This window comes from Citrobacter sp. Cb028, from assembly GCF_030336705.1.
GTDB classification, from domain to species: domain Bacteria; phylum Pseudomonadota; class Gammaproteobacteria; order Enterobacterales; family Enterobacteriaceae; genus Citrobacter; species Citrobacter braakii.
In genome coordinates, this window is record NZ_JAOWCZ010000025.1 from 1 (window position 1) to 57,671 (window position 57,671).

Consider the following 57,671-nt stretch of genomic DNA (forward strand, 5'->3'; position numbering starts at 1 on the left):
CCATGCCGAACTCAGAAGTGAAACGCCGTAGCGCCGATGGTAGTGTGGGGTCTCCCCATGCGAGAGTAGGGAACTGCCAGACATCAAATAAAAACAAAAGGCCCAGTCTTTCGACTGGGCCTTTTGTTTTATCTGTTAAACGCCAGTGCTGTATCCGGCGCATGGCTTTAATGGATAACCTGCGACAAAAACGCACGCGTGCGTTCAGATTTGGGGTGAGCAAAAAACTCATCCGGTGCTGCCTGTTCAACAATCTCGCCAAGATCCATAAAGATCACCCGGTCGGCCACTGTACGGGCAAAGCCCATTTCATGGGTAACACACAGCATGGTCATGCCTGATTGTGCCAGACCTATCATGGTATCAAGCACTTCTTTTACCATTTCAGGATCCAACGCTGATGTGGGTTCATCGAATAACATGATTTTGGGTTTCATGCACAGTGAGCGTGCAATGGCCACGCGCTGTTGCTGCCCACCAGAGATTTGCCCAGGATACTTATACGCATGTTCAGCAATGCGAACTCGCTCAAGGTAGTGCATTGCCAGAGCTTCAGCCTCTTTTTTCGGCATCTTTTGTACCCAGATTGGTGCCAGCGTGCAGTTTTGCAGGACCGTCAAATGAGGAAAGAGATTAAAGTGCTGAAAAACCATGCCAACTTCTTGTCTGACGCGCTCAATATTGCGGATATCTTCATTGAGTTCGATCCCATCCACCACAATACGTCCTTGCTGATGCTCTTCCAGATGGTTGATACAGCGGATAGTTGTCGATTTACCCGAACCGGAAGGTCCGCATAATACGATGCGTTCTCCCTGCTTTACCTTCAGGTTGATGTTTTTCAGGACGTGAAACTGTCCGTACCATTTGTTGACGTTTTCCAGCGTAATCATCGCGTCGGTAGACGGCATTAATAATTGGCTCATAAATTCCTCAGTGCGGTGTACGCCCGGTGTTAAAACGTTTTTCCAGATGTTGGCTGTAACGCGACATGCTAAAACAGAAGATCCAGTAAATCAGTGCAGCGAAAACATATCCTTCCGTCGACATACCCAACCATGAAGGGTCTACAGTTGCCTGCTGCACGCTACTGAAGAGATCAAACAGGCCGATGATGATGACCAGACTGGTATCCTTAAACAGGGCGATAATCGTGTTAACCAGACCCGGAATAACCAGCTTGAGGGCTTGCGGAAGAATGACCAGCCCTTGCGTTTTCCAGTACCCTAACGCCAGTGATTCAGCGGCTTCATACTGACCTTTTGGTAGGGCCTGTAACCCTCCGCGAACCACTTCTGCGACATACGCCGACTGGAAAAGAATCACGCCGACCAGCGCCCGGATAAGTTTGTCGATACTGGCCCCTTCGGACATAAACAGAGGAAGCATGACCGAGGACATAAAAAGGACGGTAATCAACGGCACACCGCGCCAGAACTCAATGAAAATGACGGATAAAATCCGCACGACTGGCATATGAGACCGACGTCCAAGCGCCAGTAAAATACCCCACGGAAGCGCGCCCGCAATCCCCACGGATGCAATGATAAGCGTCAGTGTTAATCCGCCCCACTGTCGGGTTTCTACGCGCTCAAGTCCGAAAAAACCACCGTACATCAACCACCAGACCACCACGGGATAAACGACGGCCCAGACGGCGATATAGCGGCCACGGTGAGGAATAGATTTCCAGAACATAGGGACGATAGAGGCCAGGCCAATGATCAGGGCCAGATTTACGCGCCAGCGCTGATCGTGGGGATAAAGTCCATACATGAATTGCCCAAAGCGTTCATGAATGAACACCCAGCAAGCCCCTGCTTTGGTGCAGTCTGCGCGGGTTGAACCGACCCAGTTGGCCTGAAAGAATACCCAGTTCAGCAGTGGCGGAAGAAATGACCAAATCAGCCAAATGCACAGCAGCGTGAGCAGGCTATTTGACCAACTGGAGAACAGGTTTTTACGCACCCAGAGTAGACTGCGGCTTGCCGGGTTACTGTTCTGACGCGAGGGGTGAGACAGCAGTGCTTTTGTCATCATGGCTCCTTAGCGCTCAATCAGTGCAATACGGCGGTTATAAATATTCATCAGCAGAGAAATGCTCAGGCTGATGATCAGGTACACCGACATCGTGATAGCAATGGTTTCAATGGCTTGCCCTGTTTGATTGAGTACCGTGCCGGCAAACAGTGAAACCATATCCGGGTAGCCAATAGCGGCCGCAAGTGAGGAGTTTTTGACGATATTCAGATACTGGCTGGTTAATGGGGGAATGATGACGCGCAGCGCCTGTGGGATGATCACCTGGCGCAGTGTCACCGGATTTGGCAGACCCAGCGAGCGTGCTGCTTCATGTTGGCCATAAGGAACGGCCTGGATTCCAGCTCGAATAATTTCTGCAATAAACGCCGAGGTATACACTGAAAGCGCCAGCGTCAGGGCAGCCAGTTCGGGAATAAGCACCATACCGCCACGGAAGTTAAAACCGCGAAGGGCGGGGATATCCCAGTGAAGCGCTGCGCCAAACAGCCACTGTGAGATCATCGGTAAAAGCACGATCAGCGCCAGAGCCGTGGGCCAGGTCCGGCGTAGCTGACCGGTTTTAGTCTGGTGCATTCTGTTGTAGCGAAATAGCCCGATAGTGACGACGATAGTGATAATTACAGCGCCGCAAAAGGCAAAAAATCCTTCTCCCATTTGCGGTGCCGGAATATAGAGCCCCCGGTTACTCAGAAACATCAAGTCCAGCGCGTTAACGGCCTGACGTGGGCCGGGCAGGTTACGTAATACGGCGAAATACCAAAAGAAGATCTGCAGCAGCGGCGGTATATTGCGGAACGTTTCGATGTAGATCGTCGAGAGCTTTCGTAATAACCAGTTATCTGACAGGCGTGCCAGTCCGAGAAAGAAACCAATAATTGATGCGAAAACAATACACAGTGCAGAAACCAATAGCGTATTGAGTAGGCCAACGATAAAGACACGGCCATACGTATCGCCTTGCTCGTAATCGATCAGATGCTGGACAATACCAAATCCGGCGCTGCGATCGAGAAAAGAGAATCCCGAGGTAATACCGCTATTGTTCAGGTTATTTATCGTGTTATGGATGAGATAGACCGCAATGCAGATGACCGCAATGACGGCAAGTATTTGAAATAACCAGGCGCGGACCGCAGGGTTAGAAAAGGATAACGATCCTTTTACGATTGAGCGGCGATGGAACATAAGAAAACCTCGGTAACTATGACTCTGGACTGAGCGCCGCAGTCGCGGCACCCGTTACATCACTACGCATTAGCGCACCGGTGGCGCATATTGAATGCCACCGTTATTCCAGAGGTTGTTCTGTCCACGTTTGATCTTCAGTGGGCTTTCCGATCCCACGTTACGCTCAAAGATCTCCGAGTAGTTACCTACCTGCTTGATAATGTTGTAAGCCCATTTGTTATCAAGCTTCAGATCCTTGCCATAATCCCCTTCTTTGCCTAACAGGTGTGCCATATCCGGCGTTGCAGGATTAGCCGCTTTTTCATCGACGTTTTTCGAGTTAACGCCCATTTCTTCCGCATTCAGCATGGCGAACAGCGTCCAGCGAACAATGGAGAACCACTCATCGTCTCCACGACGTACAACAGGTCCCAGCGGTTCTTTAGAAATAACTTCAGGCAGGACAATCCATTCCGCAGGGTTACTCAGCTTGATTCGCAGGGCGTACAACTGAGACTGGTCGGAAGCCAGCGTGTCGCAGCGTCCAGATTCCAGAGCTTTAGCTGATTCATCCGAGCGGTCAAAAGTGACAGGGGTGTACTTCATGTTGTTGGCTTTAAAGTAGTCAGCCACGTTCAGTTCGGTATCTGTTCCTGCCTGGATACAAACCGTTGCGCCATCCAGCTCTTTAGCACTCTTGAGACCCGCTTTATTGTGGGTAAGAAAACCAATGCCGTCGTAATACGTTACGCCAGTGAAAGACATTCCCATTCCTGCGTCACGAGAGGAGGTCCAGGTGGTATTACGAGAGAGCATGTCGACTTCACCAGATTGTAGTGCGGTAAAGCGTTCCTTGGCGGTGAGCGGGGTATATTTTACTTTGCTATCATCGCCAAATACGGCGGAGGCAACGCCACGACATACGTCGACATCAATACCTGAGAACTTACCGCTTGCATCGGCATAAGAAAAGCCAGGCAACCCGTCACTGATCCCACACTGCACAAAACCTTTTTTCTTTACGGCATCAAGTGTTGCGCCGGCATGTGCCTGATTTGCAACCGCAAGCAGCACGCCGGCCGCAGCCAGGCTGGCTATTATCATCTTTTTCATAGAGCATCCTGTGTGGAGGAATTATTGTTATGGAAACGTTCTGAAAACGTCTTTTACCTGTCTGTGGCTATGGCCATACTCTTTTAAGCAAAGGTAGTGCCAGGTTTTTGCGCACGATTATTCGACGCAATATCCAGAGTGTAGACAGGAAAAAATAAATGCAGCGCCCTGAAGTGGTGCAAAATTGAAACGTAAGCCACATTTCGGCGCAAAAAATTTAAAAATCAAACCGGACGCGTGATAACGATTTCGTACGTTAATATTGATGACGTGAGAATAATGAAAAGAAAGCGCGCTGTTACGAAGAACTGAAAAAATGCTAATTTCAAATCGTGGATATGTGAGGAAAATCTATAATAATTTTATTATACGTTGAGTGCTATATACCAACGTTTTGTCTTATATGAAGATTTAATTCTTATTGCAAAAAGCGCGGTACCCACCGCGCTTTTAAGAAGATTTATTTGGTCAGGGCGACTATCCCAAGCGTCAGCCCGGCAACGGCTGCTGCGCCACCGGCGATGGCACCGGCTGTTTCCCAGTTATCCTGCGTGGTGCCTTTCATACAGGTATTGGTATGAACCAGGCGCCCCTGATCGTCGTAGACAGGTACGCAAGGAGAATCGTGTGCACAGCCGGCCAGGAATGCGGTAAGCAATGCAACGGATATTAATCTTTTCATGGTGTTACCTCAAAAATAAGCGTTTCGCTAATTGAGCAAAGACAAACGCTAAGCCATCTGCGAACTCGGCGATTATTTTACCACTTCTTAAAAAAATACTGACATGAGGAATAATCTCAATTCATGTGGATTGTAAAAATAATGGATAAAAAGAAAGGTGATTCGCGATTTTTTCAGGAAGGGTTTATTAGAAATAAATGGCTATCTTATTAATAAATAAAGAGGGGCATCTTAGGTGAAAAAAGCGTCCGAAGACGCCTTTATTTTACAAATTAAACGTTGCGCCGACTAAAACGCCGTCTGACGACAACGAAGAAGACGGGTACGAAGAAGATTGCCAACAATGTCGCGGTCAGCATGCCTCCCATTACGCCTGTACCAACCGCATTCTGCGCCCCGCTACCTGCTCCGTGGCTGATAACCAGAGGCATAACCCCCAGAATAAACGCCAGAGATGTCATCAGGATTGGACGAAGACGCATGCGTGACGCCTCCAGTGTGGCTTCAATCAACCCTTTACCTTCTTTATCCATCAGGTCTTTGGCAAACTCCACGATAAGGATAGCGTTTTTGGCGGAAAGACCGATGGTAGTCAGCAGACCTACCTGGAAGTAAACGTCGTTATTCAGACCGCGTATGGACGCCGCCAGAAGCGCACCGACCACGCCGAGCGGTACAACCAACATGACTGAAAATGGAATGGACCAGCTCTCATACAATGCGGCGAGACACAGGAAGACGACAATTAACGAAATAGCGTATAACGCAGGTGCCTGATTGCCGGAGAGCCGTTCCTGATATGACATCCCCGTCCAGTCATAGCCGATACCGGTTGGCAGCTGTGCTGCCAGGTTTTCCATGAGCGCCATGGCTTCACCGGTGCTTCGACCCGGCGCGGCCTCTCCCAGTATTTCCATTGATGGCATACCGTTGTAACGCTCCAGGCGAGGTGAACCATAAATCCAATGCGATGAACTGAACGCAGAGAATGGCACCATTTCACCATTCCCACTACGTACGTAGAGATTGTTGATGTCGTTGGGTAACATACGGAACGGCGCGTCAGCCTGAACGTATACCTTTTTCACTCGGCCATGATCGATAAAATCGTTCACATAGGTGCCGCCAAGGGCCGTGGAAATCGTTTGGTTTATATCCGACAGACTTACGCCTAACGCCTGGGCTTTTTCCTGATCAATATCCAGCTTAAATTGTGGGGTATCTTCCAGACCGTTAGGGCGCACGCGCACCAGCAAATCTGGATGTTCTCTCACCATACCCAGCAACTGGTTCCGGGCTTTCGTCAGTTCTGTATGACCGAGGTTAGCCTGATCAATTAACTGAAAATCAAAGCCGGTCGCGGTACCCAGTTCAAGAATGGCAGGCATGTTGAACGGGAACACCAGTCCATCTTTAATCTGGCTGAACGCCCTGGTCGCACGTTCGACGATAGCCGTCACGCCGTTTTCATCGCCCGAACGCTCTTCCCATGGTTTGAGGCTAATAAAGACGATACCGGAGTTCTGTCCCTGGCCGCTAAAGCTGAAGCCATTAACGGTGAACACCGATTTTACGTTCGCTTTTTCCTGGTTCAGGTAGTAATTCTGAATCTGATCCAGCACCTGCTGTGTGCGCGTCTGTGTCGCACCGGCAGGAAGTTGCACCATTGTCATAAAGACCCCCTGATCCTCTTCGGGCAAGAAGGAGGTAGGGAGGCGTAAAAACAGAACAGCCATTCCGCCGACGATAAGAACATATAGCAACAAGTAGCGTCCGGTTTTGCGCAGAATACCGCTGATACTATTGCTGTAATGCCCGACGCTTTTATCGAACAGGGCGTTAAACCATCCGAAAAAACCGCCTTTCTTTTCAACATGTCCGGCGGAAACGGGTTTTAGCAGCGTTGCGCAAAGCGCTGGCGTAAGAATGAGGGCGACCAGAACAGAAAGCGCCATCGCTGAAACAATGGTCAGAGAGAACTGGCGGTAAATGGCGCCGGTCGAGCCGCCAAAGAACGCCATGGGGATAAATACCGCCGAGAGCACCATCGCGATCCCGACCAGTGCGCCCTGGATCTGGACCATGGATTTCTGCGTCGCCTCTTTGGGCGGCAGTTTCTCTTCCGCCATGACGCGTTCGACGTTTTCTACTACCACGATGGCGTCATCGACCAGCAGGCCGATGGCCAGCACCATTCCGAACATCGTTAGCGTGTTGATGGAGAATCCGAATGCGGCGAGGATCGCGAATGTTCCCAACAGCACGACAGGCACTGCGATAGTTGGAATCAGCGTGGCGCGCAGATTTTGCAGGAACAGGTACATCACCAGGAAGACGAGGATGATGGCTTCAAACAGCGTTTTCACCACCTCGTTAATCGAGATTTTTACAAATGGTGTAGTGTCATAGGGGTAAACCACTTGCAAACCTTGCGGGAAGAAAGGTTGTAACTCAGCCAGCTTTGCTTTGACGCCTGCGGCAGTATCCAGCGCGTTTGCACCGGTCGCCAGCTTAATGCCCAGGCCTGTTGCAGGCTGACCATTAATTTTCGTCACCATGTTATAGTTTTCGCCGCCGAGTTCGATGCGGGCTACATCTCTGAGGTGAACCATTGAGCCATCCTGGCCCACCTTCAGCGTTATGCGGCCAAACTCTTCCGGCGTTTTCAGGCGTGTCTGAGCAATAATGGAGGCATTAAGTTGTTGACCCTGGACGGATGGTGCGCCTCCCAGTTGGCCTGCGGCAATCTGATTGTTTTGCGTTCTCAGTTGATTGATAACGTCCAGCGGAGTCAACTGATATTTGTTCATTGCGTTGCTGTCGAGCCAGATGCGCATTGCGTACTGTGCACCAAACATCTGGACATCGCCGACACCTGCTGTTCGGCTTATTGCGTCTTTAACGTTAGACGCCACATAGTCGGAAATATCATCCTGCGTCAGATTGTTATTATCGGAGACAAAACCCGCCACCATCAGGAAACCGCTACTGGATTTCTCGACGCTGATCCCCTGCTGCTGTACTTCCTGTGGCAGTAAGGGCATCGCTAACTGTAATTTGTTTTGCACCTGGACCTGTGCGATATCCGGGTCAGTACCCGACTCGAAAGTCAGAGTAATGGTGACGCTCCCGGAGGAATCGCTGGTGGAGGACATATACATCAGGTTATCGATACCGTTCATATTCTGTTCGATAACCTGCGTAACCGTGTCTTGTACCGTCTGCGCATCCGCACCTGGGTAGGTGGCAGAAATAGCGACCGCAGGAGGTGCAATGGTCGGATACTGTGCAACGGGCAGTTGCATGATTGCCAGAGCCCCTGCCATCATCAGAATGATGGCCAGAACCCAGGCAAAAATAGGGCGATTGATAAAAAAGTTAGCCATGTCCGGTTACCTTATTGCGCAGTTTTTGCGGCTGGAGTTTCGGTATCGGTGGTTGCTTTAACCTTTACGCCGGGACGCGCTTTCTGCAATCCGCTGACGATAACCTTATCGCCAGGCTGTAAGCCCTCGCTGATTAACCACTTGTCACCTATCGCCTGAGTAGCAACGACGGTGCGAGCCTCGACCTGACTCTTGTCATTGACAACCATCACCGTTGCATCGCCGCGTGGCGTTCGCGTTACCCCTTGCTGGGGAACGAGAATGGCATTCGGCTGGATGCCTTCATCAATACGAGCACGCACAAACATGCCCGGCAGCAGCGTGTGCTGTGGGTTAGGGAATACGGCCCTGAGGGTGATGGATCCGGTACTTTCATCAACGGTGACATCAGAGAACTGCAACGCACCTTTCAGCGGGTACGACTGACCATTTTCCATCACCAGTTCGACGGTACTGCTGGCGCTGTCTTTATGCAGGCTCCCTTGCTCAACGGACTGTTTGAGGCGCATAAAGTCATTACTGGACTGTGTTACGTCGACGTAAATAGGATCAAGTTGTTGCACGGTAGCAAGCTCAGTTGCCTGGCCATTCGTGACTAATGCGCCTTCGGTGACGTTAGATTTACCGATACGTCCGCTAATGGGCGATGTCACTTTGGTGTAGGCCAGGTTGATACGAGCGCTTTCGACCGCCGCTTTTGCCGCGATAACGGAGGCATCGGCCTGGCGAGCATCAGCAATGGCCTGATCGTACTCTTGCTGGCTGATGTACTTAGTGCCAACCAGCGGGACATAACGTTTTACCGTTAAATGTGCGATAGCTGCTGCCGCTTCACTCTTTGCCAGTTCGCCTTTGGCGCTGTCGTAGTCGGCCTGGTAAGTCGCAGGATCGATCTGATAAAGCGACTGACCGGCTTCAACATCGCTTCCCTCGGTGAAATTCCGTTTAAGTACAATCCCGCTGACCTGAGGACGGACTTCAGCAATACGAAATGCTGTTGTGCGCCCAGGTAATTCGGTCGTCACGGCTAAAGGCGCCTTTTCGACGACATGGACAGTCACCTGCGGCTCTGCGGGGTGAGCTTGTGTTTCTCCCTGATCGTTACAACCGGCGAGTAATACAGCGGACATGATGATGAATGAGGGCAGGAGTGAAAACCTGGCATTTTTCGTCATTTCTATTCCTTAAAAAACCGAACGCTCGTTATTAACCGGGTAACGCAGAGGCGATAACGCGCACAAGTGAAAATAATGGTTGGCTATCCTACAAATTATTAGCTTGCGATGTAAGCAATACTTATTTATGGGCGCGATACACGGCACGTAAAAACAAAAAAGGATTTATCTTCGGTTGTTTCATTATGGTTTTAATAGTAATGCAATGATGCGCATAAACACATATTGAAATAAGTATTCGGTTGGTGAATATATTGGTGGTTGTTATTTGTTTTGTTTATTCGTGTGCAATATCCATAATTAACTGTTTTAGAACTCGTCTAAATAAACGCTAAGTGATACATTTGTTCCGTTTAGCAAATATTACATAAGAAAGTTAATCATTCTCTACCTTACCTCAGACAGTCGAAACCATGGCCAGAAAAACGAAAGCTGATGCCCTCAAAACACGACAGCACCTGATAGAAACAGCGATTATGCAGTTTGCCGTGCGTGGTGTTAGCAATACGACGTTAAACGACATTGCGGATGCCGCCAGCGTGACGCGGGGGGCGCTCTATTGGCATTTTGAAAATAAGACGCAATTGTTCAATGCGCTATGGTTACAACAACCTTCATTACGCGATCTTATTCAGGATAAACTTATTGGTCGTTGGGGTGATAATCCTTTACAGCGACTGCGTGAAAAGTTTGTTGTGGGATTGCAATATATTGCACAGAATCCTCGCCAGCAGGCATTAATGCAAATTTTATATCATAAATGTGAATTTCATAACGATATGATATCAGAACAGACCATTCGCGATAAAATAGGTCTCAGTCATCAAAGCATTCGTGATTCACTGCAAAAATGCGTGGATGAAAATCTGATTGCTACCAGTCTGGATTTAGATGTCATCATCATTATTCTGCACGGTAGCTTTAGCGGGATAATAAAAAACTGGTTAATGAATCCAGTGAGTTATGATTTGTATGGGCAAGCGCCAGTATTAGTTGATAACGTATTAAAAATGTTAAGCCCAGACGGCTGTGTAATGCAATTAATGCAGAGTGAAAATCAGCCAGGATAGTTTTAGCCGCCAGGACCTGACGGCTGTCGACGTATTTTTCGTCGTGCTATTCGAGGTCGACGCAGTTGACCAGCTTGAGGGGGTTTACAGAATTCATATTCCGGCACTTATCGTGCTCCGTTGTCATCAGCTCTATCCACTGAATGAGCAGCGCATCAAAGAGAAAAACGAAGACCGCAAAAACAACCAGCCACCAATACTTGCGAATCATTACCAAACCCTGTGTATTCATGCCCAAGCGTGCAGGGAATATACACGAAATCTGCAAGCTGAAAAGCAGACTTACAATGCCTTTACTTTGCTGAAAGATCGCCGCTCTTTGCTGTTAATCGACTCTTTTTAGACAGATTTTTTGTCTTCCGCTTTTTCACCTTTGCAAGTTCATTCTCTGAAAAATGCGAACCAATACTCATTCTTCTGAGCCCCATTTTTACGTACTCGGCATTGATTTCAATCCCGACAAACTTGCGACCTAATTCCACGGCAGTGGCACCGGTAGTGAAGCTACCGGCAAACGGATCCAGCACGCTGTCATCTGGACTGGAGGAAGCCAGAATGATGCGTTCAAGGAGGGCTTTGGGTTTTTGAGTCGGGTGATTTTCGTATTCGTCCATCAGATAACGAACGCGTGGAAACTCCCAGACATTGCCTGGTACTTTTTTCTGGTTGTAAGGTTGGGGCGGGTTCTTTCTGTAGTCTATCAGTGCACGTTTAGCGCCCGTTTTGGCTTCAACCAAAATATCATCACGATTAAACGTGTAGTTTTTCTGATCTTTTACCATCATCAGAAGCGGTTCATACATCGAACCAAAGTAATTTTTGGCCTGCACCCCGGAGCTATCGTATGACCACACGATACGGCTCTTGATGGTAAAGAGCTGGCGGCATTTGAGATCGATGTACGGCATGTTCTCCGTACTGTTCATGATGTACATGGTGCCGTGTGGTTTGAGAATGCGATGGCACTCGTCAATGCACTCAAACAGCCATGCCAAAAATGCCTCTTCGTCCCAGGATTCCACCATCCCGTCAAAGTCTTTACCGATGTTATAAGGTGGGTCGGCGAAAATGAGATCGACGCTTTCTGACGGCAGCTTTTTCAGTTCGGTCAGAGCATCACCCAGGATTGTCTTTTTAGATTCATCGCCAAAATAGACAGGTTCACATCTTGCGTTCATCGCCAAAGCCTCCCGTGTGACGTTAATAAAAAAGGCGCTTCCCCATGCCGAGTAGCGCCTTTTAAAACAAACATTTCGCTGATTAGTATCAGTTCATGCCGTATTTTTTCAGTTTTTTACGCAGCGTACCACGGTTGATGCCCATCATCAGGGCAGCACGGGTCTGGTTACCGCGGGTGTATTGCATCACCATGTCCAACAGGGGCTGTTCTACTTCAGCCAGTACCAGCTCATAGAGATCGTTAACATCCTGACCATTCAATTGAGCAAAATAGTTCTTCAGTGCCTGTTTAACCGAGTCACGCAGGGGCTTTTGAGTTACCTGATCCTGAGAGTTAACGGTAGAAACGGTCAGTACGTCAGAATTTACGCGTTGTTCGAACATAGTTCTGTCAGCTCTTTATTTCTGTTTACGCAAAATTTTCGAAGTATGCCTCCAACGCCACCAGCTGTTCGCTGGAATCTTCAATGGCGTTGAATGTGCGCCGAAACTGGTCATCCGGAGCGTGTTCCTGGAGATACCAGGATACGTGTTTACGCGCAATTCGGTACCCTTTTGCCTGACCATAAAAGTCGTGCAGTTCCCGAACGTGCGCACAAAGCAAGCGCTTCACCTCTGCCAGAGGCAGCGGGGGCAGCAGCTCCCCAGTGTCCAGATAATGCTGGATTTCCCGAAAGATCCAGGGTCTTCCCTGAGCTGCACGTCCTATCATCAGGGCATCCGCCCCCGTATAGTCGAGTACAGCTCTGGCTTTATGCGGGTCAGTAATGTCGCCATTCGCGATAATCGGAATGGAAACTTTCTGCTTAACTGCCCGAATACTGTCGTACTCAGCATCTCCATTGAACAAACAGGCGCGGGTGCGTCCATGAATGGTCAGAGCCTGAATGCCACAGTCTTCAGCCAGTTGGGCAATCTCTACGCAGTTACGGTGTTCCGGAGCCCAGCCGGTGCGAATCTTGAGTGTGACAGGAACGTCCACTGCATTGACGACCTCGGTTAGTATTGATTTCACTAGATCCGGGTACTGCAAGAGGGCTGAACCTGCGAGCTTGCGATTCACTTTTTTAGCCGGACACCCCATATTGATATCAATAATCTGGGCGCCGCTTTCCACGTTAATACGTGCGGCATCGGCCATCTCAACAGGGTCGCTACCGGCAATTTGCACCGTGCGAATTCCTGGCTCATCAACGTGCACCATCCGTAAACGAGACTTGTCACTTTCCCAAACCTGCGGGTTAGAAGACATCATCTCGGATACCGTCAATCCTGCTCCCATCTCATAGCACAGCGTCCTGAATGGTCTGTCAGTGATGCCAGCCATAGGTGCTGCGATCAGGCGATTTCTGAGCTGGTATTGTCCGATGCGCATGAGTTAAGAAATGACCATACTGTGACTGCAAGGCGGCGTATATTACGCATTTTTCGCACGAGATGAAAGGCCAAACTTTGACCAATCCACTGAGGTGGATCAATGAATTGCCGTAAATATGAACGCATGAAAATATTTAATCATATAAATCATTGCATTATAAAGATGTGTCGATTTTATATACACATATAATTTTGCGTAACTTCTCATTTTTTCTTCAGCCGCAGAAGGTGCTGGCAAGATATTCTGCTGAATTAATCAGCAAATTGTCTCGCCATTGTGTGATCTCTACCTCATTTTAGTACAGGATCTCGATATCTCCTGAATGGCTGTCGATGATCTTGCGTTCATTTACTGGCTGCGGTGGGCGATTGTTCGCAGGCCCAACAATGTAGTGAAATTTATCCAGTTGTTCGGCGGAAAGGGCAACAGGCGTTTTCAGGACAGTCCAGCTGACGCCTTCAGTACAGGGAGGTGTAGTTAGCGAACCACTATAGCGCCAGTAGGTTTTATCGTCGGGTAAAAGTTGGTTGATATCGACTGGCGAGAAGATGGGCATACTGTTGTCCTCCATGGTTGGAAATGACTCCCACAGATTTTGAATCGCCTGGTTAGGTTCGCCGACGTCAAACATGACCGCCACGATAGTGACGTCTCCGTGTTGGTTTTTGTGGACTAACTGCAACTCCAGCGGATAGGTTTTACCGTTGAAGGTATGTTCGCTCGGGGCGTGAAAATCTAATTGTTTTAGAAAATAAATCTTTCCATCAACTTCAATGGAGTTTGAGGTATAGCTACTCATTGTTGCCTGCAGAGTATGGTTAATGCTCTGAAATCTTGTCGGACCATCAACATATTGCATGTTGAGTGAAGGAAGTCCAAGTTTACGAGTTTTGGCGGTCTGGATATCAATGGGTGATTGATTTATTCCGGTCTGGCACGTTGCATACTCTTTGCTGATTTCTCCCCACTGTGCGGGACCAGATTCTCCGCTATAACCCCATGGCGCGGCCAGCGCGGTCAGTGGCATCAGGTATGCTGTCAGTAAAGTTGTGATAAATAGGTTGAAGCGCATACGTTTACTCAACGAAAATCAATATAAATATTAACAAAATCAATAAATTATTATATCGCTGGAGAACGTCTCAGTATGCTGGTCAATTGTCTGAAAATGGCGTGGTCAGGCAACCACGCCGGAAGGGATTATTTTTTCTGACCGGTAATGCGGCACCACTCTTCTTTCTCGACAACCGGATCGAGCGTAAAGAGTTCGGCATAGGCCTCACAGACGCTTTCCGCCTGGCTGGCAAGAATGCCAGAAAGCCCCAGTAAACCGCCCTCAACGGGCAGTACGCTGATTAACGGTGCCAGTTCACGTAATGGGCCTGCGAGGATGTTTGCGACCACCACGTCGGCTTTCATCGCCTCTGGCTGGTCTTTCGGCAGATAAAGCTCCAGACGCTCAGAAACGCCATTACGCTGGGCGTTATCACGGCTGGCCTGAATTGCTTGCGGATCAATGTCTACGCCGATGGCTTTTGCCGCACCCAGCTTCAGTGCCGCAATGGCAAGAATGCCGGAGCCGCAGCCGAAGTCGATGACGGTTTTGCCGTTTAGATCGAGACCGTCCAGCCATTGCAGGCATAGGGAGGTGGTGGGGTGAGTGCCGGTACCAAACGCCAGACCCGGGTCCAGCATCACGTTGACGGCATTCTCATCCGGGACATCGCGCCAGCTTGGGCAAATCCACAAACGTTCACCAAAGCGCATCGGGTGGAAGTTATCCATCCATTCGCGTTCCCAGTCTTTGTCTTCGAGCTGTTCGATTTTATGCGCGAAGCCTGCACCCAGCAGCGGATGCTGCTCCAGGATGGCAACCACTTCTTTCATGTCGGTTTCTGCATCGAACAAGCCGATAACGTCGGTATCTCCCCACAGGCGAGTCTCGCCCGGCAGAGGCTCAAATACCGGCGTATCATGCGTGTCCTGGAAAGTAATGGAAACGGAGCCCGCTTCCATCAGCGCATCGCTCAACTCTTCAGCGTTGGCACCGGTCGTGTTCAGTTTCAGTTGGATCCATGGCATGGCAAAACTCTTTTATTTATCAGTAGTCAATATGGCGGCTTGCGGGACGGCAGAACCGAAACGGTTGCCGATCAGGAAAGCCAGCAAGCTTATCAGTAACGAGGGCACAATCGGGTGGAAACCCAGGTACTGAATGTTAAATGTAGCGAGTACGGCATAAAGAACGCCGCCGATAATCATCGCGCTCAAAGCGCCCGCCGCGTTTGCACGCTCCCAGTACAGGCCCAGTACCAGCGGCCACAGGAAGACAGCTTCCAGCCCGCCAAATGCCAGCAGGTTAAGCCAGATAATCATCTCTGGCGGTTTCCAGGCGGCCAGTAGCAGTAACGCGCCGAGCAACAGGGTAATTACTGCCGACATGCGCTTCAGCCGGGTTTCGTTTTTCAGCTGTTCCGGACGCAGGTTCAGGTACAGATCCTTAATGATCGTAGCGGAACTTTGCAGCAATTGGGCATTGATCGTCGACATGATCGCGGCCATGGGGGCCGCGAGGAAGATCCCGGCAGCTACCGGCGGCAACACTTTGACCATCAGCGTAGGGATAACAAGATCCGGCACTGTCAGATCAGGGATCACCGCACGCCCCAACGCACCCGCCAGATGCATACCAAACATCAGGATCGCCACTACGATGGTGCCGATGATAATGCCGCGGTGTACAGCTTTGCTGTCTTTATAAGAGATGCAGCGTACTGCTGTATGCGGCAGCCCAATTACGCCAAAGCACACCAGTACCCAGAATGAGGTCATGAACGTGGGTGACAGAATGTCATCCGCGCCTTGCGGCGAGACCAGTTTAGGGTCGATAGTTTGCAGGGTTACCACCGCATTGCTGAGGCCACCGGCAGCATGAACGACGCCGACCAGCAGAACAATAGTACCAATCAGCATCACCATACCCTGCATGGTGTCGTTCAGTACGCTGGCGCGAAAACCGCCGAACGCCGTATACAATGCGATACTGACGCCAAAAATAAGCAAACCGGTTTCGTAAGGTATACCTGCAGCGGTTTCAAGCAAACGTGCGCCGCCAATAAACTGTACGGTCATTGCTCCGACAAACGCGACCAGCAGGCTAAGGCTTGCCAGCCACACAAGCAGGCGACTCTGGTAACGGGCAAACAGCATATCGTTGAGGGTAACGGCATTATAACGGCGCGCCAGAATCGCGAATTTCTTACCAAGAATCCCCAAAGAAAGCCAAACGGCGGGCAACTGGATCATCGCCAGCAGCACCCATCCCAGCCCGTATTTGTAAGCGGCGCCAGGACCGCCAATAAACGAGCTGGCGCTAATGTAGGTTGCCGTTAGCGTCATGGCTAATACGACCCCGCCCATCGAGCGGCTGCCGAGGAAATATTCATTCAGGAAAGTGCCGGTCGATCTCTTACGCATGGCGTAAACGGAAAGACCGAAGACCACCAACAGATAGGCGACCAGCGGCAAAATAACTTCAAGCTGCATCGTCATCCTCCAACGGAATGTCGCGATAGATAAACTTCACCATCGCCCAGCACAGCACGATGAAAACCAGCGGCGTTAGCAGGCAGGCCATTTCGAACCAGTGTGGTAAGCCGGTAAAACCGAGCGTGGAATCTGGTAAGTAAGCGGCCACTAACCATGTGGCAAGATATAAAAGGGTCAGCCACAGCGCCCAGCGCGCCTCTTTATGGGCCTGAACAAAACGAGCGTCCATTTTTTGTCCCTTGTGGATAAAGAAAGCGGGGATTGTACCTTATGGCACGTGCGGGAGGGGAGAAAAACAAAAGGCCGGAATTTCCGGCCTTTTCAGTTAACGCACGCTTACTTTTCCTGAAGTCCGAGTTTTTTCTCCAGATAGTGGATATTGGTTCCACCGTGCTGGAAATGCTCGTCATTCATGATGCGGATCTGCAGATCAACGTTGGTTTTGATACCGTCGATGATCAGTTCCTGCAACGCGTTTTTCATACGGGCGATTGCTACGTCGCGGTTTTCGCCATAGCAGATCAGCTTACCGATCATTGAGTCATAGTACGGAGGTACGGTGTAGCCTGCGTAAATATGAGACTCCCAGCGCACACCAAAGCCACCCGGCGCGTGGAAACGCGTGATTTTACCCGGGCTTGGCAGGAAGGTGTTCGGGTCTTCGGCGTTGATACGGCATTCTACCGCATGGCCTTTAACCACAACTTCATCCTGCTTGATGGACAGCGGTTGTCCCGCAGCGATGCGCAGCTGCTCTTTGATCAGGTCAACGCCGGTGATCATTTCGGTTACCGGGTGTTCAACCTGAATACGGGTGTTCATTTCAATGAAGTAGAACTCGCCGTTTTCGAACAGGAACTCGAAAGTACCTGCCCCGCGATAGCCGATATCAACGCACGCTTTGGCGCAACGCTCGCCGATGTAGCGACGCAGTTCCGGAGTAATGCCCGGTGCTGGTGCTTCTTCGACGACTTTCTGGTGACGACGCTGCATGGAGCAGTCACGTTCTGCCAGATAAATCGCGTTACCCTGACCGTCTGCCAGCACCTGAATTTCGATGTGGCGTGGGTTTTCCAGGTACTTCTCCATGTAAACCATGTCGTTGTTGAAAGCCGCTTTCGCTTCCGCTTTGGTCATGGAGATGGATTGTGCCAGTTCGGCATCGCTGCGCACGACGCGCATACCGCGACCGCCGCCGCCGCCGGAGGCTTTGATAATAACTGGATAACCGATGCGCTTCGCATGAGCGCGGTTAGCGTCCATGTCGTCGCCCAGCGGGCCGTCAGAGCCTGGGACTGTTGGTACGCCAGCTTTCTTCATCGCGGTAATTGCGGACACTTTGTCGCCCATCAGGCGGATGGTGTCGGCTTTCGGGCCGATGAAGATAAAGCCGGAACGTTCTACCTGTTCAGCAAAGTTGGCATTCTCAGAGAGGAAGCCATAACCCGGGTGAATTGCCACTGCGCCGGTGATTTCAGCAGCGCTAATGATAGCCGGGATGTTCAGATAGCTTTTTACGGACGGAGCCGGACCAATACAGACCGTCTCATCCGCCAGCAATACGTGTTTTAAATCGCGATCCGCGCTTGAATGCACAGCGACAGTCTTGATGCCCAGCTCTTTACAGGCACGCAGAATACGCAGGGCGATCTCACCGCGGTTGGCGATAACAATTTTATCCAACATGTTCGCCTCGTTATTCGATGACGACCAGCGGCTCGTCAAATTCTACCGGTTGACCGCTTTCTACCAGAATCGCTTTCACTACGCCGGATTTGTCGGCTTCGATCTGGTTCATCATTTTCATGGCTTCAACGATGCACAGGGTATCGCCCGCATTCACTTTCTGGCCGATTTCGATGAACGCTTTCGCATCTGGGCTCGGGGTGCGGTAGAACGTACCAACCATTGGGGAGCGTACGATGTGACCACTGATTTCCGCTGCTGCCGGAGCTTCCATACTTGGAGAGGCAGTTTGTGCGACAGCGTTAGACAGAGCTGGCTGCTGCATCACTGGTGCAGCATAAGCCTGTTGCATCATTGGAAAACTTGCAGCTGGCGCCGCACGGCTGATGCGTACAGACTCTTCGCCTTCAGAAATTTCCAGTTCGGAGATGCCTGATTCTTCAACCAGCTCGATCAGTTTTTTAATCTTACGAATATCCATGAGTGGGTTCCGTACTCTTTGTTTAGTGAGATTGTGACAAGCGTTTTACCGCCGTCTGTATAGCATTTTTATAACAGTGAGTGACAAGATGCCACGCATCTCAGGCATTGCACTGGGTGCGGTTGCCATTAAGTGAGATTGCCAGACTTGTTAGTCATTGTGCGGCTATCTTCTGCCATTTTCGGGTAAAAGACAAAATATACCTTCAACATGCGAATGTCACCCTTTCAGCGCTCTAAAAACGCTACCGAGGATAGCAAAGTCGCACATTATAACTATTTCGTAGCAATTGGCAGCTAAATACTGGTCTTATCAGGGAAGATAATCAACCGTTAACATGTAAAGAAAATCGGATCGTCCACATTTTGTAACGCACTGCACATAACGTGAAACTACCGCCACCACTGGCGAAACTTCTTGTAACGGCAGGCTAACAACACCACAGCGAGTGCTGCATAAATAATCGGTTGAGGGGAGATAATTTTTACCGACCACAGATAATGTATGGGTGCCAGGATCGCCACAAGATAGACGAAGTTGTGCAAATACTGCCAATTTTTGCCCAGTTTTCGCTGAGCCGACTGGGTGGAGGTTAACGTGAGGGCGAATAATATGCCCCAACTGGCAATGCCCAGCATCAAATAAGGTCGCGTGATTAATTCCCGTCCTAACAGCGCCAGATTATGAATGCCCAGTTCCAGGAGTGCGTAGCTGGTTAAATGCAACGTTGCCCAGGCGAAACACCATAGCCCTAACAGGCGCCGTGTGCGTATCAATAATGGCTGTTTAGCGTAGCGCGCGAGGGGAGAGACCAGCAAGGTCGCCAGCAAGAATTTCAGAGCTGTCCTACCGGTAAAGTGCTGGATATCTTTGACCGGGTCTGCGCTCAGACCACCGTGATTCACCGCCCAAAATAGCCAGACAAACGGTAAAAAGCCGGCAAGATGCAGGCAAACTTTCAGTCCGGTAATGTGCTTTGCAGTCAGGCGCACTCAAAAATTCTCCTGCAGGTTAAGACCACGGTACAGCGAAGCGACCTCGTCGGCGTAACCGTTAAACAGCAGCGTGGGTTGGCGCTGAACGTCCAGAATACCGCCTGCGCCAATAAAACGCTCAGTGGCCTGGGACCAGCGCGGGTGATCGACATGCGGATTCACGTTGGCATAAAATCCATACTCATTGGGGGCGGCCAGATTCCAGGTTGTCGGGGGGCGTTCGCGGGTTAGTTTAATACTCACGATCGACTTAATGCCTTTAAATCCGTATTTCCACGGCACAATTAAGCGAATGGGCGCGCCATTTTGTGGGGGAAGAGCTTTTCCATAAACCCCCACGGTAAGCAGAGTGAGTGGATGCATAGCTTCATCCAGACGCAGTCCTTCAATATAGGGATACTTGAGCCCGCCGCCAATAAAGCGATCTTTTTGTCCGGGCATTTCATCCGGTGCGTAGATCGTTTCGAAGGCGACATATTTTGCGTTGCTGGTGGGTTCAACCTGCGCCAGCAGTTTATGTAACGGAAAACCAATCCACGGCACGACCATTGACCAGGCTTCCACACAGCGCATCCGGTAAATCCGTTCTTCCAGTGGGAAACGGGCGGTCAGCGCATCGTGATCGAGGGTGAGTGGTTTAACCACCTCACCACTGATTTTTAACGTCCACGGATCGGTTTTCAGACTGCCAGCATTGGCTGCCGGATCCGCTTTATCGAGACCGAACTCATAGAAGTTGTTGTAGCCAGAAACTTTATCCGCTGGCGTTAAAGGAAGCGAATTTTGCCAGGCGGCGGGTTTACTGAAATCAAGCGGCTTACCCGCGGGCGCGGGCGGGCGGTCATTCCCCTTAAACCAGCTAAGAAGGTCAGCCTGCGCAGAGAGGGGGAAAGACAACGCGGCGGCGCTGATCCCTAATGCTTTTAGTACCTGGCGGCGTTGCATAAAAAAAGCCGACTCGTCAGTGACGTCGGCTTCTGTAAATGGACGTAATTTCTTCATAACAGACTCCCGGCTTACGCGTCATAACTGACAGGGGACGCGTAGTTAATATGGCAGGGAGTCTGTAGATATGCCGCGAAATTTCGTTAATTAAGTGTAAATTTCTGCGCTGGAGCCTGTTACTTCACCTTCACCAGCGTACGACCTTGCACCTGGTTATTGATGATGGCATCGGCAAACTTCGGCGCATCCGCCAGCGTAATCTCCGTGGCGGCCTGAGCATAGAAAGAGTCCGGTAGATCCTTAACCAGACGCGCCCAGGCTTCTGCCCGGCGTGCCGGCGGGGTCATCACCGAGTCCACCCCTTGCAAACGAACGTTACGCAGAATAAATGGCATCACCGTCGTCGGCAGAGCGAAACCGCCAGCCAGGCCGCAGGCGGCAACGCAGCCACCGTAGTTCATCTGTGCCAGGACTTTTGCCAGAACTTTGTCGCCAACGGTATCAACCGCACCAGCCCACAGCTGTTTTTCCAACGGGCGAGATTCAGCAAATTCATCGCGGCCAAGGATACGGTTAGCGCCCAGGCTCTTCAGGTAGTCGTGAGTGCTTTCGCGACCCGAAACCGCCGCAACCTGATAACCCAGCTTATGCAGTAACGCCACGGCCGTGCTGCCCACGCCGCCGCTGGCACCGGTGACGACAATCTCACCGTCTTGCGGGCGAATACCTGCATCTTCAAGCGCCATGACGCACAGCATGGCGGTAAAGCCAGCGGTACCGATGACCATGGCTTTACGTCCGTCCAGCCCTTGTGGCAGCGCAACCAGCCAGTCGCCTTTCACGCGTGCGCGTTCGGCCAGTCCACCCCAATGATTTTCACCCACGCCCCAGCCGGTCAGTAAAACTTCCTGACCTGCATGAAAACGGGGATCTTCGCTTGTGCGCACGGTACCGGCGAAATCGATACCAGGAATCATCGGAAAATTGCGAATGATTTTACCCTTGCCGGTGATAGCCAGGGCGTCTTTATAGTTCAGGCTTGACCAGTGGACATCCACCGTCACATCGCCTTCCGGTAGCTGATTTTCGTCGAGGGGTTGAACGGATGCGAGGGTTTTTCCGTCCTGCTGTTCTAAGATCAAAGCCTGCATAACCTGTCCTCAATTCGTATAGTGGATTGGAAAATTATTAATGAAGACTATACTCGCTAATCAAAACATGATGCCGATTCCGCGCAATAAATTGCCAGATATACCTAATTTGGTAGTATGCCCACACTGTTTGTATAAATGGACGGATTTTGCGTTCAGTTTTGCATTTTCGCGCCGCTTTATCACTTTCATGCCTGTTTCATAACTGTCGGAGTTAACACAAGGATGCGATTAACGACGAAATTTTCAGCTTTTGTGACGCTGCTTACAGGGTTAACGATCTTCGTGACTCTGATCGGCTGCTCGCTGAGTTTCTATAACGCGATTCAATATAAGTTCACCACCCGTGTTCAGGCGGTGGCGACAGCGATTGATACGCACCTTGTCTCCCGCGATGTCGTTGCGCTAACCCCGCAAATCGATGAACTGATGGTTTCGGTTGATATCGTGCGCGTCGAACTGCTTCAGGGCGAACACGTGGTGTATGACCACTCCCGAACCAGCAGCTACCGCCCGGCGGGGACGAACAATCTGTATCGTGATGTCACCGTCCCGTTGGTCAAACACCCGGGCATGTCGCTGCGTCTGGTTTATCAGGATCCAATGGGCAACTATTTCCATTCGCTGATGACTACCGCGCCGCTCACGTTGGCGATTGCTTTTATTATACTGATGCTCTTTTTGTCTGTGCGCTGGCTTCAGCGTCAGCTTTCAGGTCAAGAGTTGCTGGAGATTCGTTCAACGCGCATTCTTAACGGCGAACGTGGACCGAACGTGCGGGGGACGGTCTATGAATGGCCTGCGCGTACCAGTAGCGCGCTCGATATGCTGCTGACCGAAATTCAAAGTGCCCGCGAGCAACGTAGCCGACTGGATACGCTGATTCGTTCCTATGTGGCGCAGGATACAAAAACCGGGCTAAGCAACCGCCTGTTCTTTGATAACCAACTGGCAACGCTGCTGGAAGATCAGGAAAAAGTGGGATCGCATGGCGTCGTGATGATGGTACGCCTGCCGGACTTTACGCTGCTGCGCGATAGCTGGGGAATTACCCTTGCGGAAGAACAAATTTCAACGCTAATCAATTTGTTGTCGACTTTTATGACGCGCTATCCGGGCGCGTTGCTGGCGCGCTACCACCGTAGCGATTTTGCCATCCTGTTGCCACACCGCACGCTGAAAGAGGCGGAAAGTATTGCCGGGCAATTATTAAAAGCGGTAGATGCGCTTCCGGCTAATAAAATGATCGACCGTGCCGATATGGTTCATATTGGCATTTGTGTTTGCCGCAGCGGTCAGTCGACGGAACAAGTGATGGATCACGCCGAAGCCGCCACGCGGAACTCGGTATTGCAGGGTGGGAACAGCTGGTCGGTCTATGATGACTCACTACCGGAAAAAGGTCGGGGTAACGTACGCTGGCGAACGCTGATCGAACAGATGCTCAGCCGGGGTGGACCAAGAATTTATCAAAAGCCTGCGGTAACCCGTGAAGGACGGGTGCACCACCGGGAGCTGATGTGCCGTATTTTTGATGGCAGCGAAGAGGTTATTTCGGCGGAATATATGCCGATGGTCCTGCAGTTTGGCCTGGCAGAAGAATATGACCGCCTGCAAATCAGCCGTCTGATCTTACTGTTGGGCTATTGGCCGCAGGAAAACCTGGCGATGCAGACAACGGTTGAATCGCTAATTCGCCCACGTTTTCAGCGCTGGCTACGTGATACGCTGATGCAGTGCGAAAAATCATTACGCAAACGCATAATTATTGAACTTGCTGAGGCAGATGTCTGTCAACATATCAGCCGGTTACAGCCCGTCATCAGATTGATGAATGCGCTGGGTGTGCGAATTGCCGTTACGCAGGCGGGTTTAACGCTGGTGAGCACCAGTTGGATCAAAGAGCTTAACGTTGAGTTATTGAAGCTGCATCCAAGCCTGGTGAGGAATATTGATAAGCGAACCGAAAACCAGCTCCTGGTGCAAAGCCTGGTGGAGGCTTGTTCTGGAACACCAACGCAGGTTTACGCCACGGGCGTTCGTTCGCGTAGCGAGTGGCATACGCTGACGGAACGCGGAGTTGCGGGTGGGCAAGGGGATTTTTTTGCCGCATCACAGCCACTTGACACTAACGTGAAAAAATATTCGCAAAGATACTCGGTTTAACCTGCCGTTTAATTCGTTTTCACGTAGAATAACGCGCGCTGTGCCTTCTGGGGGTGTGCTTGTCTGCTCGCCAGGTTGTAACAGCAAACATGCAGGTGAATGACCTTTGACAGGTTGCAAACAAAAGCGAGGAGTGCTGCTGATTTATTCAGCCCTGATGGACTCAGGCCGATTTTGTAACAAAGGAAACGAACTGCACTAATTTTCACCGTAGCAGATGATTTTTGCGCCTTGTCGCTGCTGCGTGTGGTTGGTAAAGTAAGCGGATTTTGTTTTCCGCCCCAGCTTTCAGGATTATCCCTTAGTATGTTGAAAAAATTTCGTGGCATGTTTTCCAATGACCTGTCCATTGACCTGGGTACCGCGAATACCCTTATTTATGTAAAAGGACAAGGCATCGTATTGAATGAGCCTTCTGTTGTGGCCATTCGTCAGGATCGTGCCGGCTCGCCAAAAAGCGTAGCCGCAGTGGGCCATGACGCGAAGCAGATGCTGGGTCGTACACCGGGCAATATCGCTGCCATTCGCCCAATGAAAGACGGCGTTATCGCTGACTTCTTCGTGACTGAAAAAATGCTCCAGCACTTTATCAAACAAGTGCACAGCAATAGCTTCATGCGCCCAAGCCCGCGCGTACTGGTATGTGTACCGGTTGGAGCAACTCAGGTTGAACGCCGCGCGATCCGTGAATCCGCCCAGGGCGCAGGTGCCCGTGAAGTATTCCTGATCGAAGAGCCGATGGCGGCTGCGATCGGGGCGGGTCTGCCAGTTTCTGAAGCAACCGGTTCTATGGTTGTGGATATCGGTGGTGGTACAACTGAAGTTGCCGTTATCTCCCTGAACGGCGTGGTTTACTCCTCTTCTGTACGTATTGGCGGCGACCGCTTCGACGAAGCCATCATTAATTATGTTCGTCGTAACTACGGTTCTCTGATCGGTGAAGCCACCGCAGAACGTATTAAACACGAAATCGGTTCCGCTTATCCGGGCGACGAAGTGCGCGAGATCGAAGTTCGCGGCCGTAACCTGGCAGAAGGTGTTCCACGCGGCTTTACCCTGAACTCCAACGAGATTCTGGAAGCCCTGCAGGAACCGCTGACCGGTATCGTGAGTGCGGTGATGGTTGCACTGGAACAGTGTCCGCCAGAACTGGCGTCTGACATCTCCGAACGCGGCATGGTACTGACCGGTGGCGGTGCTCTGCTGCGTAACCTTGACCGTCTGTTAATGGAAGAAACCGGTATTCCAGTTGTTGTTGCTGAAGATCCGCTGACCTGCGTGGCGCGCGGTGGCGGCAAGGCGCTGGAAATGATCGATATGCACGGCGGCGACCTGTTCAGCGAAGAGTAATCGGATGCAGGTAGGGTAGCCCGCGGGTTGCCCTTCCGCTCTGATACGAGAATACGCATAGACTATGAAGCCAATTTTTAGCCGTGGCCCGTCGCTACAGATTCGCCTTATTCTGGCGGTGCTGGTGGCGCTCGGCGTTATTATTGCCGACAGCCGCCTGGGTACGTTTAGTCAAATCCGAACGTACATGGATACCGCCGTCAGTCCTTTCTACTTTATCTCAAATGGTCCTCGTGAATTACTCGACGGCGTTTCGCAAACGCTGGCTTCGCGTGACCAACTCGAACTTGAAAATCGGGCGTTGCGTCAGGAACTGCTGCTGAAAAACAGCGAGCTGCTGATGCTGGGGCAATATAAACAGGAGAACGCGCGTTTGCGTGAGCTGCTGGGATCGCCGCTGCGTCAGGACGAACAAAAGATGGTGACGCAGGTCATCTCAACGGTTAATGACCCTTACAGCGATCAGGTGGTGATCGACAAAGGGAGCGTTAACGGTGTCTACGAAGGTCAGCCGGTTATTAGCGACAAAGGCGTTGTGGGTCAGGTCGTAGCGGTGGCTAAACTGACCAGCCGCGTGCTGCTGATTTGCGATGCGACGCATGCTCTGCCCATTCAGGTACTGCGTAACGATATCCGCGTGATCGCTGCCGGTAACGGCTGCACCGACGATCTTCAGCTCGAACACCTGCCGGCCAACACCGACATTCGCGTTGGCGATGTGCTGGTTACCTCGGGTCTGGGGGGACGTTTCCCTGAAGGCTATCCGGTTGGTGTTGTTTCTTCCGTTAAGCTGGACACTCAGCGCGCTTATACCGTGATTCAGGCACGCCCGACCGCAGGTCTGCAGCGTCTGCGTTATCTGCTGCTGTTGTGGGGCGCCGATCGTAACGGCGCAAATCCGATGACGCCAGAAGAAGTGCACCGCGTTGCCAATGAACGTCTGATGCAAATGATGCCGCAAGTTCTGCCTGCACCAGATGCCATGGGGCCGCCTGCGCCAGTGCCAGCTCCCGCAGCAGGCGTGACTCCAGCGCCTGCGGGTACCACGCCGCCACAACCTGCTCCGCGTAAGCCGGGAGGACAGTAAGTGGCAAGCTATCGTAGCCAGGGACGTTGGGTGATTTGGCTCTCGTTCCTTATTGCACTGTTGCTGCAAGTCATGCCCTGGCCGGACGATATTCTGGTTTTCCGGCCAAACTGGGTACTGCTCATCTTGTTGTACTGGATCCTGGCGCTGCCGCATCGCGTAAATGTGGGCACGGGGTTTGTGGTGGGTGCCATACTGGATCTCATCAGCGGCTCCACGCTTGGCGTGCGCGCATTGTCGATGAGTATCATTGCTTATCTGGTCGCGCTGAAATTCCAGCTATTCCGTAACCTCGCGCTCTGGCAACAGGCGCTGGTGGTCATGTTGTTATCACTGGTCGTGGATATTATTGTTTTCTGGGCCGAGTTTTTAGTGATCAATGTCTCTTTCAGACCCGAAGTGTTCTGGAGTAGTGTAGTGAATGGTGTGCTTTGGCCATGGCTATTCTTACTGATGCGTAAAGTCCGTCAGCAGTTTGCGGTGCAATAAGGTTGATATGAATACTCTGTATCTTGCTTCTGGTTCTCCACGTCGTCAGGAGCTGCTCGCTCAGCTTGGTGTTACCTTTGAACGGCTGGTGCCTGGGATTGAAGAACAGCGACACCCGCAGGAGAGCGCGCAGCAGTATGTTTCGCGTCTGGCACGCGAAAAAGCGCAGGCTGGCGTGGCGCTGGCGCAGCGCGATTTGCCGGTATTGGGTGCGGATACCATTGTTATCCTTAATGGCGAAGTGCTGGAAAAACCACACGACGCCGCCCATGCCGCAGTAATGCTGCGCAAACTGTCGGGCAAAACGCATCAGGTCATGACCGCCGTGGCATTGGCCGACCGCCGGCACAGTCTGGACTGTCTGGTGGTGACGGAAGTGACGTTCAGAGCACTAACCGATGAGGACATCGCGGGCTATATTGCCAGCGGTGAACCAATGGATAAAGCAGGTGCATACGGTATTCAAGGGTTGGGTGGCTGTTTTGTCAGGAAGATCAATGGCAGCTATCACGCTGTAGTCGGCTTACCGCTGGTAGAAACGTATGAGTTGCTGACCAATTTTAACGCACTGCGTGAGAAAAGGGATAAACATGACGGCTGAATTGTTGGTAAACGTAACGCCATCGGAAACTCGGGTGGCTTACATTGATGGCGGTATTCTGCAGGAAATTCATATTGAACGTGAGGCGCGACGCGGAATCGTAGGCAATATCTACAAAGGTCGTGTAAGTCGTGTACTTCCGGGTATGCAGGCGGCTTTTGTAGATATTGGACTGGATAAAGCCGCATTTCTTCACGCTTCAGACATCATGCCGCACACCGAATGCGTGGCGGGTGAAGAACAAAAACAGTTCACCGTGCGCGACATTTCTGAACTGGTGCGCCAGGGCCAGGATCTGATGGTGCAGGTGGTAAAAGATCCGTTGGGTACTAAGGGCGCACGCCTGACGACGGACATCACGCTTCCTTCCCGTTACCTCGTCTTTATGCCAGGTGCTTCGCACGTTGGCGTTTCCCAACGTATCGAAAGCGAAACCGAACGCGAACGCCTGAAAAAAGTGGTGGCGGATTACTGCGATGAACAGGGCGGATTCATCATTCGCACAGCGGCGGAAGGCGTCTGCGAGGAGGATCTGGCCTCGGATGCTGCCTACCTGAAGCGCGTCTGGACTAAAGTTATGGAGCGTAAAAAGCGCCCGCAAACGCGCTACCAGATGTACGGCGAACTGGCGCTGGCGCAGCGCGTGTTGCGTGATTTTGCGGATGCCCAGCTTGACCGGATCCGCGTTGACTCTCGTCTGACCTATGAAGCGTTGCTGGAGTTCACAGCGGAATATATCCCCGAGATGACCAGCAAGCTGGAACATTACAGCGGGCGCCAGCCCATTTTTGATCTCTTTGACGTTGAGAATGAAATCCAGCGCGCGCTGGAACGCAAGGTTGAACTGAAATCCGGCGGCTATCTGATCATCGATCAAACTGAAGCAATGACCACCGTCGATATCAATACCGGAGCGTTTGTTGGGCATCGTAATCTCGACGACACTATCTTTAATACTAATATTGAAGCAACGCAGGCCATTGCTCGTCAGCTGCGTCTGCGTAACCTCGGCGGCATTATCATTATCGATTTTATCGACATGAATAATGAAGATCACCGTCGACGGGTACTGCACTCTCTGGAACAGGCGCTGAGCAAGGATCGCGTAAAAACCAGCATCAACGGTTTTTCTCAGCTGGGCCTGGTGGAGATGACGCGCAAACGCACGCGTGAAAGCGTGGAGCATGTGTTGTGCAACGAGTGTCCGACCTGTCATGGGCGCGGTACGGTGAAAACCGTGGAAACTGTATGCTATGAAATCATGCGCGAAATCGTGCGGGTACACCATGCATATGACTCCGATCGTTTCCTGGTTTATGCATCTCCGGCAGTGGCTGAAACCCTGAAGGGTGAAGAGTCACATGCGTTGGCAGAAGTGGAAATCTTTGTCGGCAAACAGGTTAAAGTACAAGTCGAACCGCTGTATAACCAGGAGCAGTTCGACGTTGTCATGATGTAATCTGGCCTGGTAAACGCCCAATGGCGATACCTTGCAGGCCGGAGAAGGCGTTCACGCCGCCATCCGGCAAGACGGTTTTGTGAGTCACATTTTTTGGTAGACAAGGAGAGGCGCGTGAGGCGATTGCCGGGGATATTACTGCTCACTGGAGCCGCATTCGTTGTCATCGCAGCGCTGCTGGTCAGTGGGCTGCGCCTTGCGCTGCCTCATCTTGATAGCTGGCGTCCGGCCATCCTTGGCAAGATTGAATCCGCCACCGGTCTGCCCGTCTCCGCCAGCCAACTTTCCGCTAGCTGGCAAAATTTCGGGCCTACTCTTGAAGCGCGCGATATCCACGCGCAGCTTAAAGATGGCGGTGAATTTTCGGTAAAGCGCGTTACATTAGCGCTGGATGTCTGGCAAAGCCTGCTGCACATGCGCTGGCAGTTTCGCGATCTCACCTTCTGGCAGTTGCAGCTGCGTACCAACACCCCCATCCAGCGCAGCGAAAGCGGTGATGGAATTGAAGCCGGCCACCTGAGCGATCTCTTCCTGCGTCAGTTTGATCATTTCGATCTACGCGACAGCCAGATTAGCTTTTTAACCCTCTCAGGCCAGCGTGCAGAACTGGCGATCCCGCAGCTTACCTGGCTTAACGGTAAAAACCGACATCGCGCTGAAGGCCAGGTCAGTCTCTCCAGTTTGACCGGGCAGCACGGTGTTATGCAGGTTCGAATGGATCTGCGTGATGACAACGGGCTGTTGAATAACGGTCGGGTCTGGCTGCAGGCCGACGATATCGACGTCAAGCCGTGGCTGGGTAAATGGATGCAGGATAATGTCGCGTTGCAAACCGCGCGTTTTAGCCTGGAAGCATGGATGACGATCAGAAAAGGTGTCGTTTCCGGCGGCGATGTCTGGCTGAAAAAAGGTGGGGCAAGTTGGCTGGGAGAGAGTCGTACGCACACGCTCTCCGTCGATAACCTGACGGCGCACATCAGCCGCGAGCAGTCGGGCTGGCAATTCTCCATTCCCGATACCCGTATCACGATGGATGATAAACCCTGGCCAAGCGGGGCGTTAACGCTGGCCTGGATCCCTGAACAGGAAGTCGGCGGCGAGAATAACAAACGCAGCGACGAGCTACGCATCCGCGCCAGCAATCTGGAGCTGGCTGGGTTAGAAGGGCTGCGTCCGATGGCGGCCAAGTTATCGCCTGCGCTGGGTGATATCTGGCGGGCCACGCAGCCGAGCGGCAAAATAGATGTGCTGGCGCTGGATATCCCGTTACAGGCAACAGAAAAAACTCGCTTCCAGTCCTCGTGGACCAATCTGGCCTGGAAACAGTGGAAGCTGCTGCCAGGGGCAGAACATTTCTCCGGTACGCTCGCGGGCAGGGTTGAAAACGGGGCGCTCACTGCTTCCATGAAGCAAGCTAAAATGCCGTATGAAACCGTCTTTCGCGCACCGCTGGAAATAGAGGATGGCGTAGCGACGCTAAGCTGGCTGAAGAACGATAAAGGTTTCCAGTTAGATGGGCGCAACATTGATGTTAAAGCGAAAGCGGTACGCGCACGTGGTGGTTTTCGCTATCTGCAGCCCGCCAATGATGAGCCATGGTTGGGCATTCTGGCAGGTATCAGCACCGACGATGGCTCTCAGGCCTGGCGTTACTTCCCGGAAAACCTGATGGGCAAAGAGCTGGTTGATTACCTCAGCGGCGCTATTCAGGGCGGCGAAGCGGATAACGCCACGTTGGTGTATGGCGGCGACCCGCATCTGTTCCCGTATCTACACAATGAAGGGCAGTTCCAGGTACTGGTGCCGCTTCGCAATGCGAAGTTTGCTTTCCAGCCCGACTGGCCCGCGCTGACTGACCTTAATATTGAACTGAACTTCATTAACGACGGTCTGTGGATGAAGACCGATAGCGTTAATCTGGGCGGTGTGAAGGCCAGTAATCTGACGGCTAACATCCCCGACTATGCCAAAGAAAAACTGCTGATTGATGCCGACATCAACGGGCCGGGCAAGGCGGTTGGACCTTATTTTGATGAGACGCCTTTGAAGGATTCACTCGGCGCTACGCTTGAGCAGTTGCAGATTGACGGCGATGTGAATGCTCGCTTACATCTTGATATTCCGTTAGACGGCTCGCTGGTTACCGCCAAAGGTGACGTCAACCTGCGTAATAACAGCCTGTTTATTAAACCGCTCGACAGCACGCTGAAGAATTTGAATGGTAAATTCAGCTTTATCAACGGTGATCTGAAGAGTGAGCCGATGACCGCGAACTGGTTTAATCAGCCGCTGAACGTCGACTTTTCCACGACCGAAGGGGCGAAAGCCTATCAGGTAGCCGTGAATCTGCAAGGTGACTGGCAGCCAAGCCGCATGGGGATTTTACCGGCGCAGGTCAACGACGCGTTGAACGGTAGCATAGCGTGGAATGGCAAGGTAGGAATCGATCTTCCGTATCATGCCGGGCCGACCTACAACGTTGAGTTAAAGGGCGACCTCAAGAATGTAAGTAGTCACTTACCTTCTCCGCTGAATAAGGCGGCCGGTGAGGCGTTGCCGGTGAACGTTAAGGCCAACGGCAATCTGCGCAGCTTTGATCTGACCGGCAACGCTGGCAGCAAGAATCATTTTAATAGCCGCTGGCTACTGAATCAGAAACTGACGCTTGACCGCGCAATCTGGGCGTCGGAAAGCCGCACCGTGCCAGCGTTACCCGATCAGCAAGGCATAGAGCTTAATCTTCCCCCTATGGATGGCGCGCAATGGCTGGCGTTATTCCAGAAAGGCGCTGTGGATAACGTGGGCAGCAACGCTAACTTCCCGCAGCGCATCACGGTGCGTACGCCATCGTTATCCCTGGGCGGTCAACAGTGGAATAATTTGAGTATCGTTTCTGAGCCTGCGAGCAATGGCTCCACCGTGCAGGCGCAGGGCCGTGAAATTAACGCCACGCTGGCTATGCGCAATAATGCGCCGTGGCTGGCCAATATTAAGTATCTTTATTACAACCCAAGCGCGGCAAAACCGTCACAAAATAGTACGCCAGCCTCGCCGTTCTCAGCCATCGACAACGTCAGCTTCCGTGGCTGGCCGGACCTTCAGCTGCGCTGTGCCGAGTGCTGGATGTGGGGACAGAAATACGGGCGCATTGACGCCGATGTTGCGATTAAAGGCGACACGCTCACCTTGAGTAACGGTCTGTTGGATACGGGTTTTGCCAGACTGACCACCGACGGAGTGTGGGTGAATGCGCCGGGCAAGGAGCGAACGTCGCTGAAGGGTAAACTGAGCGGCAACAAAATTGACTCCGCAGCCGGTTTCTTTGGCGTATCAACGCCGATTCGCAATTCTTCCTTCAACGTGGAGTATGATCTGCATTGGCGTAATCCGCCGTGGGATCCTGATGTAGCCTCGCTGAATGGTATTTTGCGTACCCGGCTGGGCAAAGGCGAACTTACCGAACTCAGTACCGGACATGCGGGGCAACTGTTACGCCTGCTAAGCTTCGATGCGTTACTGCGTAAACTGCGCTTTGATTTTAGCGACACCTTCAGCGAAGGCTTCTATTTCGACTCGATTCGCAGCACGGCGTGGATCAAAGATGGTGTGATGCATACCGACGACACGCTGGTGGACGGTCTGGAAGCCGATATTGCGATGAAAGGTTCAGTGAACCTGGTACGCCGGGATCTGGACATGGAAGCCATCGTTGCACCAGAAATATCTGCCACCGTAGGCGTTGCCGCCGCGTTTGCCGTCAACCCGATTGTTGGTGCGGCGGTGTTTGCCGCCAGTAAGGTGCTGGGGCCGCTGTGGAGCAAAGTCTCGATTCTGCGCTATCGCATCACCGGTCCGGTCGATAAGCCGCAAATTAACGAAGTTCTGCGTCAGCCGCGCAAAGAAAGCCAGCAATGATTTGACGGGGGCGAGTAATTGCCCCAATCTCAGTACATAGTATTGCCGGATGGCGCAGCGCTTATCCGGCCTACAGCAGCCTAACAACGTAGGCCGGATAAGGCGTTTTTTCCGCTATCCGGCAGAATTAAATGAGTAATCAAAACGATGAGTCTGAACCTGGTAAGTGAACAATTGCTAGCGGCAAATGGCCTGAAACATCAGGATCTGTTTGCCATCCTGGGCCAACTGGCCGAACGCCGTCTTGATTACGGCGATCTCTATTTTCAGTCGAGCTATCACGAATCCTGGGTTTTAGAAGACCGCATCATTAAAGATGGTTCTTACAATATCGATCAGGGCGTTGGCGTGCGCGCCATCAGCGGCGAGAAAACAGGGTTTGCCTATGCAGACCAGATTAGCCTGTTGGCGCTGGAACAAAGCGCTCATGCCGCGCGTACTATCGTGCGTGACAACGGTGACGGCAAAGTAAAAACGCTGGGGGCCGTGGAGCATCAGGCGCTTTACACCTCGGTTGATCCGTTGCAGAGCATGAGCCGCGAAGAAAAACTCGATATCCTGCGCCGCGTAGACAACGTGGCCCGTGCCGCCGACAAACGCGTCCAGGAAGTGACCGCCAGCCTGACCGGTGTTTATGAACTGATCCTGGTGGCCGCGACTGATGGTACGCTGGCCGCTGACGTCCGCCCGCTGGTACGTTTGTCCGTAAGCGTACAGGTCGAAGAGGACGGTAAGCGTGAGCGCGGCGCCAGCGGTGGCGGCGGTCGTTTTGGCTATGACTATTTCCTTGGCGACCTCGATGGTGAAGTCCGTGCCGACGCGTGGGCGAAAGAGGCCGTACGCATGGCGTTAGTCAATCTGTCCGCGGTAGCAGCGCCTGCTGGTACGCTGCCGGTGGTACTCGGCGCTGGTTGGCCTGGCGTTCTGCTGCATGAAGCGGTCGGTCATGGTCTGGAAGGTGATTTTAACCGCCGTGGCACCTCGGTATTCAGTGGTCACATGGGTGAACTGGTGGCATCAGAACTGTGTACCGTTGTGGATGATGGCACAATGGCGGACCGTCGTGGTTCTGTGGCTATCGATGACGAAGGGACACCGGGTCAGTACAACGTGCTGATCGAAAACGGCATTCTGAAAGGCTACATGCAGGACAAACTGAATGCGCGTCTGATGGGCGTAGCGCCAACGGGTAACGGTCGCCGTGAATCTTACGCGCACCTGCCGATGCCGCGTATGACCAACACCTATATGCTGCCGGGGAAATCCACGCCGCAGGAAATCATCGAATCCGTTGAATACGGTATTTATGCGCCTAACTTTGGCGGCGGTCAGGTAGATATCACCTCCGGGAAATTTGTATTCTCGACGTCCGAAGCGTACCTGATTGAAAACGGTAAAGTGACCAAACCGGTGAAAGGCGCAACGCTGATTGGCTCCGGTATCGAAGCGATGCAGCAGATTTCGATGGTGGGTAACGACCTGAAACTGGATAACGGGGTTGGCGTTTGCGGTAAAGAAGGACAGAGCTTGCCGGTGGGCGTGGGCCAGCCGACGCTGAAGGTGGATAACTTGACCGTAGGTGGCACCGCGTAACGACCCGGTCGCCGGATAGCGCTCAGCGTATCCGGCCTGGAATGTGCGTTGGCACTGAATGTAGGCCCGGTAAGCAAAGCGCTACCGGGCTTTTTTATTTCTCTTTGCCCCGGCCGTACATCCCCTGAAACAGCTGCGCCACATCGACAAAATAATCCGTCAGATAGTTAATCACCACCTGGACCTTGAGCGGTAGTTTGTCTTTTTCGGTATACAGCGCATAGACCGGACGTGGATCCGACTGGTAGCGGGGCAGCAGGATCTCCACTTCGCCACGATTGATCTCATTGATCACCCACATCAGCGGCACATAGGCGATGCCCGCGCCTGCGGCCAGCCAGCGCACCAGCGTCATCGGATCGTTAGTCACGAAGCGCCCTTCTGGGATCAGGCGGGTAGAGATCCCCTCCGGAGCGATAAGTTCGAATTCATTATCCGGGCGCACGCTGTATTCCAGCCACGAGTGGTTACTGAGATCGGCGGGTTTTTCCGGCACGCCAAACTGCGCGAGATAGCTTTTAGCGGCGCAGACCACCATCGGCATGGTTCCCAGGCGACGTGAAAACAGGCTGGAGTCCTGCAACGCGCCGACGCGAATAACCACGTCCAGACCGTCGGCGATTAAATCCGGTGCAGGGATGCCTGTTACCAGATTTACCGTCAATCCTGGATACTCTTTCAGCATCGTTGCGGTCAACCCAGCGAGGACATTTTGTGCCATGGTTGAAGAACAGCCAATGCGCAAGGTGCCGATGGGCGTGTTGTTAAAGGCATAAAGCTGCTCGTGAACATCCTGTGCTTCGTGCAGCATCCGGCGGCAACCCTGATAATAAATTTTACCGGCTTCAGTTAGCCCAATGCTGCGTGTGCTGCGGTTTAGCAGCTTGACCTGTAGCTCATCTTCCAGTTTAGAGACCGTCTGGCTTATCGATGAAACGCTCATTTGTAACTGTCTTGCGGCGGCGGTGAAGGAGCCCAGTTCGACAACTTTGGCAAACACCGACATACGTTTTAATCGTTCCATTGTTCACTCTGACTTAAAAGTGATTTAGATCACATAATATAGATAACAGCATAACAGTTACGTTAATATATTATTATTCAAATAACAGCTATGTCGCTCTCGCCTGGCTCATCCTTGCCCTTCTCTGCGGTGACATACGCTAGAAAATCTATCACCTGCACTCTCTTAAGCTACCAAGGTCAACATGAGTCTGTTTCCCGTTATCGTGGTGTTTGGTCTGTCCTTCCCACCGATTTTTTTCGAATTACTTTTGTCACTGGCGATTTTCTGGCTGGTGCGCCGGGTACTGGTTCCAACTGGCATCTATGATTTTGTCTGGCACCCGGCTCTGTTTAACACCGCGCTGTATTGCTGCCTGTTCTATTTAATAACGCGCCTGTTCGTTTGAGGTTGAAGTGAAAACACTAACAAGAAAACTCTCCCGTACGGCCACGACTCTCGTACTGGTCATTCTGGCCTTCATCGCCATTTTCCGCGCATGGGTGTTCTACACCGAGTCGCCGTGGACGCGTGATGCGCGCTTCAGCGCCGACGTTGTGGCAATAGCCCCGGATGTCGCCGGGCTTATCACTAACGTCAACGTTCATGATAATCAACTGGTGAAGAAAGACCAGGTTCTGTTTACCATCGATCAGCCGCGCTATAAAAAAGCGCTCGAAGAAGCGGAAGCAGACGTCGCCTACTATCAGGTGTTATCACAGGAAAAACGCCAGGAGGCCAGCCGTCGTAACCGGCTGGGCGTGCAGGCTATGTCTCGTGAAGAGATCGACCAGTCAAACAATGTCCTGCAAACCGTATTACACCAGCTTGCGAAAGCGCAGGCGACCCGCGACCTGGCGAAATTAGATCTGGAACGTACCGTCATTCGCGCGCCAGCAGATGGCTGGGTGACTAACCTGAACGTCTACAGCGGCGAATTTATTACTCGCGGCTCTACGGCGGTGGCGTTGGTCAAACAGCATTCTTTTTATGTGCTGGCCTATATGGAAGAAACCAAGCTGGAAGGCGTCCGCCCTGGGTATCGCGCAGAGATCACCCCGCTGGGCAGTAATCATGTGCTGAAGGGCACCGTTGATAGCGTGGCGGCTGGCGTAACGAATGCCAGCAGCACGCGGGACGCAAAGGGTATGGCGACCATTGATTCCAATCTCGAATGGGTGCGCCTGGCGCAGCGTGTACCGGTGCGAATTCGTCTTGATGAGCAGCAGGGAACCCTGTGGCCTGCGGGGACTACGGCTACCGTCGTCATTACCGGCAAGCAGGATCGCGATGCAAGCCGGGAATCCTTCTTCCGTAAAATGGCGCATCGCCTGCGCGAGTTTGGCTAATCGTGATGGGCATTTTCTCTATTGCCAACCAGCATATCCGCTTTGCGGTAAAACTGGCGTGCGCGATTGTACTGGCGCTGTTCGTTGGCTTTCACTTCCAACTTGAGACCCCGCGCTGGGCGGTGCTGACCGCCGCCATTGTGGCGGCTGGCCCGGCCTTTGCCGCTGGCGGAGAGCCCTATTCTGGTGCTATACGCTATCGCGGCATGCTGCGTATTGTCGGGACATTTATCGGCTGTATTGCTGCACTGATCATTATCATCAGCATGATCCGCGCCCCGTTATTGATGATCCTGGTGTGTTGTATCTGGGCCGGTTTTTGTACCTGGATCTCGTCGCTTGTGAAGATCGAAAACTCCTATGCCTGGGGACTTTCGGGCTATACGGCGCTGATCATCGTCATTACCATCCAGGCTGAACCGCTGCTGACGCCGCAATTTGCGCTCGAACGCTGTAGTGAAATAGTGATGGGGATTGTCTGTGCTATTGTGGCCGATCTGCTCTTTTCGCCCCGTTCGGTGAAACAGGAGATTGATGTCGAACTGGACAGTCTGCTGGTGGCGCAGTATCAGCTTATGCAGCTGTGCATTAAGCATGGTGACAGTGAAGAAGTGGACAAAGCCTGGGGCGATTTAGTCCGGCGTACGGCGGCACTGGAAAGCATGCGAAGTAACCTGAATATGGAGTCCTCACGCTGGGGGCGGGCTAACCGCAGGCTCAAAGCATTGAACACGCTGTCACTCACGCTCATCACGCAGTCCTGCGAAACCTATCTTATTCAGAACACTCGACCCGAACTGATCACTGATACCTTCCGCGAGTTGTTCAATATGCCGGTTGAAACGGTGCAGGATGTTCATAAACAGTTGAAGCGGATGCGGCGGGTGATTGCCTGGACCGGTGAACGCGAAACGCCGATTACGATATATAGTTGGGCTGGCGCCGCGACGCGCTACCTGTTGCTCAAACGCGGTGTACTGAGTAATACCAAAATTAGCGCCACGGAAGAAGAGATCCTGCAAGGTGAGCCAGTAGTGAAGGTGGAGTCTGCCGAGCGCCATCATGCGATGGTCAACTTCTGGCGCACCACGCTTTCTTGTGTGCTGGGAACTTTATTCTGGCTGTGGACCGGATGGACCTCCGGCAGCGGCGCAATGGTGATGATTGCGGTTGTCACTTCGCTGGCAATGCGTTTGCCCAACCCGCGCATGGTGGCGATAGACTTTATTTACGGTACGTTGGCGGCGTTACCGCTCGGGGCGCTCTATTTCCTGGTGATTATTCCCAATACGCAACAAAGCATGTTGTTACTGTGCCTGAGCCTGGCGGTGCTGGGGTTCTTTCTGGGTATAGAGGTACAGAAACGACGGCTGGGATCAATGGGGGCGCTGGCCAGCACTATTAATATCATCGTGCTGGATAACCCGATGACCTTCCACTTTAGCCAGTTCCTTGATAGTGCGCTGGGGCAAATTGTTGGCTGCGTGCTGGCATTTATCGTCATTCTGTTGGTGCGCGATAACTCTCGTGACAGAACGGGTCGCGTGTTGCTCAACCAGTTTGTCTCGGCGGCGGTTTCAGCGATGACTACCAACGTGGTACGTCGTAAAGAAAACCATCTCCCGGCGCTTTATCAGCAGCTGTTTTTGCTGATGAATAAATTTCCCGGCGACCTGGCGAAGTTTCGCCTGGCGCTGACGATGATCATTGCGCATCAGCGCCTGCGCGATGCGCCGATACCGGTAAACGAGGATCTATCCGCGTTCCATCGCCAGCTTCGTCGCACTGCGGATCACGTGATTTCCGCAGGAAACGACGACAAGCGCCGACGCTACTTTAGCCAGCTGCTGGAAGAGCTTGAGATCTATCAGGAGAAATTAATCATCTGGCAAGCGCCACCGCAGGTGACCGAGCCGGTAAAACGACTTAGCGGGATGCTGCACAAATACCAGCATGCGCTGACCAGTAATTAAGAGTTGGAAACCGACGCTAAAAGCGTCGGTTTTTTTATGGCTATACTTACCTGAAAATGCAGGAGGTTCCTGCATATTGATGGTCTGTAGAGTGACTGGCGTCGGGATGGTGGCTATAGATGAACATCTATACATTTGATTTTGACGAGATAGAAGACCAGGGGGATTTCTACCGTGAGTTTACGCGCGCGTTCGGTCTCGCCCGGGAAAAGGTGGTTGATTTAGATTCTCTGTGGGAGGTGGTTATCGGGGACGTTTTACCGCTGCCGCTGGAGATTGAATTTGTTCATTTGCCGGACAAGTTACGCAGGCGATACGGCGCGCTGATTTTACTGTTCGATGAAGCGGAAGAAGAGCTGGAAGGACAGCTGCGCTTTAACGTTCGTCACTCAATGTAAGGCATAAAAAAGCCCCCGGCAGGCGGGGGCAAGTCGTCGGACTAGACGACGAGGGTTTATTTGTAGAGTTCTGCAGTCGCGTGCCAGTGAGCGCCTTCACGGAGTTCGGTGACGCGATAGCTGCTGGCACCCGCTTTTTCAGCTTTAGCGGCGATAGCCTGACGCATGTCCATTGGTGAGCTACCGATCTGAGATACGGAGATGCTGCCCATGGATTGCAGGTTCTGTGCTTCTTGTGAGTTCACCTGAGTCACTGCGGCGCTTGCACCGAAAGAGAGAACAGAAAGAAGGCTTAAGGTTGCAATAGTTGTTTTGATTTTCATGATATTTACCTCGTCGAATTCTTTTATTGGGGTCTGCGTTTCGTGACCCTCATCACAAAATCAAGTATACACTAATCACTCGATAAATTAATACCACGCTAATTGTTTCCATGCGGATTAAGTGTTAAGAAAAATATTTTTTATAACCAAACAGAATTAAAAATAGGGTTTTAAACATCGGTTTTATAATAAATTCAATTAAATCATTGAGATATGAATTTTTGCAAAATGTGCGTTTTTAACTCTTCATATTCGCTATGTGAATGACTTTTGACGGTTAAACGCACCATTTGTTAAATCAATGACAGTGGATAATAGAGGGAGGAGGGTGGATACAGAGGTTTTTCCCCGCCGCGAGGCGACGGGGAGGAAGTATTACAGCTCTTGTTCAAACAGTTCCAGAATGGCTTCGTACAAATCTTTTACCGTAAAACCCTTAGCTGGGGTGGTGAAGATGGTATCGTCACCGGCAATTGTACCCAGAATACCTTCCGCTTTACCTAATGAGTCCAGCAGACGTGCAATCAACTGAGCAGCGCCAGGGCTGGTATGAATAACCACAACTGCATCGTTGTAATCGATATCCAATACCAGATTTTTCAGTGGACTGGATGTTGTAGGTACCCCTAACTCTGCCGGCAGGCAGTACACCATTTCCATTTTCGCATTGCGGGTACGCACGGCGCCGAACTTGGTCAGCATGCGAGAAACCTTGGACTGATTGATATTATCAAAGCCCTGATCCTGCAACGCGAGGACGATTTCGCCCTGAGAGCTGAACTTCTCTTCTTTAAGCAGCGCTTTAAACGCCTTTACTAATTCTTCTTGTTTTGCCGAGCTTCGCATAAGTCACCCGTAATATGGCAGTAGAAACAACATTATTGTGCATACAGATGAATTTTTATGCAAACAGTCTGCCTTGTTCAAGGCTGAAATAATGTTATGAAAGAGCGGAATTTTATCAAATTTCGTTATCAAGAAACATGCCTGTGTCACGGCTCGCAAATAAGGTTAAAAGTAAATTAAATGTTATCAAATTGATGTTGTTTTGAGAGGTGGGTAGGGTATATTGTCAGCACCTGTTGGAAAGTTGCTCTACTGTGCGGGTGGTTTTGAATTACGTAACTTAGGTTTTATTTTACGTAAGTTAAATGCATAAAAGCCAAATTTGCGTGACTACGCATTCTTGACGCGTGGTTGTTGTATTCGTTGGATTTGTGAATTAAGGTCGCCGCCGCGGAGCAATAGACACTTTGCTTATCAATATAATAAGGAGTTTAGGATGAAAGTTGCAGTCCTCGGCGCTGCTGGTGGTATCGGTCAGGCGCTAGCATTACTGTTAAAAACCCAACTGCCTTCAGGTTCAGAACTCTCCCTGTACGACATCGCTCCAGTAACGCCTGGCGTGGCCGTTGATTTGAGCCATATCCCTACTGCTGTGAAAATCAAAGGCTTCAGCGGCGAAGACGCTACCCCTGCACTGGAAGGTGCTGATGTGGTACTGATCTCTGCGGGTGTCGCACGTAAACCGGGTATGGATCGTTCCGACCTGTTCAACGTTAACGCCGGTATCGTGAAGAACCTGGTGCAGCAGGTTGCTAAAACCTGCCCGAAAGCATGTATCGGTATCATCACCAACCCAGTGAACACGACCGTTGCTATCGCTGCAGAAGTGCTGAAAAAAGCAGGCGTATACGATAAGAACAAACTGTTTGGCGTGACCACGCTGGACATCATCCGCTCCAACACCTTTGTTGCGGAACTGAAAGGCAAGCAGCCTGGTGACGTTGAAGTCCCGGTTATTGGCGGCCACTCTGGCGTGACCATTCTCCCGCTGCTGTCACAAATCCCTGGCGTGAGCTTCACTGAGCAAGAAGCGGCTGACCTGACCAAACGTATCCAGAATGCGGGTACTGAAGTTGTGGAAGCTAAAGCCGGTGGCGGATCTGCAACTCTGTCTATGGGTCAGGCCGCAGCACGTTTCGGCCTGTCACTGGTTCGCGCGCTGAGCGGCGAAAAAGGCGTGGTTGAATGTGCTTACGTTGAAGGCGACGGCCAGTATGCTCGCTTCTTCTCTCAGCCGCTGCTGTTGGGTAAAAACGGCGTAGAAGAACGCCAGTCTATCGGCAAGCTGAGCGCATTTGAGCAGAGCTCGCTGGAAGGTATGCTGGATACGCTGAAGAAAGATATCACCCTGGGTGAAGAGTTCGTTAAATAACGCCTTTATGTAGGCCGGATGGCGGTGTTTAACGCTTTATCCGTCCTACAAATATCGCGAATTTGACGCATAAAAAAACCGGAGCTATCTCCGGTTTTTTTACATCATTTCGTTTGTGATTTAGTTTGTAGCCGGGTATTCCTGAATCGTTACCTGCAGCGTCAACTGCTTGTCATCACGCATCACGACAACAGAGATAACCGAACCTGGGCGAATCTCTGCCACCTGGTCCATGGTTTCCAGCGCAGATACTGCCGGTTTGTTATTGACCGAAATAATCAGATCGTTAACCTGAATTCCTGCCTGCGCAGCCGGACCGTCTGGAGCCACTTCGTTAACCACAATCCCCTGAATTTGATCCATCCCGCCGCCCTGGGCGTGCAGTGGCGCAATTTCGCGACCGCTGATGCCGATGTAGCCACGAATCACGCGCCCGTCACGAATCAGCTTATCCATGATTTTGGTTGCCAACTGAAACGGAATAGCAAAGCCGATCCCTTCCGGGGTTTCGCCATCGTTGCTCTTATCAAATGACAGCGTGTTAATACCCATTAACTCGCCCAGCGAGTTGACCAACGCGCCGCCGGAGTTGCCGTGGTTGATGGAGGCATCTGTTTGCAGGAAGTTTTGCCGTCCAGTCGGGTTCAGGCCAATACGACCGGTGGCGCTGATAATCCCCTGAGTGATGGTTTGCCCAAGGTTGTACGGGTTACCAATAGCGAGGACGACATCGCCGATGTGCGGCACGCGTTTGTTATTAATTGGAATTGTCGGCAGTCCGCCAGTCGCGTTGATTTTCAGCACCGCAAGATCGGTTAACGTATCAGAACCCACTAGCAGCGCTTCGAATACACGCCCATCCTGCAACGCGACGATGATTTGGTCGGCATCATTAATGACGTGCTTATTGGTAATGATATAGCCGCGCTGATCCATGATAACGCCTGAGCCGAGTGTGCGGATCTCAAGCTGGTTATGCGCTGTGCTGTTCATACTACGGTTATAAACGTTAACGACGGCAGGCGCTGCACGGCGAACCGCCGGGTTATAGCTGGCGGGCGTTTCATCTGCACTGTCGAACTGTGGCGCGGTAAGCGTATTTATTTTTCGCAGAGAGGGCATCGCGGCCAGCAGAATAGCGCCGACGATTAAACCAATCGCGACCGAACGTAAAAGCTTCACAAACATGATGGCGGCGTCATTAATAAAGGGAACGGCAGCAGCATATCACGAGTTTACCGGACATCACACGGGAGGCTGATGTCCGGTTGCATGCGTTAACGCAGGAGCAGGTAAATACTCTCGTTACCGCGCACTACCTGCAGAGCGATGATCGACGGTTTCGTTTCCAGCACTTTACGCATTTCGGCGATCGAGTTTACACGATCGCGGTTAACGCCAATGATAACGTCATCTTTATGCAGACCGGCCTGCGCGGCTGGGCTGCTTTTTTCAACGTTATCAATTTTGATGCCTTTGGTGCCGTCTTTAAGCTGACCGTCACTGAGCGTAGCCCCTTGCAACGCAGGAGCAATCATCTCCGCGCTGGCGGACGATGATGTACTGGTATCCAGGGTTACTTCAACCTCCAGCGGTTTACCGTTACGCAGCAGGCCCAGTTTGACTTTGGTCCCTGGTTCGGTTGTCGCTATGCGCGAACGCAGTTCGGCGAAGCTGTTGAGCGGTTTGCCGTTGAGGCTGGTAATGACGTCACCAGACTTCACACCTGCTTTTGCGGAGCCAGAGTTAGGCAGAACCTCGCTGACAAACGCGCCGCGCTGCACGTCCAGTTTGAACGCTTTGGCGATATCGGCGGTCATTTCGGTGCCTTTAATTCCCAGCAGACCACGTTTGATTTCACCAAACTGCATCAGTTGCTGCGCCAGCGTGCGTGCCATATTGCTCGGGATCGCAAAACCAATACCGATGCTACCGCCGCCGGGGGCCAGAATCGCGGTGTTAATGCCAATCAGCTCACCATTGAGGTTAAGCAACGCGCCGCCGGAGTTACCCCGGTTGATGGAGGCATCGGTCTGAATAAAGTTTTCCAGACCTTCCAGGTTCAACCCGCTGCGACCTAAAGCCGATACGATGCCGGAGGTGGCCGTTTGCCCCAAACCAAACGGGTTACCCACGGCCACCGCGAAATCACCGACGCGGAGTTTGTCGGAGTCGGCAATGGCAATTTGCGTCAGGTTGCTGGGGTGTTGAATTTGCAGCAGAGCGATATCGCTCTGGTCGTCGCTGCCGATAAGCTTAGCGTCGAACTCACGGCCATCGTTAAGCTGAACGCTGATTTTTTGCGCCTGATTGATGACGTGATTATTGGTCAGGACGTAGCCTTTGGCGGCATCAATGATGACCCCGGAACCCAGCCCTTCAAAAGGTTGTGCAGGTTGATCGGGAAGTTCATCACCAAAAAACTTTTTGAACTCTTCCGGGACTTTCTGCCCCTGAGCGGCGGTGCCTTCGACCCTTACGCTCACCACGGCAGGTAACACTTTCTCCAGCATCGGGGCGAGGCTGGGGAGCGCAGCCTGACCGGGAACCTGGCCGGGAATCGACGCTATGGCTGGGAATGGCGCCGAGAGAGTTAACCCGACACTTAACGCTAATGCACTCAACAGCTGGGTTTGTTTTTTCATGGATCCTGCTCTCGTACCTTGAGTAAACGGAAGATGATTCAAAACAGTTTGATGTTATTGAATTTTCGGTTTGGTCACAATGAGGCTAACGACTAAATAATAGCTGGGACAGGAAGAGAAGCGGAGGGCGCAATTGCTGCGCCCAATAAATTTCTTAACGATGTGCAGTTAGTCGCGCTTTGCGCCACTACGCAGCAGGCCAGATGCGCCTTCAGAATAGTCTCGCGGCATCTGAACCGGCGCCTGATCGTTACCCGCTTCGGACTCTGCCAGACGATTACGGAACGGATTATTTTCCGGTGACATACCCGGCAGCAGGTTGCTGGAGCTTTTCGCCATATGCTGGTAGATCTGACGATAATCGTCCGCCATGTTATCCAGCAGTTCAGCGCTGCGGGCAAAGTGGCTCACCAGCTCTTCGCGGTACTCTTCCAGCTCAGCTTTATTTTTTTCCAGTTCGTACTGCAATGCCTGCTGTTGGCGTAATTTACGATTACCAAAACGCATGGCTACAGCACCAATAATGATACCGACGACTAACCCAATTAGCGCATATTCCCAGGTCATGAACATCTCCCGTTGTCTTGTGTTTCCGTAGGGTGTTGGCTTTAGGCTCCATGCCTGCGGCTGATTATGCCACTATAACCGCTAATCCCGTAGAAGTGGAATCCCGTGTTTATATCACGTAATGTAGAACGGCCTTTTTTTCGTCAACCGTGAGCGACGGCACATCGATTCTCAAGGAATAACAATAACATCATGCAAAGCCTTTCCCCGACATCGCGTTACCAGCAAGCCCTCAAAGACGGCAGTCATCAGCCCGACAACGTACAACAAGAAGCAGTGAATCGACTGGAAACAATTTTCCAGGCGCTTTCGACGCCAGCACGTCCTGCGCCGCAGGAGAGCGGACTGATGGCGCGTTTTGGCAAATTGCTGGGAAAGCGCGAGTCACCGACCAACGCGCCAGTGCGTGGTCTGTATATGTGGGGCGGAGTCGGGCGAGGAAAAACGTGGCTGATGGATCTGTTCTTCCATAGCCTGCCGGGCGGGCGTAAACAGCGTTTGCACTTTCATCGTTTTATGCTGCGCGTCCATGAAGAGCTTACGGCCCTGCAGGGGCAGAGCGATCCGCTGGAAATCATTGCCGACCGCTTTAAGGCCGAAACGGACGTGCTGTGCTTTGACGAATTTTTTGTTTCTGACATCACCGACGCTATGCTGCTCGGCGGTCTGATGAAGGCGCTGTTTGCCCGTGGTATTACGCTGGTGGCAACCTCCAATATTCCGCCTGATGAGCTGTATCGCAACGGTTTGCAACGCACGCGCTTTCTTCCTGCCATTGATGCCATCAAACAGCATTGTGACATCATGAATGTCGATGCTGGCGTCGATTATCGTCTGCGCACCTTAACGCAGGCGCATTTGTGGTTGTCGCCACTGAATGAGGAAACCCGCCAGCAGATGGACAAGCTCTGGCTGGCATTAGCGGGAACGAAAAGTGAACATGCGCCGACGCTGGAGATCAATCATCGTCCGATGCAGACGCTGGCCGTCGAAAACCAAACGCTGGCGGTGTCGTTCACCACGCTCTGTGTCGATGCACGTAGTCAGCATGACTACATTGCGCTATCGCGTTTGTTTCATACGGTGCTGTTGTCTGATGTGCCGGTCATGACGACGCTGATGGAGAGCGAAGCGCGGCGTTTTATCGCACTGGTGGATGAGTTCTACGAACGCCACGTTAAGCTAGTGGTCAGTGCGGCCTCACCACTTTATGAAATTTATCAGGGCGAGCGTCTGAAGTTTGAATTTCAGCGTTGTTTGTCGCGTTTGCAGGAGATGCAAAGCGAAGAGTATCTGAAGCGGGAACATTTAGCCGGTTAAACCTGCTGCAAATCACATAAAGGGGTCGATCTTTGACCCTGACTTCTCTATAATCTTGCGACCCCACGTTACGAGAGAGTTTTTTTCCCAAAACTTTCTATGCGCCGGCATAGGCTATTCGAAGGGGTAGGTTTGCTGGACAATGTCGTGTGAACCTCAACTGACAAAACGTTTGGGTGTTCACCAACGTGTAACTTATTTATTTGGGTAAGCTTTTAATGAAAACTTTTACAGCTAAACCAGAAACCGTAAAACGCGACTGGTATGTTGTTGACGCGACCGGTAAAACTCTGGGCCGTCTGGCTTCCGAACTGGCTCTGCGCCTGCGCGGTAAGCACAAAGCGGAATATACTCCGCACGTAGATACCGGTGATTACATCATCGTTCTGAACGCTGACAAAGTTGCTGTAACTGGCAACAAGCGTACTGACAAAGTGTACTATCACCACACCGGTCACATCGGCGGTATCAAACAAGCGACCTTTGAAGAGATGATTGCTCGCCGTCCTGAGCGTGTGCTTGAAATCGCGGTTAAAGGCATGCTGCCAAAAGGCCCGCTGGGTCGTGCTATGTTCCGTAAACTGAAAGTTTACGCTGGCAACGAGCACAACCACGCGGCACAGCAACCGCAAGTTCTTGACATCTAATCGGGATTATAGGCAATGGCTGAAAATCAATACTACGGCACTGGTCGCCGCAAAAGTTCCGCAGCTCGCGTTTTCATCAAACCGGGCAGTGGTAAAATCGTAATCAACCAACGTTCTCTGGAACAGTACTTCGGTCGTGAAACTGCCCGCATGGTAGTTCGTCAGCCGCTGGAACTGGTCGACATGGTTGAGAAACTGGATCTGTACATCACTGTTAAAGGTGGTGGTATCTCTGGTCAGGCTGGTGCGATCCGTCACGGTATCACCCGCGCTCTGATGGAGTACGACGAATCCCTGCGTGGCGAACTGCGTAAAGCTGGCTTCGTTACCCGTGATGCTCGTCAGGTTGAACGTAAGAAAGTCGGTCTGCGTAAAGCACGTCGTCGTCCTCAGTTCTCCAAACGTTAATTGTACTCTGCTTCGGCAGACAACAATTTGCGAAAAAACCCGCTTCGGCGGGTTTTTTTATCGTTACTGCTCTCCGTATAACCACGGTAATCCGCTGATTGCCACCTCTTTTTCCCCATTTCAAGAATCGACTCACCACAAAGGTCACAAAATCTGGTAAACTATCATCCAATTTTCTGCCCAAATGTCCGGTATCGTTCATTTTTTGTTTGTATTTTGAACAGTAATGGCTTTCCCGAATATGGGTGACATCACTTCTGGCTGGCCACTTAGTGGCTGGTAGCAGTAAAAATTCTGAATATACCTGGAGGTTTTCATGGCTGTCGCTGCCAACAAACGTTCGGTAATGACGCTGTTTTCTGGTCCTACTGACATCTATAGCCATCAGGTCCGCATTGTGCTGGCTGAGAAAGGTGTTAGTTTCGAGATTGAGCATGTGGAGAAGGACAATCCACCGCAGGATCTGATCGACCTCAACCCGAATCAGAGCGTACCGACACTGGTGGATCGTGAGCTGACCCTGTGGGAATCTCGCATCATTATGGAATACCTGGATGAGCGCTTCCCGCATCCGCCGCTGATGCCGGTTTACCCGGTTGCGCGTGGTGAAAGCCGCCTGTACATGCAGCGTATTGAAAAAGACTGGTACACGCTGATGAACGTCATCGTGAACGGTTCTGCTTCTGAAGCCGAAGTCGCGCGTAAGCGTCTGCGCGAAGAACTGCTGGCAATTGCACCAGTATTTGGCCAGAAACCTTACTTCCTGAGCGACGAGTTCAGCCTGGTAGACTGCTACCTGGCGCCGCTGCTGTGGCGTTTACCGCAGCTGGGCATTGAATTCAACGGTGCAGGTTCGAAAGAACTGAAAGGGTACATGACTCGCGTCTTTGAACGTGATTCTTTCCTGGCTTCTCTGACTGAGCCTGAACGTGAAATGCGTCTGGGCCGGGGTTAACCTGTATGGATTTGCCACAGCTAACACCACGCCGTCCGTATCTGCTGCGCGCATTCTATGAGTGGTTGTTAGACAACCAGCTTACGCCGCACCTGGTGGTGGATGTGACGCTTCAGGACGTGCAGGTTCCTATGGAATATGCGCGTGATGGGCAAATTGTTCTGAATATCGCACCGCGTGCGGTGGGTAACCTGGAACTGGCTAACGATGAAGTGCGCTTTAACGCGCGCTTCGGTGGTGTGCCGCGTCAGGTTTCTGTACCGCTGGCGGCAGTTCTGGCAATTTATGCTCGTGAAAATGGCGCCGGTACTATGTTCGAGCCGGAAGCCGCCTACGACGAAGATGTCGCCAGCTTAAATGATGACGACAACGACGCACCTGGTTTTGAGAGTGAAACGGTCATGTCGGTCATTGATGGCGATAAGCCTGACAATGGCGACGACAACGATCCGGATGACACTCCGCCGCCGCCTCGCGGTGGGCGTCCAGCGCTACGCGTAGTGAAATAAAAAACAGGCCCTTTGGGGCCTGTTCTGTTTTCTGCCTTCGGGATCAGTAAAACAGCGTGATGGTGACTATCATATTGACCACAAATCCCACTGCCATCGGGATGGCCGTACGTTTTACCACTTCAAAGGGCGATACGCCCGCAATACCTGATGTCACCACAATGACCGCTGTAATGGGGGATACCGCCCGGGCCAGCGTAGTAGCAAAATGCATCGGCATAATCATCACTACCGCAGGAATATGTAGTCCGGCGGCAATATCTGGAATCAGGCTGGCAAAAGACATAAACGGCGCGTTACCTGACCCCATGACAATCGCACAGGCGGCAATGACCACGGCCATGATGATCATCACGCCGATACCGCCAAGGCCGGAATGCTCTGCACCTTTTATTACAGCGTCGACAGTCCCGATAGTCGTCAACCCTTTCGCAAAGATCTCACCGGCGACCACCAGCGTGACAACGTTGGCAAACTGGGTTCCCATGCCGTCAAAGAAGGCCTGCACGTCATCCATCGTTTCGCGCAGATTATGTTTATGCAGGAACTCGACAAACATCGTCAGCGTCATGCTCATCAGCATGACCACCACCAGATTCAGCTCTGTTTTCATTAACCCCATATGTGCCAGGGCAAGCGAGCCCAACATCAGAAGCAGCGGCATGACGGGTAGAATGGCGTAATAGAGAGGTGGCACGTTTTCCAGCGTCTTTTGTTCAGCGAATCCGTTGCTTTCCGGGAATGCTTTTTTATCAAACTGCCGCTGAACGAAAAAATGTGCAATAGCGACGGCGACGATAACGCACGATGCGACGGGTAACTGATAGTGAAAGAAGTAGGTAGCGATTTTCATGCCCGCCACCTGCGCGGCAAAAATAGAGTTGGTTTCCAGAATGCCCCATTCAATTGACATTGAAGTGGCAATGACCGCCACCGCGGATAAACGGCTCACGCCAAGACTGACCAGCGTCGGGAACAGCGTCACCATCAGCAGCATGCCTAACCCGGAAGCGCTGGTGATGAACTGCGCCATGATCTGACCAATCACATAGGTGGCGGCAAGAACAACATAGGGTGAGCGGATTAGCTTAAGCGGGCGGCTTAACAGGCTAACCATCGCTCTGCTGGCCCCCATCCTGTCCATATAACGGGCATAACCACCTACCGCCATGATTGATAACCCTAGTCCGGCCGCCCGATTGGAAAGCATACGCAGAATTTCGTTGTAAATATCGACCAGTAGATAGCCGCTGCTCTTGTCGTTAGCGACCAGCGCACCGTAGCCTAGCCAGACGCCGCAGATCATCAGGAAGATCCCCGCGGCTGCCAGCACTACCTGCGGTTTGTAGTTTTTGAGGATCAGGTAACCCATCGTTAATAAAACGATGACAGAGATAATGATGCCGAACATTGTTTCACTCCATGCCAGAGAAGAAGATAAATCCGGTAATAACGCTGTTGTCCAAACGGATGTTATATTTTTTCGGGCGATTTTTATGGAGTGAATATCTTATTTTTAATTCGATGTTTAAATTATTTATCGTTATAAAATAGATGGTTATGATAATTTATCACGTTCATATTCATAAATTTCACGAAGCGAATATGATTGTTTTCAATTAAAGATAAGCTGAATGTTTTAGCGTAACAAAATATCCGGATGCGTTAGACCGCCAATAAGCCCGACAGTCTGATTGACCATCATTTCACCCTGCTTTCGATCCTGTGTTAGGATAAACCCGCTGTTATTTGTCACCACGACTTAGCTGAATGGGCCCTATGAACGCATTTGATTCGCAAGCTGAAGACTCTCCATCCACCATTGGCCGTAGCTTACGCAGCCGCCCGCTGGCGCGTAAAAAGCTGTCTGAAATGGTTGAAGAAGAACTGGAGCAGATGATTCGTCGTCGGGAATTTGGCGAGGGCGAACAGTTGCCGTCTGAGCGGGAGCTGATGGCCTTCTTTAACGTGGGCCGTCCTTCTGTACGAGAAGCGCTGGCAGCGTTAAAACGCAAAGGTCTGGTGCAAATCAACAATGGCGAGCGCGCCCGCGTTTCGCGTCCTTCAGCTGATACCATTATCAGCGAGCTGTCCGGTATGGCGAAAGATTTCCTCGCGCATCCCGGCGGTATTGCCCACTTCGAACAGCTGCGACTGTTCTTTGAATCCAGCCTGGTACGATACGCCGCAGAACATGCGACGGATGAGCAAATCGACAGACTGGCGAAAGCACTGGAGATCAACAGCGAGTCGCTCGATGACAATACGCTGTTCATTCGCTCGGACGTTGATTTTCACCGCATACTGGCGGAGATCCCGGGCAATCCCATCTTTATGGCTATCCATGTTGCGCTGTTAGACTGGCTAATTGCCGCCCGTCCGACCGTAGCCGACCAAGAGTTGTATGAGCACAATAACGTGAGTTATCAGCAGCATATCGCTATTGTCGACGCGATTCGTCAGCGCGACCCTGAGGAAGCTGACCGCGCACTGCAAGAACATCTCAACAGCGTTTCCGCTACCTGGCACGCCTTTAGCAAAAGTAAAAAATTGCGTAAGTAATCGCGATCCTGACGATCGTTTAGTGAGGCAGATCGCACTATAAGCGTTCTGTATTGTATTGCTGCTTATTTGATCTGGTATAACAGGTATAAAGGTATGCAGTCAGATAACACTAATCATCATCAGAGGTAGCTATGGCAAGAGATTTAAAAGGCGTAATGCCAGCGTTGTTAACCCCATTCGATAGCCAACAGCGACTGGACATTGAGAGCCTGCGCCGCCTGGTGCGTTTCAACATTGGGCAAGGGATCGACGGGCTGTATGTCGGTGGGTCTACGGGTGAGGCATTTGTCCAAAACCGCGTTGAGAGAGAGCAGGTACTGGAAATTGTTGCCGAAGAAGCGAAAGGCAAGGTGACGCTGATCGCTCACGTTGGCACAGTGAGTACCGAAGAGAGCCAACAGCTGGCGAGTGCCGCGCATCGCTACGGCTTTGATGCGGTTTCAGCCGTCACACCGTTTTACTATCCGTTCAGTTTTGAAGAGCACTGCAATCACTACCGCGCAATTATTGATTCCGCTGATGGCTTGCCGATGGTGGTCTATAACATCCCGGCGCTGAGCGGCGTAAAACTGACGCTGGATCAGATCAACACGCTGGTGACGTTGCCGGGCGTTGGCGCGCTGAAGCAAACCTCAGGCGATCTCTATCAGATGGAACAGATCCGCCGCGCTCACCCCGATCTGGTGCTTTATAACGGTTATGACGAGATCTTCGCTTCTGGTCTGCTGGCGGGCGCTGATGGCGGTATCGGTAGCACTTACAACATTATGGGATGGCGTTATCAGGGAATTGTGAAAGCGCTCAAAGAAGGCGACATCCGGACGGCGCAAAAGCTGCAAACCGAGTGCAATAAGGTTATCGATCTGCTCATTAAGGTTGGCGTGTTCCGCGGCCTGAAGACGGTATTGCACTATATGGACGTGGTTTCTGTTCCGCTGTGCCGTAAACCATTTGCCCCGGTAGATGAACAATATCTGCCGGAACTGAAAGCGCTGGCCCAGCAATTAATGCTGGAACGCGACTGATCGGACGCCGGATAGCACAATGCTTATCCGGCCTGCAAAAACAAGACTCGTAGGCCGGATAAGGCGAATCCGCCATCCGGCACCACAACGAAAATAAAGATCGTCGGGAGAGTAAAATGAGTACTTCTACCCAGAGCATCCCGTGGTATCGCCATCTCAATCGGGCGCAATGGCGGGCATTTTCCGCCGCCTGGCTGGGATATTTGCTTGATGGTTTTGATTTTGTATTAATCGCCCTTGTGCTGACGGAAGTACAAGGCGAATTCGGACTGACGACGGTGCAGGCGGCCAGTCTGATCTCGGCCGCTTTTATCTCCCGCTGGTTTGGCGGGTTAATGCTGGGCGCGATGGGAGACCGTTATGGACGCCGCCTGGCGATGGTCACCAGTATCATTCTGTTCTCTGTGGGGACGCTGGCCTGCGGATTCGCGCCGGGCTACACCACCATGTTTATCGCCCGCCTGGTTATCGGTATGGGGATGGCTGGTGAGTACGGCTCCAGCGCAACTTATGTTATTGAAAGCTGGCCCAGGCACCTGCGAAACAAAGCCAGCGGCTTCCTGATTTCCGGCTTCTCTGTAGGCGCAGTGATCGCCGCGCAGGTCTACAGCCTGGTGGTCCCGGTCTGGGGATGGCGCGCGCTGTTCTTCATCGGCATTTTGCCGATTATCTTCGCCCTCTGGCTGCGTAAAAATATTCCGGAAGCGGAAGACTGGAAAGAGAAACACGAAGGCAAAGCGCCGGTACGCACGATGGTGGACATTCTCTACCGGGGCGAACATCGGGTTATTAATATTGTGATGACTCTCGCCGCCGCAACCGCGCTGTGGTTCTGCTTTGCAGGCAACCTGCAAAATGCGGCTATCGTGGCGGTCCTTGGCCTGATATGCGCGTTTATCTTCATTAGTTTTATGGTGCAAAGCAGCGGGAAACGCTGGCCGACGGGCGTCATGCTGATGGTGGTTGTGCTGTTTGCCTTCCTTTACTCATGGCCGATTCAGGCGCTGCTGCCAACCTATCTGAAAACCGAATTGCTGTATGACCCTTCCACTGTCGCCAGGGTGCTCTTCTTTAGCGGCTTTGGCGCGGCGGTCGGTTGTTGCGTCGGTGGTTTTCTTGGCGACTGGCTGGGCACGCGTAAGGCCTATGTCTGCAGTCTGCTGGCTTCGCAGTTGCTGATTATTCCAGTATTTGCGATTGGCGGCTCAAACGTCTGGGTACTGGGTTTACTGCTGTTTTTCCAGCAAATGCTCGGTCAGGGGATCTCCGGGATCTTACCCAAACTGATTGGCGGCTATTTCGATACCGACCAGCGTGCGGCGGGTCTGGGCTTCACCTACAACGTGGGTGCACTGGGCGGGGCGCTGGCACCGATCATCGGTGCGCTGATTGCCCAACGACTGGATCTGGGCACCGCGTTGGGATCGCTCTCTTTCGGCCTGACATTTGTGGTGATCCTGCTGATTGGTCTCGATATGCCGTCTCGCGTACAGCGCTGGCTGCGGCCTGAAGCATTGCGTACGCATGATGCCATTGATGGCAAACCGTTTAGCGGGGCCGTGCCGTTCGGCGGTGACAAAAGCACCATGGTGAAATCCAAAAGTTAATCCGTTTGCCCGGTCCTGCACCGGGCAATAGTCATAAGGGAATAAGCATGTCGTTACTTGAACAACTGGATATCAAGATTGCCGCGAACGGCGGGCTGATTGTCTCCTGCCAGCCTGTTCCTGACAGCCCGTTAGATAAACCGGAAATTGTTGCGGCGATGGCGCTGGCCGCGGAACAGGCTGGCGCGGTGGCGTTACGCATTGAAGGGGTGGAAAACCTGAAAGCGACCAGGGCGGTAGTTTCGGTGCCGATTATCGGCATTCTCAAACGTGACCTTGATGACTCTCCGGTCCGCATCACCGCATATCTGGAGGATGTTGATGCGCTGGCGCAGGCAGGCGCTGACATCATCGCCATCGACGGTACCGATCGCGTACGTCCGGTACCTGTAGAAACCTTACTGGCACGTATTCATCATTACCAACGCCTTGCGATGGCTGACTGTTCGTCCATGGCGGATGGCATGGCCTGCCAGAAACTCGGTGCCGAAATCATTGGCACTACCCTTTCTGGTTATACCACGCCAGAAACGCCCGAAGAACCGGATCTGGCTCTGGTGAAGTCTTTAAGCGACGCGGGTTGTCGGGTGATTGCTGAAGGACGTTACAACACGCCAGCGCAGGCCGCTGAGGCGATGCGTCATGGCGCATGGGCGGTGACAGTCGGCTCAGCCATTACCCGGCTGGAGCACATTTGCCAGTGGTACAACACAGCGCTTAAAAAGGCGGTGCTATGACCACGCTGTCGATTGATATTGGCGGCACCAAACTGGCTGTCGCACTGGTAGACAGCAGCCTGCAAATTCAAGAGCATCATGAATTGCCGACGCCCGCCAGCAAAACACCGGATGCTCTGCGTGCCGCGTTACAAGCACTGGTTGCGTCGCTACAGGGGCAGGCAACGCGGGTGGCGATCGCCTCAACGGGGATTATCCGCGACGGTTCTCTACTGGCGCTGAACCCGCACAACCTCGGCGGGCTGCTGCATTTTCCTCTGGTGCAAACGCTAGAAGATCTCACCGCTTTGCCGACGCTGGCAGTCAATGACGCGCAGGCCGCGGCGTGGGCTGAGTATCATGCGCTTGGCGGCGAGTACCGCGATATGGTGTTTATCACCGTCTCCACCGGTGTAGGCGGCGGGGTGGTAAGTGATGGGAAGCTGCTGACCGGGATTGGCGGTCTGGCCGGGCACCTGGGACATACGCTGGCTGATCCGCATGGGCCGGTGTGCGGTTGCGGGCGTGTGGGTTGTGTCGAGGCGATCGCTTCCGGTCGTGGGATCGCGGCGGCTGCCGAAGGCGCGCTTGCTGGATGCGACGCCAAAACCATTTTTAGCCGCGCCGGGCAGGGTGATGAGCAGGCCAGTCGGTTGATCCATCGTTCGGCACGTACTTTGGCAAGGCTTGTCGCCGATGTGAAGGCCACGATCGATTGCCAGATTGTGGTGATTGGCGGCAGCGTGGGGCTGGCAGAAGGGTATCTGGCGCTGGTGGAGAACTATCTGGCACAAGAACCTTCGGCTTACCACGTAGAGTTACGGGCGGCGCATTACCGTCATGACGCTGGATTACTGGGGGCCGCGCTGTTGGCCCAGGGAGATTGATTATGATGTCAGATGAGTTGCGTTCATTGCCTTCTGCCGGATTACATCCGGTTTTGCAGCAGGCGTTAACGCTGGCTGTTGCGGCGAATCCGCAGGAGAAAACGCCAGGGCGCTACGAGTTGCAGGGCGATAATATTTTTATGAATGTTATGCAATTTGCAACGCAGAGCCCAGAGCAAAAGAAAGCGGAACTGCACAGGGAATACATTGATATTCAGGTGCTGTTATCCGGTGAAGAACGCATTCTGTTCGGGATGACTGATTCTGCTCGTCAGTGCGAAGAGATGCTCGTTGAGGATGATTATCAGCTGTGTAGCCAGATTGCCGATGAGCAGGCGATGGTACTGAAGCCGGGAAGATTTGTGATTTTTATGCCGGGCGAGCCGCATAAGCCGGGCTGCGTGGTACAGGCTCCGATGGACATCAAAAAGGTGGTGATCAAGGTGCGCGCCAGTTTATTACACACCTGACGATGAGAGTGACGGTGTCGGATGGCAAGGCTTGCGCCATCCGACACCGGATATTACAACCTAGCGCTTAAACGTCACCGCTTCCGGCTGCGTCAGATGCAGCGTCGTTTGGCTCGGCACAGTCTCGGCAATGATTCGCCCGTGACGAATGGAATAACGTGCAGGCGTCTGGCGACGAACCGCGTCAAACCCATTCTCTGCCGGTAAAATCACCAGGTTCGCGGAATTCCCCACGCTCAGACCGTAGTCCTGCAGGTGCAGGGTTTTCGCGCTGTGGGTGGTGATCAGATTCAGGCCATCGTTAATTTGTCCGTATCCCATCAGCTGACACACATGTAACCCCATGTGCAGTACCTGCAGCATATTCGCGGTGCCCAGCGGATACCACGGATCGAAGACGTCATCATGGCCGAAGCAGACGTTGATCTCTGCCTCCAGCATCTCTTTGACGCGTGTAACGCCGCGGCGTTTAGGATACGTGTCAAAGCGCCCTTGCAGGTGAATATTCACCAGTGGATTCGCGACAAAGTTAATGCCGGACATTTTCAACAGGCGGAAAAGACGGGAAGCATACGCGCCGTTATAGGAGTGCATTGCCGTAGTATGGCTGGCGGTCACGCGCTCGCCCATATTGTCGCGATGGGCCAGCGCCGCGACGGTTTCAACAAAGCGTGATTGCTCATCGTCAATTTCGTCACAGTGCACGTCGATAAGTCTGTCGTATTTTTGCGCGAGGGCGAAAATTTTGTGCAACGACTCCACGCCATATTCACGCGTAAATTCAAAGTGGGGGATAGCGCCAATGACGTCGGCCCCCAAACGCACGGCTTCCTCTAATAACGCTTCACCGTTGGGATAAGAAAGAATGCCCTCTTGCGGGAACGCGACAATCTGTAGCTCTACCCACGGAGCGACTTCTTGCTTCACCTCCAGCATGGCTTTCAGCGCGGTCAGCGTTGGGTCGGAAACATCAACGTGAGTGCGGACATACTGGATGCCGTTGGCCATCTGCCACTTAAGAGTCTGCATGGCGCGCGCTTTCACGTCATCGTGAGTGAGCATTGCCTTACGTTCGGCCCAGCGCTCAATGCCTTCAAATAACGTACCAGACTGGTTCCAGCTCGGCTCCCCCGCGGTTTGCGTGGTATCCAGGTGGATATGTGGCTCTACGAACGGTGGGATTGCCAGGCCACCTTCGGCATCAAGCACTTCCCCCTGCGGCAACGTAGCGGCGTCCTGAGCCTCAATTCGGCTGAAGCGTCCGTTTTCAACCGTGAGCTGCCACAATCCTTCGCGTCCCTGTAAACGCGCCTGACGAATGGTGATGTTATTATTCTGCATGGCTGACCTCTGGTGATTTAGCAAGGCTGCGATTGAAAAGTGGGTTCAGCAGGATATAGCTGAATACGCCGCCGAGTACGGCGTT

54 protein-coding genes and 1 rRNA gene (1 of these 55 running past the window's edge) are annotated in these 57,671 nt (G+C 52.2%); 26 read left to right on the plus strand and 29 right to left on the minus strand.

All coding sequences use genetic code 11. From position 1 onward, the window contains the following. Positions 1–82, plus strand: a 5S ribosomal RNA gene (gene rrf / locus OGV75_RS23610); the annotation flags it as partial. An 85-nt stretch (positions 83–167) separates the two neighbouring features. Here the strand turns inward: rrf and OGV75_RS02230 are convergent. The 7 genes from OGV75_RS02230 to OGV75_RS02260 all read right to left on the minus strand — a co-directional run bounded on the left by OGV75_RS02230 (position 168) and on the right by OGV75_RS02260 (position 9,566). Beyond that, complete coding sequence (locus OGV75_RS02230; RefSeq protein ID WP_047359099.1) at positions 168–926, minus strand: amino acid ABC transporter ATP-binding protein; 759 nt, start codon at positions 924–926, stop codon at positions 168–170. A 7-nt stretch (positions 927–933) separates the two neighbouring features. After that, complete coding sequence (locus tag OGV75_RS02235; RefSeq protein WP_286480354.1) at positions 934–2,037, minus strand: amino acid ABC transporter permease; 1,104 nt, start codon at positions 2,035–2,037, stop codon at positions 934–936. Between the two features lie 9 nt (positions 2,038–2,046). Continuing rightward, positions 2,047–3,228, minus strand: a complete 1,182-nt coding sequence (locus tag OGV75_RS02240) for an amino acid ABC transporter permease (protein WP_047359097.1) — start codon at positions 3,226–3,228, stop codon at positions 2,047–2,049. Between the two features lie 69 nt (positions 3,229–3,297). After that, positions 3,298–4,323: an amino acid ABC transporter substrate-binding protein gene (locus OGV75_RS02245; protein ID WP_003025295.1), complete on the minus strand. Its 1,026-nt coding sequence runs from the start codon at positions 4,321–4,323 to the stop codon at positions 3,298–3,300. Between the two features lie 460 nt (positions 4,324–4,783). Continuing rightward, positions 4,784–5,005 carry a lipoprotein gene (locus tag OGV75_RS02250; RefSeq protein ID WP_003025292.1) on the minus strand — a complete coding sequence of 74 codons (222 nt, stop codon included), beginning with the start codon at positions 5,003–5,005 and terminating at the stop codon, positions 4,784–4,786. A gap of 272 nt (positions 5,006–5,277) precedes the next feature. Beyond that, positions 5,278–8,391 (minus strand): efflux RND transporter permease subunit, encoded by a 3,114-nt coding sequence (locus OGV75_RS02255; protein ID WP_016157598.1) that lies wholly within the window; start codon positions 8,389–8,391, stop codon positions 5,278–5,280. A gap of 11 nt (positions 8,392–8,402) precedes the next feature. Beyond that, positions 8,403–9,566 carry an efflux RND transporter periplasmic adaptor subunit gene (locus tag OGV75_RS02260; protein ID WP_151222264.1) on the minus strand — a complete coding sequence of 388 codons (1,164 nt, stop codon included), beginning with the start codon at positions 9,564–9,566 and terminating at the stop codon, positions 8,403–8,405. A 413-nt stretch (positions 9,567–9,979) separates the two neighbouring features. On the opposite strand from OGV75_RS02260, the gene envR reads away from it, so the two are divergent. Next, a complete protein-coding gene (envR, locus tag OGV75_RS02265; RefSeq protein WP_047359095.1) occupies positions 9,980–10,636 on the plus strand; it encodes an acrEF/envCD operon transcriptional regulator in 657 nt (218 codons plus the stop codon). 46 nt (positions 10,637–10,682) lie between these two features. Here the strand turns inward: envR and OGV75_RS02270 are convergent, their stop codons facing one another. The 13 genes from OGV75_RS02270 to acuI form a co-directional block, all read right to left on the minus strand. Continuing rightward, a complete protein-coding gene (locus OGV75_RS02270; RefSeq protein WP_003025279.1) occupies positions 10,683–10,847 on the minus strand; it encodes a DUF2556 family protein in 165 nt (54 codons plus the stop codon). A gap of 82 nt (positions 10,848–10,929) precedes the next feature. Then, positions 10,930–11,814 carry an adenine-specific DNA-methyltransferase gene (gene yhdJ / locus OGV75_RS02275; RefSeq protein ID WP_286480355.1) on the minus strand — a complete coding sequence of 295 codons (885 nt, stop codon included), beginning with the start codon at positions 11,812–11,814 and terminating at the stop codon, positions 10,930–10,932. A gap of 88 nt (positions 11,815–11,902) precedes the next feature. Beyond that, positions 11,903–12,199, minus strand: a complete 297-nt coding sequence (gene fis / locus OGV75_RS02280; RefSeq protein WP_000462905.1) for a DNA-binding transcriptional regulator Fis — start codon at positions 12,197–12,199, stop codon at positions 11,903–11,905. A gap of 25 nt (positions 12,200–12,224) precedes the next feature. Beyond that, positions 12,225–13,190, minus strand: coding sequence for a tRNA dihydrouridine synthase DusB (gene dusB, locus OGV75_RS02285; RefSeq protein WP_047359094.1), 966 nt, complete (start codon positions 13,188–13,190; stop codon positions 12,225–12,227). Positions 13,191–13,488: 298 nt separating this feature from the next. Then, positions 13,489–14,265 (minus strand): carbonic anhydrase, encoded by a 777-nt coding sequence (locus OGV75_RS02290; RefSeq protein ID WP_053389873.1) that lies wholly within the window; start codon positions 14,263–14,265, stop codon positions 13,489–13,491. A 128-nt stretch (positions 14,266–14,393) separates the two neighbouring features. Then, a complete protein-coding gene (prmA, locus tag OGV75_RS02295; protein WP_046275075.1) occupies positions 14,394–15,275 on the minus strand; it encodes a 50S ribosomal protein L11 methyltransferase in 882 nt (293 codons plus the stop codon). 12 nt (positions 15,276–15,287) lie between these two features. Further along, positions 15,288–16,739, minus strand: a complete 1,452-nt coding sequence (panF, locus tag OGV75_RS02300; protein WP_016157593.1) for a sodium/pantothenate symporter — start codon at positions 16,737–16,739, stop codon at positions 15,288–15,290. Further along, positions 16,729–16,971, minus strand: coding sequence for a YhdT family protein (locus tag OGV75_RS02305; protein WP_016154721.1), 243 nt, complete (start codon positions 16,969–16,971; stop codon positions 16,729–16,731). The genes panF and OGV75_RS02305 overlap by 11 nt, the downstream gene beginning before the upstream one ends. Before the next feature lie 107 nt (positions 16,972–17,078). Next, complete coding sequence (accC, locus tag OGV75_RS02310; RefSeq protein WP_003828838.1) at positions 17,079–18,428, minus strand: acetyl-CoA carboxylase biotin carboxylase subunit; 1,350 nt, start codon at positions 18,426–18,428, stop codon at positions 17,079–17,081. A 10-nt stretch (positions 18,429–18,438) separates the two neighbouring features. After that, positions 18,439–18,909, minus strand: coding sequence for an acetyl-CoA carboxylase biotin carboxyl carrier protein (gene accB / locus OGV75_RS02315; protein WP_003025210.1), 471 nt, complete (start codon positions 18,907–18,909; stop codon positions 18,439–18,441). Positions 18,910–19,301: 392 nt separating this feature from the next. Continuing rightward, positions 19,302–19,901, minus strand: a complete 600-nt coding sequence (gene msrQ / locus OGV75_RS02320) for a protein-methionine-sulfoxide reductase heme-binding subunit MsrQ (protein WP_016157592.1) — start codon at positions 19,899–19,901, stop codon at positions 19,302–19,304. After that, positions 19,902–20,906: a protein-methionine-sulfoxide reductase catalytic subunit MsrP gene (gene msrP, locus OGV75_RS02325; RefSeq protein WP_181629729.1), complete on the minus strand. Its 1,005-nt coding sequence runs from the start codon at positions 20,904–20,906 to the stop codon at positions 19,902–19,904. 119 nt (positions 20,907–21,025) lie between these two features. Further along, the gene (acuI, locus tag OGV75_RS02330) at positions 21,026–22,000 is read right to left on the minus strand and encodes an acrylyl-CoA reductase (NADPH) (RefSeq protein ID WP_275262317.1); all 975 of its coding nucleotides are present in this window, start codon (positions 21,998–22,000) and stop codon (positions 21,026–21,028) included. A 225-nt stretch (positions 22,001–22,225) separates the two neighbouring features. On the opposite strand from acuI, the gene csrD reads away from it, so the two are divergent. The 8 genes from csrD (at position 22,226) to tldD (ending at position 34,660) form a co-directional block, all read left to right on the plus strand. After that, positions 22,226–24,166, plus strand: coding sequence for an RNase E specificity factor CsrD (gene csrD / locus OGV75_RS02335; protein ID WP_016154717.1), 1,941 nt, complete (start codon positions 22,226–22,228; stop codon positions 24,164–24,166). A gap of 306 nt (positions 24,167–24,472) precedes the next feature. Beyond that, entirely contained in the window at positions 24,473–25,516 is a 1,044-nt protein-coding gene (gene mreB, locus OGV75_RS02340; RefSeq protein ID WP_000913396.1) for a rod shape-determining protein MreB, read from the plus strand. A 64-nt stretch (positions 25,517–25,580) separates the two neighbouring features. Further along, entirely contained in the window at positions 25,581–26,603 is a 1,023-nt protein-coding gene (gene mreC, locus OGV75_RS02345) for a rod shape-determining protein MreC (protein WP_046275078.1), read from the plus strand. Next, on the plus strand, positions 26,604–27,092 hold the full coding sequence (gene mreD, locus OGV75_RS02350; protein ID WP_003025196.1) for a rod shape-determining protein MreD: 489 nt from the start codon (positions 26,604–26,606) through the stop codon (positions 27,090–27,092). 7 nt (positions 27,093–27,099) lie between these two features. Further along, positions 27,100–27,693, plus strand: a complete 594-nt coding sequence (locus OGV75_RS02355; RefSeq protein WP_101700712.1) for a Maf family protein — start codon at positions 27,100–27,102, stop codon at positions 27,691–27,693. After that, positions 27,683–29,152 (plus strand): ribonuclease G, encoded by a 1,470-nt coding sequence (gene rng, locus OGV75_RS02360; RefSeq protein ID WP_003828822.1) that lies wholly within the window; start codon positions 27,683–27,685, stop codon positions 29,150–29,152. The genes OGV75_RS02355 and rng overlap by 11 nt, the downstream gene beginning before the upstream one ends. 114 nt (positions 29,153–29,266) lie before the next feature. Beyond that, positions 29,267–33,067: an AsmA2 domain-containing protein YhdP gene (yhdP, locus tag OGV75_RS02365; protein ID WP_286480316.1), complete on the plus strand. Its 3,801-nt coding sequence runs from the start codon at positions 29,267–29,269 to the stop codon at positions 33,065–33,067. Positions 33,068–33,214: 147 nt separating this feature from the next. Next, positions 33,215–34,660 carry a metalloprotease TldD gene (gene tldD / locus OGV75_RS02370; RefSeq protein ID WP_016154713.1) on the plus strand — a complete coding sequence of 482 codons (1,446 nt, stop codon included), beginning with the start codon at positions 33,215–33,217 and terminating at the stop codon, positions 34,658–34,660. 94 nt (positions 34,661–34,754) lie between these two features. Here tldD and aaeR read toward each other — a convergent pair whose 3' ends face one another. After that, positions 34,755–35,684: an HTH-type transcriptional activator AaeR gene (gene aaeR, locus OGV75_RS02375; protein WP_016157586.1), complete on the minus strand. Its 930-nt coding sequence runs from the start codon at positions 35,682–35,684 to the stop codon at positions 34,755–34,757. A 184-nt stretch (positions 35,685–35,868) separates the two neighbouring features. On the opposite strand from aaeR, the gene aaeX reads away from it, so the two are divergent. From aaeX to OGV75_RS02395, 4 genes are all read left to right on the plus strand, one after another. Beyond that, positions 35,869–36,072, plus strand: a complete 204-nt coding sequence (gene aaeX, locus OGV75_RS02380) for a p-hydroxybenzoic acid efflux pump operon protein AaeX (protein WP_003025177.1) — start codon at positions 35,869–35,871, stop codon at positions 36,070–36,072. A 7-nt stretch (positions 36,073–36,079) separates the two neighbouring features. Then, positions 36,080–37,012: a p-hydroxybenzoic acid efflux pump subunit AaeA gene (aaeA, locus tag OGV75_RS02385; RefSeq protein ID WP_016154711.1), complete on the plus strand. Its 933-nt coding sequence runs from the start codon at positions 36,080–36,082 to the stop codon at positions 37,010–37,012. A gap of 5 nt (positions 37,013–37,017) precedes the next feature. Beyond that, positions 37,018–38,985, plus strand: a complete 1,968-nt coding sequence (aaeB, locus tag OGV75_RS02390; protein ID WP_286480317.1) for a p-hydroxybenzoic acid efflux pump subunit AaeB — start codon at positions 37,018–37,020, stop codon at positions 38,983–38,985. A gap of 119 nt (positions 38,986–39,104) precedes the next feature. Continuing rightward, positions 39,105–39,383 carry a barstar family protein gene (locus OGV75_RS02395; protein WP_016154709.1) on the plus strand — a complete coding sequence of 93 codons (279 nt, stop codon included), beginning with the start codon at positions 39,105–39,107 and terminating at the stop codon, positions 39,381–39,383. Between the two features lie 56 nt (positions 39,384–39,439). Here OGV75_RS02395 and yhcN read toward each other — a convergent pair whose 3' ends face one another. Both yhcN and argR read right to left on the minus strand, forming a co-directional pair. Beyond that, positions 39,440–39,706: a peroxide/acid stress response protein YhcN gene (yhcN, locus tag OGV75_RS02400; RefSeq protein ID WP_003025165.1), complete on the minus strand. Its 267-nt coding sequence runs from the start codon at positions 39,704–39,706 to the stop codon at positions 39,440–39,442. Between the two features lie 375 nt (positions 39,707–40,081). After that, positions 40,082–40,552, minus strand: coding sequence for a transcriptional regulator ArgR (argR, locus tag OGV75_RS02405; protein ID WP_003025162.1), 471 nt, complete (start codon positions 40,550–40,552; stop codon positions 40,082–40,084). A gap of 436 nt (positions 40,553–40,988) precedes the next feature. Here argR and mdh point away from each other — a divergent pair, with 436 nt between their 5' ends. After that, positions 40,989–41,924: a malate dehydrogenase gene (gene mdh / locus OGV75_RS02410; protein ID WP_008785953.1), complete on the plus strand. Its 936-nt coding sequence runs from the start codon at positions 40,989–40,991 to the stop codon at positions 41,922–41,924. 120 nt (positions 41,925–42,044) lie between these two features. Here mdh and degS read toward each other — a convergent pair whose 3' ends face one another. The 3 genes from degS to zapG form a co-directional block, all read right to left on the minus strand. Beyond that, a complete protein-coding gene (gene degS, locus OGV75_RS02415) occupies positions 42,045–43,112 on the minus strand; it encodes an outer membrane-stress sensor serine endopeptidase DegS (protein WP_003025154.1) in 1,068 nt (355 codons plus the stop codon). 89 nt (positions 43,113–43,201) lie between these two features. Next, positions 43,202–44,569: a serine endoprotease DegQ gene (gene degQ, locus OGV75_RS02420; RefSeq protein ID WP_200013972.1), complete on the minus strand. Its 1,368-nt coding sequence runs from the start codon at positions 44,567–44,569 to the stop codon at positions 43,202–43,204. Positions 44,570–44,737: 168 nt separating this feature from the next. Then, positions 44,738–45,136, minus strand: coding sequence for a Z-ring associated protein ZapG (zapG, locus tag OGV75_RS02425; RefSeq protein ID WP_003025147.1), 399 nt, complete (start codon positions 45,134–45,136; stop codon positions 44,738–44,740). Between the two features lie 192 nt (positions 45,137–45,328). On the opposite strand from zapG, the gene zapE reads away from it, so the two are divergent. The 5 genes from zapE to sspB all read left to right on the plus strand — a co-directional run bounded on the left by zapE (position 45,329) and on the right by sspB (position 48,975). Continuing rightward, a complete protein-coding gene (zapE, locus tag OGV75_RS02430; RefSeq protein ID WP_047358535.1) occupies positions 45,329–46,456 on the plus strand; it encodes a cell division protein ZapE in 1,128 nt (375 codons plus the stop codon). Positions 46,457–46,674: 218 nt separating this feature from the next. Continuing rightward, positions 46,675–47,103: a 50S ribosomal protein L13 gene (rplM, locus tag OGV75_RS02435; protein ID WP_003025141.1), complete on the plus strand. Its 429-nt coding sequence runs from the start codon at positions 46,675–46,677 to the stop codon at positions 47,101–47,103. Positions 47,104–47,118: 15 nt separating this feature from the next. Beyond that, positions 47,119–47,511, plus strand: a complete 393-nt coding sequence (gene rpsI, locus OGV75_RS02440; RefSeq protein WP_003025138.1) for a 30S ribosomal protein S9 — start codon at positions 47,119–47,121, stop codon at positions 47,509–47,511. 316 nt (positions 47,512–47,827) lie between these two features. Further along, a complete protein-coding gene (gene sspA, locus OGV75_RS02445) occupies positions 47,828–48,466 on the plus strand; it encodes a stringent starvation protein SspA (protein WP_003025132.1) in 639 nt (212 codons plus the stop codon). A 5-nt stretch (positions 48,467–48,471) separates the two neighbouring features. Then, complete coding sequence (gene sspB, locus OGV75_RS02450) at positions 48,472–48,975, plus strand: ClpXP protease specificity-enhancing factor (protein ID WP_016154706.1); 504 nt, start codon at positions 48,472–48,474, stop codon at positions 48,973–48,975. A 43-nt stretch (positions 48,976–49,018) separates the two neighbouring features. Here the strand turns inward: sspB and dcuC are convergent, their stop codons facing one another. Further along, the gene (dcuC, locus tag OGV75_RS02455; protein WP_016154705.1) at positions 49,019–50,386 is read right to left on the minus strand and encodes an anaerobic C4-dicarboxylate transporter DcuC; all 1,368 of its coding nucleotides are present in this window, start codon (positions 50,384–50,386) and stop codon (positions 49,019–49,021) included. 359 nt (positions 50,387–50,745) lie between these two features. Between dcuC and nanR the strand changes: the two genes are divergently transcribed. The 6 genes from nanR (at position 50,746) to nanQ (ending at position 56,245) form a co-directional block, all read left to right on the plus strand. Next, positions 50,746–51,537 carry a transcriptional regulator NanR gene (gene nanR, locus OGV75_RS02460; protein ID WP_286480318.1) on the plus strand — a complete coding sequence of 264 codons (792 nt, stop codon included), beginning with the start codon at positions 50,746–50,748 and terminating at the stop codon, positions 51,535–51,537. A gap of 134 nt (positions 51,538–51,671) precedes the next feature. After that, positions 51,672–52,565 (plus strand): N-acetylneuraminate lyase, encoded by an 894-nt coding sequence (nanA, locus tag OGV75_RS02465; protein WP_286480319.1) that lies wholly within the window; start codon positions 51,672–51,674, stop codon positions 52,563–52,565. A gap of 116 nt (positions 52,566–52,681) precedes the next feature. Next, positions 52,682–54,172: a sialic acid transporter NanT gene (gene nanT, locus OGV75_RS02470; protein WP_016154702.1), complete on the plus strand. Its 1,491-nt coding sequence runs from the start codon at positions 52,682–52,684 to the stop codon at positions 54,170–54,172. Between the two features lie 47 nt (positions 54,173–54,219). Then, positions 54,220–54,909: an N-acetylmannosamine-6-phosphate 2-epimerase gene (locus tag OGV75_RS02475; protein WP_103284287.1), complete on the plus strand. Its 690-nt coding sequence runs from the start codon at positions 54,220–54,222 to the stop codon at positions 54,907–54,909. Beyond that, positions 54,906–55,775: an N-acetylmannosamine kinase gene (gene nanK, locus OGV75_RS02480; RefSeq protein WP_286480321.1), complete on the plus strand. Its 870-nt coding sequence runs from the start codon at positions 54,906–54,908 to the stop codon at positions 55,773–55,775. The genes OGV75_RS02475 and nanK overlap by 4 nt, the downstream gene beginning before the upstream one ends. 2 nt (positions 55,776–55,777) lie before the next feature. After that, positions 55,778–56,245, plus strand: coding sequence for an N-acetylneuraminate anomerase (gene nanQ / locus OGV75_RS02485; RefSeq protein WP_286480322.1), 468 nt, complete (start codon positions 55,778–55,780; stop codon positions 56,243–56,245). Between the two features lie 60 nt (positions 56,246–56,305). Here the strand turns inward: nanQ and OGV75_RS02490 are convergent, their stop codons facing one another. Both OGV75_RS02490 and codB read right to left on the minus strand, forming a co-directional pair. After that, positions 56,306–57,586 (minus strand): cytosine deaminase, encoded by a 1,281-nt coding sequence (locus OGV75_RS02490; RefSeq protein ID WP_016157577.1) that lies wholly within the window; start codon positions 57,584–57,586, stop codon positions 56,306–56,308. Next, positions 57,576–57,671: the end of a cytosine permease gene (codB, locus tag OGV75_RS02495; protein ID WP_016154697.1), read on the minus strand. 1,155 nt of this gene lie beyond the right edge of the window; 96 of the gene's 1,251 nt are visible here — the last part of the coding sequence; the start codon falls outside the window, past its right edge; it ends in the stop codon at positions 57,576–57,578. The genes OGV75_RS02490 and codB overlap by 11 nt, the downstream gene beginning before the upstream one ends.

Excerpts from the sequence above, each read along its gene's own strand:
- OGV75_RS02230 (WP_047359099.1), bottom strand. The coding sequence starts at position 926 with ATGAGCCAATTATTAATGCCGTCTACCGACGCGATGATTACGCTGGAA.
- OGV75_RS02235 (WP_286480354.1), bottom strand. The coding sequence starts at position 2,037 with ATGACAAAAGCACTGCTGTCTCACCCCTCGCGTCAGAACAGTAACCCG.
- OGV75_RS02240 (WP_047359097.1), bottom strand. The coding sequence starts at position 3,228 with ATGTTCCATCGCCGCTCAATCGTAAAAGGATCGTTATCCTTTTCTAAC.
- OGV75_RS02245 (WP_003025295.1), bottom strand. The coding sequence starts at position 4,323 with ATGAAAAAGATGATAATAGCCAGCCTGGCTGCGGCCGGCGTGCTGCTT.
- OGV75_RS02250 (WP_003025292.1), bottom strand. The coding sequence starts at position 5,005 with ATGAAAAGATTAATATCCGTTGCATTGCTTACCGCATTCCTGGCCGGC.
- OGV75_RS02255 (WP_016157598.1), bottom strand. The coding sequence starts at position 8,391 with ATGGCTAACTTTTTTATCAATCGCCCTATTTTTGCCTGGGTTCTGGCC.
- OGV75_RS02260 (WP_151222264.1), bottom strand. The coding sequence starts at position 9,566 with ATGACGAAAAATGCCAGGTTTTCACTCCTGCCCTCATTCATCATCATG.
- envR (WP_047359095.1), top strand. The coding sequence starts at position 9,980 with ATGGCCAGAAAAACGAAAGCTGATGCCCTCAAAACACGACAGCACCTG.
- OGV75_RS02270 (WP_003025279.1), bottom strand. The coding sequence starts at position 10,847 with ATGATTCGCAAGTATTGGTGGCTGGTTGTTTTTGCGGTCTTCGTTTTT.
- yhdJ (WP_286480355.1), bottom strand. The coding sequence starts at position 11,814 with ATGAACGCAAGATGTGAACCTGTCTATTTTGGCGATGAATCTAAAAAG.
- fis (WP_000462905.1), bottom strand. The coding sequence starts at position 12,199 with ATGTTCGAACAACGCGTAAATTCTGACGTACTGACCGTTTCTACCGTT.
- dusB (WP_047359094.1), bottom strand. The coding sequence starts at position 13,190 with ATGCGCATCGGACAATACCAGCTCAGAAATCGCCTGATCGCAGCACCT.
- OGV75_RS02290 (WP_053389873.1), bottom strand. The coding sequence starts at position 14,265 with ATGCGCTTCAACCTATTTATCACAACTTTACTGACAGCATACCTGATG.
- prmA (WP_046275075.1), bottom strand. The coding sequence starts at position 15,275 with ATGCCATGGATCCAACTGAAACTGAACACGACCGGTGCCAACGCTGAA.
- panF (WP_016157593.1), bottom strand. The coding sequence starts at position 16,739 with ATGCAGCTTGAAGTTATTTTGCCGCTGGTCGCCTATCTGTTGGTGGTC.
- OGV75_RS02305 (WP_016154721.1), bottom strand. The coding sequence starts at position 16,971 with ATGGACGCTCGTTTTGTTCAGGCCCATAAAGAGGCGCGCTGGGCGCTG.
- accC (WP_003828838.1), bottom strand. The coding sequence starts at position 18,428 with ATGTTGGATAAAATTGTTATCGCCAACCGCGGTGAGATCGCCCTGCGT.
- accB (WP_003025210.1), bottom strand. The coding sequence starts at position 18,909 with ATGGATATTCGTAAGATTAAAAAACTGATCGAGCTGGTTGAAGAATCA.
- msrP (WP_181629729.1), bottom strand. The coding sequence starts at position 20,906 with ATGAAGAAATTACGTCCATTTACAGAAGCCGACGTCACTGACGAGTCG.
- acuI (WP_275262317.1), bottom strand. The coding sequence starts at position 22,000 with ATGCAGGCTTTGATCTTAGAACAGCAGGACGGAAAAACCCTCGCATCC.
- csrD (WP_016154717.1), top strand. The coding sequence starts at position 22,226 with ATGCGATTAACGACGAAATTTTCAGCTTTTGTGACGCTGCTTACAGGG.
- mreB (WP_000913396.1), top strand. The coding sequence starts at position 24,473 with ATGTTGAAAAAATTTCGTGGCATGTTTTCCAATGACCTGTCCATTGAC.
- mreC (WP_046275078.1), top strand. The coding sequence starts at position 25,581 with ATGAAGCCAATTTTTAGCCGTGGCCCGTCGCTACAGATTCGCCTTATT.
- OGV75_RS02355 (WP_101700712.1), top strand. The coding sequence starts at position 27,100 with ATGAATACTCTGTATCTTGCTTCTGGTTCTCCACGTCGTCAGGAGCTG.
- rng (WP_003828822.1), top strand. The coding sequence starts at position 27,683 with ATGACGGCTGAATTGTTGGTAAACGTAACGCCATCGGAAACTCGGGTG.
- tldD (WP_016154713.1), top strand. The coding sequence starts at position 33,215 with ATGAGTCTGAACCTGGTAAGTGAACAATTGCTAGCGGCAAATGGCCTG.
- aaeR (WP_016157586.1), bottom strand. The coding sequence starts at position 35,684 with ATGGAACGATTAAAACGTATGTCGGTGTTTGCCAAAGTTGTCGAACTG.
- aaeX (WP_003025177.1), top strand. The coding sequence starts at position 35,869 with ATGAGTCTGTTTCCCGTTATCGTGGTGTTTGGTCTGTCCTTCCCACCG.
- aaeB (WP_286480317.1), top strand. The coding sequence starts at position 37,018 with ATGGGCATTTTCTCTATTGCCAACCAGCATATCCGCTTTGCGGTAAAA.
- OGV75_RS02395 (WP_016154709.1), top strand. The coding sequence starts at position 39,105 with ATGAACATCTATACATTTGATTTTGACGAGATAGAAGACCAGGGGGAT.
- yhcN (WP_003025165.1), bottom strand. The coding sequence starts at position 39,706 with ATGAAAATCAAAACAACTATTGCAACCTTAAGCCTTCTTTCTGTTCTC.
- argR (WP_003025162.1), bottom strand. The coding sequence starts at position 40,552 with ATGCGAAGCTCGGCAAAACAAGAAGAATTAGTAAAGGCGTTTAAAGCG.
- mdh (WP_008785953.1), top strand. The coding sequence starts at position 40,989 with ATGAAAGTTGCAGTCCTCGGCGCTGCTGGTGGTATCGGTCAGGCGCTA.
- degS (WP_003025154.1), bottom strand. The coding sequence starts at position 43,112 with ATGTTTGTGAAGCTTTTACGTTCGGTCGCGATTGGTTTAATCGTCGGC.
- degQ (WP_200013972.1), bottom strand. The coding sequence starts at position 44,569 with ATGAAAAAACAAACCCAGCTGTTGAGTGCATTAGCGTTAAGTGTCGGG.
- zapG (WP_003025147.1), bottom strand. The coding sequence starts at position 45,136 with ATGACCTGGGAATATGCGCTAATTGGGTTAGTCGTCGGTATCATTATT.
- zapE (WP_047358535.1), top strand. The coding sequence starts at position 45,329 with ATGCAAAGCCTTTCCCCGACATCGCGTTACCAGCAAGCCCTCAAAGAC.
- rplM (WP_003025141.1), top strand. The coding sequence starts at position 46,675 with ATGAAAACTTTTACAGCTAAACCAGAAACCGTAAAACGCGACTGGTAT.
- rpsI (WP_003025138.1), top strand. The coding sequence starts at position 47,119 with ATGGCTGAAAATCAATACTACGGCACTGGTCGCCGCAAAAGTTCCGCA.
- sspA (WP_003025132.1), top strand. The coding sequence starts at position 47,828 with ATGGCTGTCGCTGCCAACAAACGTTCGGTAATGACGCTGTTTTCTGGT.
- sspB (WP_016154706.1), top strand. The coding sequence starts at position 48,472 with ATGGATTTGCCACAGCTAACACCACGCCGTCCGTATCTGCTGCGCGCA.
- dcuC (WP_016154705.1), bottom strand. The coding sequence starts at position 50,386 with ATGTTCGGCATCATTATCTCTGTCATCGTTTTATTAACGATGGGTTAC.
- nanR (WP_286480318.1), top strand. The coding sequence starts at position 50,746 with ATGGGCCCTATGAACGCATTTGATTCGCAAGCTGAAGACTCTCCATCC.
- nanA (WP_286480319.1), top strand. The coding sequence starts at position 51,672 with ATGGCAAGAGATTTAAAAGGCGTAATGCCAGCGTTGTTAACCCCATTC.
- nanT (WP_016154702.1), top strand. The coding sequence starts at position 52,682 with ATGAGTACTTCTACCCAGAGCATCCCGTGGTATCGCCATCTCAATCGG.
- OGV75_RS02475 (WP_103284287.1), top strand. The coding sequence starts at position 54,220 with ATGTCGTTACTTGAACAACTGGATATCAAGATTGCCGCGAACGGCGGG.
- nanK (WP_286480321.1), top strand. The coding sequence starts at position 54,906 with ATGACCACGCTGTCGATTGATATTGGCGGCACCAAACTGGCTGTCGCA.
- nanQ (WP_286480322.1), top strand. The coding sequence starts at position 55,778 with ATGATGTCAGATGAGTTGCGTTCATTGCCTTCTGCCGGATTACATCCG.
- OGV75_RS02490 (WP_016157577.1), bottom strand. The coding sequence starts at position 57,586 with ATGCAGAATAATAACATCACCATTCGTCAGGCGCGTTTACAGGGACGC.